Origin of the sequence: Meridianimaribacter sp. CL38 (assembly GCF_004328055.1) — a bacterium.
GTDB classification, from domain to species: Bacteria; Bacteroidota; Bacteroidia; order Flavobacteriales; family Flavobacteriaceae; genus Gaetbulibacter_B; species Gaetbulibacter_B jejuensis.
This window is the reverse complement of sequence record NZ_QKWS01000007.1, coordinates 1-57,671: the sequence shown is the minus strand read 5'-3', so window position 1 is coordinate 57,671 and position 57,671 is coordinate 1. Positions and strand designations below refer to the sequence as shown.

The window sequence follows — 57,671 nt, the reverse complement described above, 5'->3', positions numbered from 1 at the left end:
TTTAAGTAAAAGATGAACAACATTAAAAACGAATTCAGTATCAAAGACCTTGAACACCTTTCGGGTATCAAGGCACACACAATACGTATTTGGGAAAAACGCTACAACCTATTAGCTCCCAACCGTACTGAAACTAATATTAGAACTTACAGTATTGAAAGCCTACAAAAGCTTTTAAACATTACTGCTCTTTACAATAATGGTTTAAAGATTTCAAAAATTGCAAAACTAACTCCTGAAGAAATTATTGAAAAAGCAAAGGAACTTGCAATCTCTTCTAATGAAAACCATCTTTTAAATACTTTTAAGATAGCTGCATTGAACTTTGACAAAGCTCTTTTCATTAATACATTTAAGAATTTAGAAGAAGAAAAAACGTTTTCAGAAATTTTCTATGAAGTATTTATTCCTTTATTAGAAGAAATTGGTTTTCTATGGCAAACCAATACAATAACTCCTGCACAAGAACATTTTATTTCTGAACTGATAAAGCAGAAAATATTAGTTAATACTGAGCAATTTCAAACTGCTGAAATAAAAAAACATGACAGAGTTTATGCTTTATTTCTTCCTGAAAATGAAATCCATGAACTTGGTTTACAGTTTGTAAATTTTGAACTTACAAAATTAGGTTATCAAACTATCTATTTAGGTGCAAGCGTACCAAGCAAAAGTCTTGAAGATTTACTGACTCATTATGATCATGTAGACTTTATAAGCTATTTTACAATAAAACCTGATACAGATAATATTGATAATTATCTCAATTCTTTTTACAATACATTATTAAAAAAAGAAAACAAATTACATATCTTAGGGAGATTAGCTTTAGAAATAGACGAATCATCAATTAATAAAAAGATTAAACGCTACACTTCCATTAAAAATTTAGTAGACTCAATATAAATATTTTTATTTTGTTTAATCTTTTTTTATATTTGTTAAACATTTATGAAAAAAGTTGCAATTATAGGTTCTGGGTTTTCGTCTTTGGCTGCGTCATGTTACTTAGCTAAGTATGGTTATGACGTAACCATTTACGAAAAAAATAAGACCATAGGTGGTCGAGCTAGACAATATGTAAAAGATGGTTTTACATTTGATATTGGTCCAACATGGTATTGGATGCCAGATGTGTTTGAACGCTTTTTTAGCGATTTTAATAAGCATCCTAAAGACTATTATCAATTAGAAAAGCTCAATCCTGCATATAGTGTTTATTTTGGGAAAAATGATTTTATCACCATTGAAGATACTTTAGATAAAATCTGTATTGCATTTGAAAAAGAAGAACCAGGAAGCTCTAAAAAACTTAAAAAGTTCATTCAACAAGCCGAAGACAACTACAATATTGCCATCAAGGATTTGGTATATAACCCTGGAGTTTCTCCTCTAGAGCTTGTGAATTTACAAACAGCTAAAAAATTAAATCAGTTTTTTGGTACTATTAAAAAAGATGTTAGAAAAGCATTTAGCAATAAACGCTTAGTACAAATTCTAGAGTTTCCTGTTTTATTTTTAGGCGCTAAACCAAGCGACACACCTTCGTTTTATAATTTTATGAATTATGCCGATTTTGGATTAGGCACCTTTCATCCAAAAGGAGGTATGTACCAAGTAATATTAGCGCTTGAAAAACTAGCAAAAGAACTTGGTGTTACTATTAAAACTGAAAACCCAATTCAAAAGATTTTCGTAGATAATGGTAAAGCCAATACCATTATTACCAACAGCAGCAAAATAATTAATTGTGATATTGTTTTAAGTGGTGCAGATTATCATCATACCGAAACTTTACTTGAAGAATCCTATAGGCAATATAGTGAAGCTTATTGGACCAAAAAGACTTTTGCTCCTTCTTCACTCCTATTTTATGTTGGGTTTAATAAAAAACTAAAAAATGTAAATCATCATACTTTGTTTTTTGATGTGGACTTTGACACACATGCCGAAGCTATTTATGATAACCCTAAATGGCCAGAAAAACCTTTATTCTATGCTAGTTTTCCTTCAATAACTGATAATTCTACTGCTCCTAATGATAAAGAAGCTGGAATTTTTTTAATACCTTTAGCTCCAGGGCTTGAGGATACCGAAGCGTTACGAAGTAGTTATTTTGATAAAATTATCAATCGATTTGAAGCATTAACTTCTCAATCGGTTAAAGAAGATATTCTTTTTAAAGAGTCGTTTTGTGTGAATGATTTTATATCAGAATATAACTCCTATAAAGGAAATGCCTATGGAATGGCCAATACGCTATTACAAACTGCATTTTTACGACCTAAATTAAAAAGTAAAAAGGTTAACAACCTTTATTTTACTGGACAACTTACCGTTCCTGGACCTGGTGTTCCACCATCATTAATATCTGGGAAATTGGCTGCAGAACTAATAAACAAACATCATTCTCTTTAATTATGAAAGCTCTATTTGACACTGTTTCTCATGAGTGCAGTAAAATTACTACTAAAACGTACAGCACTTCTTTTTCGTTAGCAACAAAAATGCTTGCTAAATCCATTCGTCAAGACATTTACAACATTTATGGTTTTGTAAGGTTTGCTGATGAGATTGTAGATTCTTTTCATGACTACAATAAAGAATTTTTGTTTCATTGGTTTGAAAAAGACCTGGAACTAGCCATACACAACAAAATTAGCTTGAATCCTATTTTAAATGCGTTTCAAGAAACGTATCATAAATACAATATTGACAAAGCACTTGTTACTGCTTTTATGAAAAGTATGAAAATGGACTTACATAAAACAGATTATTTAACACAAGACGAGTTTAAAGAATACATCTATGGTTCTGCTGATGTTGTTGGGTTAATGTGCTTAAAGGTATTTGTTAAAGGTGATGAAGAGAAATACCAAAAACTTAAAGATAGTGCTATGAGTTTGGGTTCTGCTTTTCAAAAAGTAAATTTCTTAAGAGACTTAAAGGCCGATTTTGAAGATTTAAACAGAAGTTATTTTCCTAATGCTGATTTATCTAAACTTGACGAGCAATCAAAACAAGATATAATTAATGATATTGAAGAAGATTTTAGCAAAGGTTTGGAAGGTATTAAACAGTTACCAATTGAGGCTAAATTTGGTGTATTCATGGCTTACAGATATTACAGCCAATTATTAAAAAAGCTCAAGAAAACGCCTGCGCTTAAAATAAAGTCTACACGTATTAGGGTTTCAAATTCTAAAAAAATTGAACTCTTAACCAGGAGTTATGTTAAATATCAATTGAATTTATTGTAACTTTAAAACGATGCAAACACTTTACTGGATATTAGTTTTTTTAGGCACATTTTGCTTTATGGAGTTTATGGCGTGGTTTACCCATAAATACATCATGCATGGGTTTTTATGGCATTTACACAAAGACCATCACAGAAAAGATCATGACAGTTGGTTTGAACGTAATGATGCTTTCTTTTTGTTTTATGCAGCTGTAAGCATTGTTTGCTTTTATTTATGGAGCTATGAAAACGTTTGGTTTTGCTTACCTATTGGGTTAGGTATTTTTGCTTATGGAGCTACCTATTTTATTGTTCACGATATTTTTATTCATCAACGATTTAAGCTCTTTAGAAATGCTAACAATTGGTACGCTAGAGGTATTCGTCGTGCACATAAAATGCATCATAAACACTTAGGAAAAAGTGATGGAGAATGCTTTGGAATGCTGTTTGTTCCTTTTAAGTATTTCAAAAAGTAATTTATGAACTACTTATACTTACTTCTTAATATTGGTTCGTTATCTATTCCTTTTTTATTTAGTTTTCACCCTAAATTAAAGTTTTACAAATACTGGAAATCATTAGCTATTTCAATAGCTATAACTATGCTATTTTACATTCCTTGGGATGTATTATTTACACAAAATGGCTTTTGGGGTTTTAACGACACCTATTTTTTAGGACAAAAATTTCTTGGTTTACCTATTGAAGAATGGCTGTTTTTTATTTGTATTCCTTATGCATGTGTGTTTACTCACCATTCACTTTTATATTACTTTCCACACAAAAAACTATCTGAAGGTTTTACTAAAAAACTTAGTTACTGTTTAATTATACTCTTTTTATTTTTGAGCATATTCTTTTACAGCAAATGGTACACTCTTGTTAATTTTAGTTATGCTGTTATACTTCTATTGTTAGTTATCAAGTATAACTTACAATTACTTAGAACTTACTATTTAACCTTTATAGTGATGCTTATTCCTTTTTTTATTGTGAATGGGATTTTAACAGGAAGTTGTATTGAAAACGAAGTGGTTTGGTATAATGATGCTGAAAATTTGGGCATAAGACTTTTTACAATACCTATTGAAGACAGTATTTATGCTTTCACCTTAATTTTAACCAACTTAGTGTTAACTGAGTTTTTCCAGTCAAAATTACTTAATAAGTAATTCGTCTAACTGTTCACGAACCTTATCACTGTTCCAATTAGCAGCTCCATTTTTATCAACCACAAGATATCCTTCTCTATCTATAATAAATGTTCTAGGGATACTTCTTGAACTAAGATCTTCAGGATACTTTGTCAAAGGATTAAAAATTTGAATATTATACCCTTTTTTATCTAAGAATGCGTTAATGACTTCAGGAGATTCATCTGAAACTAATAAAAACAAAACGTTTTCGTTATAATCATTACACAAATCTTGAATAGACTGAAATTCTGCAATACAAGGAGGACACCAAGTTGCCCAAAGATTTATAAACACCACTTTACCTTTAGCGTCCTTAAAATTAAACTTGTTACCATTTAAATCTCTTAAGTTCCAATTAGAATACTCTATTTTTTTTCGGTCTTCTTTATCAATAACCGAAGGACTAAACTTTGAAATCACAGACTGAATTGCTACTTGAATAGGTTGCCTTGTTTGAGGAATAAGCATTAAAACTATTATTACTAAAAAAACAATATTGCTTATTTTAAGTTTTCTAAATGTCATTTGCTATTGTATATTTTTTCCAAAGGTAAAATAGAATATCCAAACACAAGAAAAGCACAGCCTCATAATTGAAACCATGCTTCAAATCTATAAATTAATTAAACTCTAAACTATAAATTATCTTGTAACAGAACCTGATAAACTAGCAACAGGTCCATCTCCTAAATTAATTACTGTATGTGTCATAGCATCATTTGGAACCATGTGAGCTAATGGCTTTAGCGTAAATGGCATTGGGCTATTGTCTGGAAAAGGTTCAACTGAAACAACTACTGTTGTTCCTCTTAAATCTGTTGGAAAAGTTAATCCAGCAGGTGCATTTTGTAAATAATCTTCTCCTGGGTAACTTGGTCCATCTCCCGAATCTCCTTTAAAAGGTGATGTTGTTGCGTTATCATCAAAATCATCAACCGATGTAAAAGTACCTGTACTTACAGGAGTTCCATCTATTACTGCCCAACCTTCATATTTCCAACCATCTTGTAATGTTGGTAAGTTTAAACCTGTCATAGGACTTCCACTTGAATTGTCTAAAAACCACACACCACTAGCTTCATTAGTATCATCCATATCTGTTGGTGTTGCTAAAATATAAGTACCAGAAGCTGCGCTAAAGTCACCAACTATACTATTACTATCCACCATTGCCAAATCTCCAGTAAAAGCACCAGCTAAAATTTTTGTTGCAGCTGGAGCAGGATCAGGATCAACAGCTGGTTCAATAGACAATACAAACATTGTTGCTTCATTTAATTGCATTGTGTTAACTGAAAACGTTTGTGGAAAAGTAACACTAGAAAAAGTTCCTGTTGATACTGGTTGACCATCAACAATAATCCAGCCTTCATAAACATAATCGTCACCTAAAGCTTCCAATCCGTTAAGGTTTAACGTTAAATTCGAATTTGGATTTGTAGTATTATCGTCATCATCACTACACGACACCACTAACACTGAAAGCAGTACTACTGCTAAAAACATTCTTTTAATCATTGCATAAATTTTTAAGGTTATATGCCAAAATTAAAAGAGCTACAAATTATAAAATGTTAGCTAGCTAACATTAGGCAATTTTTTTCAATAATCTTATCTCTTTTCTATTGAAATCAATTAAATGTTCTTCCTTCAATTCGTTTAAAAGCACATTTAGTGTTGGTCTAGAAGTTCCTATAAGTGACGCCATATCTTTTTGGGTGTATGGATGTTTTATCACTCTATTTCCTGTGTCTTTACAGTCATAACCATACTCATCACACAATTCCTCTAAAAACTCCATAAGTCTAGTTTTTGAGTCTTTAAATAATAACAACTGCAAACGTCTTTCTAGTTTCTTAAACCTAAATCCAATAAGTTTATACACTCTAAAACTAAAGGTTTCATTATCGCGCATTAAAGTATGCATCGTATCGACACCTATTGGACAGATAGAAGTTTCATTGTCTATAGACTGAGCAAACTCATCTCGCATTCGTTCTCCCAAAATGGCTTTTTCTCCAAACAACTCTCCTTTAGTTAAAATAGCTTTTACTACTTCGTCTCCTGATTCGCTGTAATAACCAATCTTTACTTTACCTTTTTCTATAAGAAATACCTTGTTAGAATTATCAGCTTCAAAATAGATATAATCTTGCTTTTTATAAGAAGTAAACTCGTGAGATTTTCTATATGCTTTAAACTTATGAGGACACAGTATTTTAAACAAGTTAACATCCTCGAAAAACCAAACTGATTTCATAATATACTTGAATTGTGTTAGTTATCAAATTCAGTCGAAAGCACTTGCTTTATCCTTACATACAAAACAAAAAAAACTCCTGAAGAACCTTCAGGAGTTTTAGTATTCATTTCGTTAATGTTTATGCGTTTTCTGCAGCAATTAGGTTTAATGCAGAACCAGCTTTGTACCATGCAATTTGTGCCTCGTTATAGGTGTGGTTCACTTTTATAGTGTCTTTACTACCATCTGCATGAACAACTTCAATAGTTAATTGCTTGTCAGGAGCAAACTCGTTTAAATCTAAGAAGTTAAACGTATCATCTTCCTGAATTAAATCGTAATCAGCTTCATTCGCAAAAGTTAATCCTAACATACCTTGCTTTTTCAAGTTGGTTTCATGAATACGCGCAAAAGATTTCACAATTACAGCAGCAACACCAAGATGTCTTGGTTCCATTGCAGCATGCTCACGAGAAGAACCTTCTCCATAGTTATGATCTCCAACTACAATCGTTTTAATGCCTTTAGCTTTATATTCACGTTGTGTATCAGGAACACCTGCATAATCTCCAGTAATTTGACTTTTAACCATGTTTGTTTTCATATTGAATGCATTTACAGCACCAATTAAACAGTTGTTAGAGATATTATCTAGGTGTCCACGAAAACGCAACCAAGGTCCAGCCATAGAAATATGATCTGTTGTACATTTTCCATGTGCTTTGATTAATAACTTTGCTCCTTTAATTTCATCTCCAATTGGCTTGAATGGTGTTAAAAGCTCTAAACGTTCAGAAGTTGGAGATACAATTACCTCTACTCCACTTCCGTCTGCTAATGGCTCTACGTATCCATTTTCTTTTACCTCAAAACCTTTAGGTGGTAATTCCCATCCTGTTGGTTCATCTAACATCACTTCTTCTCCATCTTCATTGATTAATTTATCAGTCAATGGATTAAAATCTAAACGTCCTGCAATAGCAATGGCAGCAGTCATTTCAGGCGATGCTACAAAAGCATGTGTATTTGGGTTACCATCAGCACGCTTAGCAAAATTACGGTTAAACGAATGTACAATACTGTTTTTAGGCGCATTCTTAGGGTCTTCATAACGAGCCCACTGACCAATACATGGTCCACATGCGTTAGTAAAAATAGTAGCATCTAGTTTTTCAAAAATCTCTAAGATACCATCGCGTTCAGTTGTATATCGTACTTGCTCAGAACCTGGATTAATTCCAAATTCAGCTTTTGTTTTTAATTTTTTATCTAAAGCTTGTTGCGCAATAGAGGATGCTCTTGATAAATCTTCATAAGACGAGTTAGTACAAGAACCAATTAATCCCCATTCTACCTTCATAGGCCAATCGTTTGCTTTAGCTTTTTCAGTCATTGTTCCTACTTCTGTAGCTAAATCTGGAGTAAAAGGGCCATTTAAGTGTGGTAACAACTCTGACAAATTAATTTCAATAACTTGATCGAAATATTGCTCAGGGTTAGCATACACTTCAGGATCTGCTGTTAAATGTGCTTTTACTTTATTAGCTTCGTCAGCTACATCTTCTCTATCAGTAGCACGCAAGTAACGCTCCATAGACTCATCATAACCAAACGTAGAGGTTGTTGCACCTATTTCAGCTCCCATATTACAGATAGTTCCTTTTCCTGTACAAGACATAGAAGTCGCACCAGGACCAAAATATTCTACAATAGCGCCAGTACCACCTTTTACAGTAAGTATTTCAGCTACTTTTAAAATCACATCTTTTGGTGCTGTCCATCCAGATAATTTACCTGTTAATTTAACACCAATCAACTTTGGAAATTTCAATTCCCAAGCCATACCTGCCATTACATCTACAGCATCAGCACCTCCAACTCCAATAGCAACCATACCTAATCCTCCTGCATTAACAGTATGCGAATCAGTACCAATCATCATTCCTCCAGGAAACGCATAATTTTCTAAAACTACTTGATGGATAATTCCAGCTCCAGGTTTCCAAAAGCCAATTCCATACTTATTTGATACAGAGGCTAAAAAGTCAAATACTTCACTACTCGTTTCATTTGCTCGTTTTAAATCGGCAGCTGCTCCTTGCTTTGCTTGAATTAAGTGATCGCAATGTACAGTTGTAGGTACAGCAACTTTGTCTTTACCAGCTTGCATAAACTGTAATAAAGCCATTTGCGCTGTTGCATCTTGACAAGCAATACGGTCTGGAGCAAAATCTACATAATCTTTACCTCTTACAAAGGCTTTTTCTGGACTACCATCCCAAAGGTGAGAATATAAAATCTTTTCAGATAGTGTTAATGGTTTACCCACAACTTCACGTGCTTTATCTACACGTTCAGCCATATTAGTATAAACCTTTTTAATCATGTCAATATCAAATGCCATATAAATCTTCTTTTATAGTGTTTACGTATTAAAATTATTAAAAAAAAGTGACACGCCTTTTTATTTAAGTAAGATATCACTTTAATTTAGATTAGTTATAAGTTACATTGCCTTTAAAGCATAATACAGCAACCATAACGAAGTAGCGATAATTTAATAAAATTCAACTCAAACTATCATAAAAAAAGGTTAATAAAAAAAGCCCGATTTAAAAATTCGAGCTTTTGAATATAAGTTGTTATGACTATTACGCCATTACTAATTGTTTTTGAGATGGTTTGAATTTAGTTAATACGATACCATCTACTGCAGCTTCGTATTCTTCCATAGTTGGTGTACGACCTAGAATAGTTGATAATACTACAACTGGTGTTGATGATAATAATGATTCACCTTTTTTACCATCAGCATCCTTTACAACACGACCTTGGAATAAACGTGTTGATGTTGCCATTACTGTATCTCCAGGCTCAGCTTTTTCTTGATTACCCATGCAAAGGTTACAACCAGGACGCTCTAAATACAACATGTTTTCATATTTAGTACGTGCAGCTGCTTTTGGTGCGTCGTCGTTAAACTCGAATCCTGAGTACTTTTGTAATACTTCCCAATCTCCTTCAGCTTTTAATTCATCAACAATATTGTATGTTGGTGGCGCTACAACTAATGGCGCTTTAAATTCTACCTTACCGTGTTGAGCTTCGATATTTTTTAGCATTTGCGCTAAAATTTTCATATCACCTTTATGTACCATACAAGATCCAACGAAACCTAAATCTACTTTTTTAGTTCCGCCATAGTAAGATAATGGACGAATAGTATCGTGTGTATAACGTCTTGAAGGATCTTCGTTGTTTACATCTGGATCTGCAATCATTGGTTCTGCGATTTCATCTAAATCGATAACCACTTCTGCATAATATTTAGCATCTGCATCTGGCTTTAATGCTGGTTTAGAACCAGATTTAAGCTCTTCTATTCTGCTGTTTGCTTTATCTACTAAACCTTGTAACATTTGCTTTTCGTTATCCATACCTTTCTTAATCATGATTTGGATACGATCTCTAGCAATTTCTAAAGATTCTATTAATGTTTCTTCTTCAGAAATACAGATAGACGCTTTTGCTTTCATCTCTGCAGTCCAATCTGTAAATGTAAAGGCTTGATCTGATGTTAATGTACCAATGTGTACTTCGATAACACGACCTTGGAATACGTTTTCGCCATCAAATTGCTTTAACATTTGTTGTTGGGTTGCATGTACCACATCACGGAAATCCATGAAGCTTCTCATGTTACCTTTAAACGTAACTTTTACAGACTCAGGAATTGGCATTGTTGCTTCACCAGTTGCTAAAGCTAATGCAACAGTACCAGAATCGGCACCAAAAGCAACACCTTTAGACATACGTGTGTGCGAATCTCCACCAATAATAATATCCCAATCGTCTACCGTAATATCATTTAATACTTTATGAATTACATCTGTCATTGCGTGATAATGACCTTTAGGATCACGACCAGTAATTAAACCGAAATCGTTCATAAACTTCATTAAACGCGGAATGTTAGCTTTTGATTTATCATCCCAAACTGAAGCTGTATGACAACCAGATTGGTAACCAGCATCTACAATTGGTGAAATTACCGTTGCTGCCATCATTTCTAATTCTTGAGACGTCATTAAACCTGTAGTATCTTGAGAACCTACAATGTTTACTTCTACACGAACGTTAGATCCAGCGTGTAATGTTTTTCCTGGTGTCGTACCAACTGCGTTTTTATTAAAGATTTTCTCAACAGCTGTTAACCCTTGGTTTTCTACAGTAATTTCTTTAGAAGCTGCGTACACTTGAGGAATTTCAATACCTAAAGCTTTACAAGCAAAAGTTTGTAATTTTTTACCAAAAACCACAGCGTAAGATCCACCAGCTTTGATAAACTCCATTTTTTGTGGTGTTAATGCTGTAGAAATATCTTTAAGCTCTTGGTCTCCGTTATATAATTTTTTCTCTTTTGTATTGATCGTTAAAACAGTACCAGTTTTTACAGAATATACCTCTTTTAAAATTGGCTCGCCATCTGCATCTACAACTGTATTACCGTTTTCGTCTTTTTGTTTTACCCAGTTTTTAAGGTCAATTCCGATTCCTCCTGTTACACCAACTGTAGTTAAGAAGATTGGTGCAATACCATTAGTACCTGCAATTACAGGTGCAATATTAATAAATGGTACATAAGGTGATGATGGTATACCTGTCCATAATGCCACGTTATTTACACCAGACATACGAGATGATCCTACACCCATTGTTCCTTTTTCTGCAATAAGCATAATACGCTTATCTGGATGTTGCTCTTTTAAAGCTAACACTTCTTGTTGCATATCTTTGTTATGCTCGAAAATAGATTGACCATGTAACTCACGATCTGATCTTGAGTGCGCATCTGCACCTGGTGATAATAAATCGGTAGAAATATCACCAACACCAGCAACATAAGTTACTACTTGAATTTCTTCTTGAACTTCTGGAAGTTTTGTAAAAAATTCTGCTTGTGCATAGCTCTCGATTATCTCTTTTGCTATCGCGCTACCAGATTTCATTGCTTGTTCTAAACGCTCAGTATCTGCTTCGTATAAAAATACTTGTGTTTTTAATACTTTAGCTGCAGCTTCAGCAATTGCTTTATCTTCACCTAAAGCTAAATCCAAAAGTACTTCTACAGATGGTCCTCCTTTCATGTGAGATAATTGCTCGAAAGCAAATTCTGAAGTAATTTCTTCTACTTTAGTTTCACCTAAAATAATTTCTTTTAAAAAGTCTGCTTTTACACGTGCAGCACTTGTAGTACCTGGTAAAACGTTATATATAAAAAAGTTTAAAGAATCTTTTCTATGCTCGTTATTTTCATCTTTTATTTGCGCTATAATTTCGCTTAATAATTCTGCGCCATCAATAGGCTTTGGATGTAATCCTTGAAGTTTACGAGCTTCAATTTCTTTAAGGTAGTCGTTGTATGTTTGCATATATGTTTATATATATTTTATTATTGTAAAAAAACGTAGTGCCCATAAGCATTACTTTATTTAAAACAGACAGCAAAATTACGAATTTTAATATGCATTTTAAAATATGCAACGAAATTGCATTTTCTTTGAAAATAAACCACGAAACAATAACAAAACAACGTTTAAGGTAAAAAATTAGCTTTTAAATTATTAGTTGAATAAAAATTTAACAATTCACCTTATTTAGAATGAGTCTTTATTGTAGTTTTTTCTGTCGAACAACCTAATTACCTACATGTTTATCTCTATAAAATAATATTGGTCGTTCAAAAAACGCATAGATTATTTGCGACATACTTAAAGTTAATACCAAGAACAAAAGCAACAGTAAACTTTTTTCGAAAAAAGCCAATTGCTCTATTTTAAAATTCCTTTGAATACTTAGCAGAATCAAAGAGTAATTCACCAAATAAATAGCATACGATCGTGTACTTAAAAAGTAAAAGACCTTGCCAAAAACCTTATGTTGTTTTAATTGAATACAATACGGAAACAGCAAAGCACAACTCAGCAGTACTAAAGGCAAATAAAAAAACACATAAAAACCTAAATGCGTTTGGGGCAGCAAACTATAATGGTAAATCAAGAGATGAGTTCCTCCAAAAACAGCACATGCGATACCTATACAGATTTTTCGGTTTTGTTTAAAAAACGTAGTATACGTTTTCATTATATAGACTAATAAAAACCCAAAATAGATAGCATCCATTCGATATAACACTACTTTTCTAAACCCTGAGCTCCAATCTTTATAACTAGTAACATGAGTATTGAAATAGTAACTTATTTTGAAAGCAAAAAGTGCAACTATCATAATGAGCGTCACCTTTAAAAACAACTTTTTATGCTGCTTTTTAAACATAAAAAAAGACAGATACAGCAAAAAAGGAAGTAGTAAATAAGCATACTCTTCAATGGATAAACTCCAAGCTTCTGTAAAAAAATTAGGATGTGGATTTATAAAGTTTTGTAAAAACGGAATGTAAAGCCATAAGCTTTTGGGTAGTGCATCATCAAGTATTAGTAGTAAAACGACATTAAGCACTAATACCAAAAAGTAATTAGGCAATGTCCTAAGCCAGCGTCTTTTCCAGAAGGTTACTAAATCAGAAAATGAAGTCTTACCAACCTCAATATTTTTTAGCAGCAGTCCTCCAATTAAATAACCACTGAGCACAAAGAATAAATCTACTCCTACAGCTCCTAAAGTTCTTGTAAAAAGTATAATTGGGTTATTGGTTTCTGTATAAAATAAAAATGTACAATGCGATATTACTACCAAACTGATAGCAATAGACCTAATTACATCTAAACCATAAATTCTTTTGGAACGCATTAAAGCCGCTTATTCTTTTTAAAAATAAGCAATTTACTGGATAATTGAAGTGAATTAAATTAGAACAAGCTTTTTATAATTTGCTCATCGGTAACACCTTCTGCTTCGGCTTTGTAGTTTTTAATAATTCTATGTCTAAGAATACCTGTAGCAACAGCTTGAACATTTTCAATATCTGGAGAGAATTTTCCGTGTATTGCAGAATGTGTTTTTGCAGCAAGAATTAAGTTTTGAGACGCTCTTGGTCCTGCTCCCCAATCTACAAACTCCTTAACCAAATCAGAAGCTGTAGGTGCATTTGGTCTCGTTTTTCCAACCATACCAACCGCATATTCTATCACGTTATCAGCAACAGGAATACGACGTATTAAATTTTGAAAATCTATAATTTCTTGAGCAGTAAATAAAGCGTTTACTGTTTTAGCAACATCAGTTGTAGTGGCTTTTACCACTTCGACTTCTTCAGCAAAAGATGGATATTCTAGATTAATTGCAAACATAAAACGGTCTAACTGCGCTTCTGGTAAAGGATAAGTTCCTTCTTGTTCAATTGGGTTTTGTGTTGCTAATACAAAGTATGGTAAATTTAGTTTGTAATGATGACCTGCAACCGTTACTGCACGCTCTTGCATTGCTTCTAATAAAGCAGCTTGCGTTTTCGGAGGTGTACGGTTAATCTCATCAGCAAGAATAATGTTAGCGAAAATAGGTCCTTTTATGAATTTAAACTGACGGTTTTCATCAAGAATTTCACTTCCAAGAATATCACTTGGCATTAAATCTGGTGTGAACTGTATACGTTTGAAATCTAATCCTAAAGCTTGAGCAATGGTATTTACCATTAAGGTTTTAGCTAAACCAGGAACTCCTATCAATAAAGAGTGTCCTCCTGAAAATATTGAAATCAAGATTTGGTTTACTACTTCATCTTGACCAATAATTACTTTGGCTATTTCACTTTTTAGGGCTTGATATTTTTTTACAAACTGTTCTACAGCTGCTACGTCAGACATATTATTCTTCTTTTTTTAACCAATTGCTGCTAAATTCACAATCTCTATATTCACCATTAACTTTTATGTAAGTATCCAATATTTTTTCATCTAGCCACTTGTCAATTGCTTTGTATTGCTTGTCTTGTTCAGCTAAACTTTTAATTTTTAAATAGTCTTTAGCAAAATCGGCTTTGTGCTCATCAATTCTATCAGTAACCGTCAATATTTTAAACTTGATACGGTTTACTCTATCTTCATCTTGATACACTAAACTTATTTCGTTGTCTTTTAGGTTTTGAATTTGAGTATATAATTCAGGATCCATTTTAGTTAACTCAAAATTGAAATCTTGAGTTTTTGGATTAATTAACTGTCCTCCATCTTGTCTGGTTTCTTTTTCATCACTCATTTCTCTTGCTGCATCAGCAAAAGTGATTTCGCCATCAACTATACGTTGTCTAATTAATTCTATTTTATCTTTAGCTTCTTGAATTGCTTCTTGTGTAATTTCAGGACGTAAAAGAATGTGTCTTACATCGTAAATTTGACCTCTAATTTTTTCAAGGTAAATGATATGGTATCCAAAATCGGTTTCAAAAGGCTCAGAAATTTCACCTTCCTGTAAAGAGAAAGCAACATCTCTAAACTCTTTCACCATTTGAGGTCTTTTCTTATTTAAAGAGTATTTTCCACCATCTTTACGAGAGGCAACATCATCAGAATAAAATACAGCTTTTGTTGTGAAACTCGCTCCATTTTCGATAACATCAGCTTTAAATTCTCTTAATCTGTCAATTACCTTTTGTTTTTCTTCTTCAGATACTTTAGGGATTACTACTATTTGAGCCACTTTTAATTCTGTACCAAAAATTGGTCGTTCCTCTTCAGGGATTTCGTTGAAATACTCACGTACTTCTTCTGGAGTTACTTCAATATCTTCAACAATTTTACGCTGCATTTCCATTGCAAGCTTTCCGTTTTTGTTGATTTCAAAAATTTCTTCTCTTAGACTTTCTTCAGAGTCTTTATTATAGAATTTTAAAATCTCTTCCATTGAACCAATTTGCTCCATTAAATAGCTCATTTGCTGGTCGATGTTAGAACGGATTTCTAACTCATTTACCACAATACTATCTTGAATAGCATGATGTGCATACAGTTTATCCTCTAACAGCTTACCAAACAACTGACAGCGTGAAGGCATTTCGCTAGCTGAAACTCCTCTTTGTTGTAACTGAATGATTTCTTTGTCTAAATCGGAGTCTAATACCACATAATCTCCAACTACTGCTGCTACACCATCTATTTTTTTACGTTGGTTAGCAGTATTAACAGTATCTACAGACTTTACCTCTTCTTTTTCTTCGATAATTTCTTGAGCATTGGCAAATGTAAATCCAAGCAGTGTTGTTACTGTAAACAGAAACTTTGTATTAGTTAAAAATTTCAAATTGATTGTTTTTAATTGCATCTTTGGTAATATCTTTTTCAAGTTGCTTTATAAGCTCTAACTTCCTTTTATTTATTATTATTTGATTAATGGTAGGTTTTACATACTCTAATGGAGCATAATCATTTTGCAGTAATACATCATTAATTTGCATCAAATATAGGTGTAATGAATCTTTGAGTTGTAAAAAATTAGATTTTTTTAACAGTTCTTTTTTATTCTCTGCATTTAAAACTGGTACCTTCTCAATAACTTGCGAGGTTTTTACCCAAACAGAGTCATTTAACGAGTAGGATTTAAACTGAACCGAAATAGAATCTAAATATCTTTTATCATTAGCATCAAAACGTTTAAAACGTTTTTCTATATCGTCAAGATTAATTGCATTTTGAGGAATATTGATATATCTAAACTTTACAAGTTCTTCGTTAAGCTTAAATGTTTCTTTGTTTTTTGAATACACTGTATCAGCTTCAGATTGACTTACCGTTGTATCAATATTTTTCTTTACTAAAGCATCTAAATAGGCTTTCGTAAACAAGTCCTTTTTATATTGACTTACTAATTTATTGAAATTATTTTGTGTGTTTTCAGGCAAGTTACGTTCAGCACCTTCAACCAATAATAATTGGGTTGCCCAACGTGTAATGTAGTTGTTAACCAATAGCGTGCTATCTTCTACCGAAGTTCCTTCAGCCACTAAATCTTTTATATCTTCCTCATAAAGATAGGTTTCGTTAACACGAGCTATAGGAGTTCTATCTTCTGTCTTTTTAAAAAAATCACAGGACAAAACACACACAAAAGTTATTATAATAACGCTAAAACGTTTAATCAAAACTAGTTTAAAATTTGAGATTTTACCTTTTCTAAAACAGCATTATCAACTTCTACTTTATAAGTTTTATTTAGGTTTTGTAACCAGTTTTGTTCAATGTAGTTTTGATAATCGCTTATAACCATACCTTTTGCCTCTTCAAAAGTTTTTGTACTCTTAGGAAGCACTTTATCTACTTTTATAACATGGTAAGCTCCATTGTAATTGTAAATTTTTGAAAGTCCTTCTTTGTATTCAAAATCTTTTGGTAAAGATTGGTGTTGTGTGTCCATAATACCTCTTGTAAAAATCACTTTTTGTTCTTTATCAGTATTAAGTTGAGTATTTATCTCATCCACAGTTTTACCAGCTTTAAAAAGGTCTATCACTTTAGAAACATCTTTCTTTTTTGCAGCAGTTGCAACTACTCCATCAATTCTATTTTCCCAAACGTAGTTTGAAGAATTTTTATTGTAGTACGCCTCAAGCCCAACAGTATCTTTTACTGCTGCATTCCACACTTGCTTTTCCATAAGGTCAAACAATAACAATCCATCTCTGTATTCGTTTAAAATAAATGCAAAATTTTCATCTTCAAACTCAAGATTATCTTCTCTGTATTTAATAAGGTTAGCATCTAAAAAAGCGTTGTATTCTTTAGAAATAACATCTTTTGGCGAAACGTTTTTACCTAAATACCCTCTTTGTACACTTTTAAGATGGTTAGCAAAATCACCATAGCTAAATTCAGTATTTCCTATAACTAGAAAGTTTTTCTTAGCATCAAAACCTGAGGGAACATTCCAAGCGCCTTTGAAAAAATCATCAACAATTAAGGTTTCAAAATAAGTTAAGGCTTTTTCGTTTTCAGTAATCTTGTAGCTCGATTTCAATTTTTCGGTTAATGCTGTATTTATTAATGCTGAACGAGAATCGCGCTTAACCCTTTGTTCTAATTCAGGCTTCATCACCTCAAAAGCATCTAAAGGTTTTTTATCCACTAGCTTAACTATGTGCCAACCGTATTCTGATTGAAAAGGCTCAGAAATATCACCAGAATTTTTAAGAGCAAATGCACCATCTTCAAAAGCTGTTGAGCTTAATTGACCGCCTTTAAATGGCGACAATAATCCTCCTTTTCCTGATGAACTTTTATCGTCCGAAAATTGCTTAGCCAACATTTCAAAACTCTCTCCTTGTTCAATCTTTTTATATAGTTCGTTGATACGCACTTCTGGTTTTAAAGTAGAATCCATTTGCTTGTTTGACACCATTATATGCTTAACTGTAACCTCTCCTCTTGATGGTCTCTTGTCTTCTACCTTTAAAATATGATATCCAAAACTACTTCTAAATGGCATCGATACTTCTCCAACATTTGTATTGTAAGCTACATTTTCAAAATCGTAAACCATTTTAAATGCCGAAAAATAGCCTAAATGCTCAGCGTAAGTTTCGTAACCCTTATAATTTAACGCTCGTGAGTTTTGCTGCTTGTAGTTTGCAATTAAATCGTTAAAAACCGTTTCAAAACCTTCTTTTTGTGCACGTTTTCTAAGCTCTAACAAGTCATTGTAAACAGCAGTAGTATCAGTATTTGAAGCATCAAATCTGAATAAAATATGAGATACTTTTACATCGTAAGCCAAACGATCATAAGCCTCTTTAACTAAAGCATCAGTTACTTTATTATCGGTTAAATAGTTTTTGGTAAGCTGTTTTTTATAGTTTAAAAACTCTCTTTTATAATTAGCATTCTCATCTAATCCTAATCGTTTTGCTTCTTTTATCTTAAGTTTATAATTGATAAACAATTTTAAATACTCATCTACATCTTTTTGAGATTCGTCTTTTACCAATTCAAGATTTTTATTGTAAACTCTAATAAACTCTGATGCTTTTACAGGATCTCCATCAACTGTAAACAATACATCTTGCTTATTTGTTTGGGCAACACTAAATGCTGTGAAACAAAAAAAAGTAGAAAGTACAAATAACTTTAAATTCATAAATTTAGTAGTCTATTATGTGATTTGAGCAAAAATAAAACAATTAGAATATTAAACAACATGCTTTTACATCACTTTTACATTTTACTTAAAAAAACTAACTATATTTAGTCCGTTTAAATTATACTATCATGAAGTATACTACCGAAATCATTATTGAAAGTCCTATTGATACGGTTATCAGAAAACTAGACAATCCTGAAAACCTTAAACATTGGCAACGTGGTTTGGTATCTGCCGAACATATTTCGGGTACTCCTGGAGAATTTGGTGCAAAAATGAAGCTGAAATACAAAATGGGTAAACGAGATATGGAGCTTATTGAAACCATTACTTATAGAAACCTACCTCATGAATTTCATGCAACTTATGCTACCAATAGCATGAATAACATCCAGGAAAATTACTTTAAAGAAAATAGCGAAGGCCATACTATTTGGACATCTAAAAGTGAGTTTATCCCATTAAACTTCTTTATGAAAATTATGACTAAGCTTATGCCTAAAGCTTTTAAAAAACAATCGTTACTCTACATGCAAGATTTTAAAAATTTTGTTGAAAACGGAACATCTGTTGCCAATGCGTAAACTAAAACTCATTTGGGATTTTAGAGGTCCAGCTGCACTGCAAACTGCTAAGCACCATGAAATTCACTTAAAAGAATATATTAACATTCAAAAACTTAACGTTACAATAACAGGTTTTGAAGCCATTAACGATATGCATGCAATTGCATTTTTAGTTATAGACGAAAACAACATGAAACCTGTAAGAGATGCACTAAAACCTCACAGAGGTCAAGTGTACAATAATTAATATTTACCCATGAAAAAAACCTTTTTACTATTATCTACAGTACTTGCTTTGTTTACAAATTGCAAAAATGAAAAAGTGCCAGAACAAGCACAAGAACCTACTAAAACTTACGTTGAAGAACCACACTCTTTTGCTCAACCTAACAAAGCAGTAATAACACATTTAAATTTAGACATTGAAGTAGACTTTAATACTGAAAGAGTTTCAGGAACCGCTACTTATGATATAAAAAACAATAACTCTAATACCATTGTATTAGACACTAAATACCTAGAAATACAATCGGTTTTAGCAGATGGACAACCAACCGAGTTTTCATTAGGTGAATTTAATGAGCAACTTGGTAAACCTCTTACTATCACAATCAAAGAAGACACTAAAACCATTAGTGTTAATTACAATACTACCAACAAAACAGAAGCGTTACAATGGCTTAGTCCTCAACAGACAGCTGACAAAAATCATCCGTTTTTATTCACTCAAGGTCAAGCCATATTAACACGTACTTGGATACCAATTCAAGACAGTCCTCAAGTTAGAATTACTTATGATGCTACAGTAAAAGTGCCTGTTGAGTTAATGGCAGTAATGAGTGCCGAAAACCCAAAAGAAAAGACCAAAGATGGCGTTTATCATTTTAAAATGAAACAAGCCATATCTCCTTACCTTATTGCTTTAGCTGTAGGTGATATTGAATACAAACCGGTTAGCGACAGAACAGGAGTTTATGCAGAAAAATCTATGATTGAAGCTGCTCATTATGAGTTTTCTGATATGGAAAACATGGTTGCAGCTGCTGAAAATTTATATGGAACATATGATTGGGATCAGTTTGATGTAATTGTCCTACCTCCTAGTTTTCCATTTGGTGGTATGGAAAACCCAAGACTTACTTTTGCTACACCTACAGTAATTGCAGGAGATAAAAGTTTAACCTCTTTAATCGCTCATGAATTAGCACACTCTTGGTCTGGTAATTTAGTAACCAATGCTACATGGAATGACTTTTGGCTAAACGAAGGTTTTACTGTTTATTTTGAAATAAGAATCATGGAAGCACTTTATGGAAAAGACAGAGCAAATATGATTGCACTGATAGGAAGACAAGATCTTACCGAAGAAATTGAAGCTTTAAAAGACACTCCTGAAGCCACAAAACTAAAACTTGATTTAAAAGGACAAAATCCTGATGATGGCATGAACAGTATCGCTTACGATAAAGGTTATTTGTTTTTAAGAACACTAGAAGAAACCGTAGGAAGAGCAAAATTTGATGCTTTCATTAAAGACTATTTTAATACACATGCTTTTTCTACACTTACAACCGAAGATTTTGTAGAGTATCTTAATACTAACTTGTTACAAAAAAACAATATCACTTTTAATGTTGAAGAATGGATTTATCAACCAGGTGTTCCAGATAATCAATCTAAAATTGTATCAGATAAGTTTAAAAAAGTTGAAGAAGCTATTGATCAGTTTATTTTAAGAACTGCTGTTTACAAACCTTTAACCGAAAATTGGACTACACAAGAATGGGTTCACTTTGTGAGAAATTTACCTGAAGACATTACCACAGACCAATTAGCAATGCTTGATAATGCTTTTGATTTTTCAAACGCAAGCAATTCGCACATAGCTATGGTATGGTTTGAGCAAGCCATAAAACATAATTACCACAACAATAATGTAGACAAAAACATTGACAACTTTTTAACTCGTGTAGGAAGACGTTGGTATGTTGAAACACTATTTAGAGCATTTAAGAATGCCAACAGAGTTGATGAAGCTCTTGTTATTTACAAAAAAGCAAGACCTAATTACCACTCGGTTACTGCTGGTACAATTGACAAGCTACTAGGTTACAATTTGGAATAAACTTCAAATACAATATATTGCACAAAAAAATCTCAACAACAAATCCCTTTAATAATGACTAAAAAACTATTCTTTTTACTAGCTATCACAAGCATTTGTTCAACAAGTTTTGGACAACGTATTTTATCTGAGCAAATCAATTATTATGCTGTAAGAGCACCTAATAACCCTTTTGATGAATCAGTAAAAACATATAATGTAGTTGTCGAAACTCCTTACACTTTAACTGTTGAAGAATTAAACGCAAAATCATTAGCTGAATTTGAAGCAGAAAAAGCCAACTATGAAAACCTTGTAAAGGAAAGCGAAGTGGAGTTTCAAGAGCGTTTAGCTAATCATGATGACGAAGTAAAAAGTGCTGAAGCACGTTATGATAAAGAGATGAAAGATTTTAAAGAACTTACTTTATTAGAACGTCTTGCTTTAACCGAACAGGGTAAAAAACCTCAACTTAAAGTACCTGCTAAACCTGTTTATGTTAAACCAAGAGAGCCTCAATATGTGCAACCAAACCTAAACGACCATTTAATATTTGATAATCAAGTTTTGGCTGATGGAGTTGAACTATTAGGTTTTGAAAAAGGTAACGATGTACTTTTTGTAATACATATTTCAAAAATGGTATTTCAAGATAATGGTGGTCAAACGTTTTATAGTCAACCAACAAACCTAAAAGTTATGAAAGGTACTGAAGTTATTGATGACAAGAACTTTGATGACGAATTTCAGTTTTTAACCTCTTCTTCAAGTAATACTATCAACTTAGAGCGTTATGAAAAAAATAATGTAAATAAAATCATGAAAGCTATTGGTCAATATATCAATGAAGAGTTTGGTTACATACCAGTGTCTTCATCTATAAAAATTGAATTCCCAAAAAATAAAAACAGAGAGTATGACGCGTTAGAGAACGCAAAAATTAAAGCTATTTCAGCATACCGAAAGTTAAAAAAGGATGCTACTTCAGACACTAGAGCTAGAGCAAATCAAGAACTTGAAGCGGTTAGAGAAGTTTGGATAAGTGAGTTAGCAAAAGTAGATTATAATGACAAAAAGGCTACAATGAATAAAGACATTGGAAAAATGATTTTCTTTAATTTAATGCGCGTAGATATTAGCCTTAAAGACAAAGTTCAAGCTGAAGAAACCTTAAGTCAAATGCAAGAAAGACGTATTGATCTTGATTTAAACTATGACGAAAAAGCTACATTTACTAGGCTTGAAGAACAAGTTTATAAGCTATAACTTATTTTTATAAGTGCCCAAAATATAGTTTTTGGGCATTTTAATTTTAAAAAACCCATTTTACAAATGAAAAAAATACTATTCGCTATTATTACTTGTTCTCTAGTAAGTCTTGGTTATGCTCAGGAATTTAAAACTGAAATTAGCTCTTATTTTAACAAAGAAAGTGAAAAAGACGTTTATAAAATTGTATTTCCTTCTGCCTATGGTTTTATGACCTTGCATCATTTAGATAATGTTATGATGGATAATACTAAAACTATGGTATTAACCAAATACGACCAATCAATGCAAGCCGTAGAGACTAATTCTTTTAATTTACCTAAGCTTGGACTACGAGCTTCAGACTTACAAAACGTTATTGAACTTGAAGACCAACTCATTTTCCTATCCACAGTAATGGATAAAAAGTCTGGTAAACACGATGTAAATGCTCAAGTATTTTCTGAAAAAGACAATTCGGTAAGCGATAATAAGATAATAGCTTCTTTTGCTATTGATGGGTATTCAAAATCTGGTTTTTATCAAATTGCTATTTCTCCTGACCAAACTAAAATTGCTATAGTAGCCAATTTACCTTTTGAGAAAAAAGCACAGGAAAAAGTAAAAGTTTGGGTGTATGACAACCAATTAAATTTACTTTGGGAACAAAGCGAAACATTAAGTTATGAAAGTGAAAGAGCCTATCAAGAAGAAATTTTTGTTCAAAACTCTGGTGTTGTTGTAATGAACAAAGTAAGTGATGCGTTTAAAAAAAGTCGTAAGTCTGAACTTTTAGCTTTTAACGGAAATTCTGTTGAAACACAAGCATTTTCATCTGCTGGATTTTTTCCTATGGAAATGAAACTTATTAATGTGCATGGTAAATCAATGCTTACTGGCTTTTTCTGGAATGGAAAAAGCAGTGTTATAAGAATCAACTCTAAGGAAGGTAATGATAATGATGGTGCTTTTCTATATGATTTAGTTGAACATAGTTTAATTGGTATCCATGAATGGAGTAACACAATCGATGCAAAAGACCTTAAAAGCCTTCATGTGGTTGATGCTAAAGTAATTGATGATGATATTATCATTATTGGTGAAAAACAACTACAAGACAGCGAGTTTAAAAAAAGTGGTAATAGCATGACTACTGAGTTAGATTACATTTATACTTATGGGTCAAGTATAATTGTCAATTTTGATACTAAAGGAACCCTAAAAGGTTTTACCCCTTTATTTAACTCTCAACAGTATAAAAATCATAATAAAGAAAAAGGATCATTATCTGCTGTTCACCTAGAAAATGGATTACGTATATTCTCCAATAATTATTCGCACATGACTTTTAGTAGCTTTTTTACTAGTAATGAAGCTAGTTTTAATTTCCCTAGAATAATTCCTTTTGAGCATGGTACAAGTACCATCCCTTTTATATTACCCCAAACTGTTAAGGCTGTAAAAAACTATGGAATAGTATATTATATCACTAATTATAGAGACCGCTATTGGCTCAATAAAATGACTTGGTAACATCATAATTTAAAAAAATGAAAAAAATTGTTTTACTCATTTTAGTTTGCTTTGCCACAATTGCTTGCTCTTCATCCAAAAGTGCAATAAAGGAAACTTCTAAAAATCAAGCTCAAATTTTAGTTAATGAATATATGTTTTTGGTGACTGAAATTTCAACTGATGACAGTTATGGATATTCTCCTAAAAATGCTGTTGAAGTTGGAGGAGTGAGTGAAAATGAAGGTCCGATGAACGAACGCAGATACCTTAATGCCTTAACAGGACCAAATGGTGAAACCGTTTCTTATTACAGAGCAGGAAGCTGCTGTCCTGTAAAAAGTGAAAATGGAATAATGGGTCATGCTATGTTAGACAATTACAGAGTGACTTGGGAAGGTTCAAAGGATACTGTTTCAATATATATAAACATGTATGATTCCTCAAAACTAAAAGCACCTAAAGGTTTTGGGTTAAGAAAATAGTTTAGCTGTTAGTCTTCTGCTAACAACTCATTTACAAAACTGCCAAACTCGGTTTTAAACTCAATATATTTTTCACCTGTAGCAGGACCATTAAATCCTGTATGAATTTTTCTTACTGCTCCTTTTTTATCTATAAAAATGGATGTTGGATAAGACAATACATGGTTTAACATTGGTAGTTTTTCTTGCGCTTTGGTTTTATTGGACGTTCCGTATTGTGCCAATAGTATAGGATACTCAATCCCAACATCGTTTTGTAATCGTTTTATACTATTAAAGGCTTTTTCTTCGGTTTTAGAATACTCAAAAGCAAGTGCAACAAAAGCAATATCTTTATCTTGATTGTTCTTATAATATTCAGAATAAAATTTACTTTCATCCAAACAGTTAGGACACCAGCTCCCCATAATTTGCACCACAACCACTTTATCTTTAAACTGCTCATCAGCTAAAGACACCATTGCACCTGATGCATCAGGAAAAGAAAACTCCAACGCATCATAACCTTCTTTTAAATAGGTTAAATTATTAGCGTCAGGTAATTCAAAAGTGTCATTTCGTTTTGCTATAAAAGGCTCTTTCCAATGTGATCCAGAGTAAAACATACCTTCCATTGTACTATCAGTTACTGTAGCAGTAAATAAAAACGCGTGTGCTCCATCAAAGGTTGACAAGCTTAATTTATTAGCATTGATAACACCTTCAAGATATCTGTAATCGCCAGTTGTTGTTCTAAAAGTTCCTGTTACTTTATTTCCATCTTGCTTAAAAATACCTTTAGCTATATATTTATCTTCTTCAGAGTTTGGGCTAAAAAGCGTTTCCCAACTCCCTTCAACTGTATATTTAGAGACTCTTTCGTTTGTAGCAAATCGCTCAGAGTTGCCAAACTCCGCTTCAAAATCAACCACACGATTCAAGTCCTCTTTTACGTAAAATCCTTTAAGCATATCGCCTTCTATCTTTGCTTTTAAATAAGCATCAAAAACTGGTATTTGGATAATTACCGAGTCGTTAGCATAAGTAATCTCATTTACTAAAATAACTTCTTCAGCATTAAATATTTTAATGGACTTAGGTGCAGTTACTTCAAAGTTAAACGGTAAGTTTAAAGTGTCATTGACTTTAAGCGTTGCTCTATAGTTTCCTGTTTTTAGCTTTTCAGGATTGTCTTTACACGACACTATAAGCAATATAAGTAGCAAAGTGAGGTATTTTTGCATAAATAAAATGGATTAATTATATACTCTCCAAAGAAAAACAAGGTGCAACACAAAAACAAACATCGAGCATTAAAAAATTCAATAGCAGACTAAAATCTTTTATATAGGAGCAATTATTATCCAAAAAGTAAGTGACTAACTACAAATTTCTTATTCACAATAATAAAAACAGAAATTAGTTAGCAATATTTGAATCATTGCAGCAATGTTTTATCTTTGTCGATTCTATTTAAAACATCACATGAAGATTTCATATAATTGGTTAAAGCAGTTTATAAAAACAGATTGGAGTCCTGAAAAAACTGGAGAACTCCTAACTGATTTAGGCTTGGAAGTTGAAGGTATTGAGTCGTTTCAATCTATTAAAGGCGGACTTGAAGGTATAGTTGTTGGAGAGGTTCTTACCTGTGTACAACACCCAAATGCTGACAGACTAAAAGTTACTACTGTAAATATTGGTGAAGAAACACCTTTACAAATTGTTTGTGGAGCACCTAATGTTGCTGCTGGTCAAAAAGTACCTGTTGCTACTATAGGAACTACACTTTACACAAGCGAAGGTGAAGCTTGGAAAATCAAAAAAGGAAAAATTAGAGGTGAAGAAAGCCACGGAATGATTTGCGCTGAGGATGAACTTGGTCTAGGATCGTCTCATGAAGGTATTTTAGTTCTAGATGAGAAAATAAAGGTAGGCGCATTAGCTTCTGAAATTTTCAAAGTAGAAAACGACCATGTTTTTGAAATTGGGTTAACTCCCAACAGAGCTGATGCAATGAGTCATTTTGGTACTGCAAGAGACCTTAAAGCTGGCTTACTGCAAAAGGATATTAATCTTGAGTTGATAACGCCTTCAGTAAGTGCGTTTCATGTAGATAGCAGAACTTTAAAAATTGATGTAGAAGTTAATGATAAAGAACTAGCTCCTCGTTATTGCGGAGTTACAATTTCTGGGATAAAAGTTGAAGCATCTCCTGCTTGGTTACAAAACCGATTAAAAGCTATTGGTTTAGCGCCAAAAAACAATGTTGTAGACATCACCAACTATGTACTTCATGAACTTGGTCAACCCTTACATGCTTTTGATGCTAATAAGATTACAGGAAATAAAGTTATTGTAAAAACACTACCTAAAGGTACTAAGTTTACAACTTTAGATGAAGTAGAACGCGAGTTACATGAAGAAGATTTAATGATTTGTGATGCTGAAAAACCTATGTGTATTGCTGGTGTTTTTGGTGGTATAGAGTCTGGAGTAACCGAAAGCACAACTAGTATCTTTTTAGAAAGTGCTTATTTCAATCCTGTAAGTGTGCGAAAAACTGCTAAAAGACACGGTTTAAATACTGATGCTTCTTTTAGGTTTGAACGTGGTATTGACCCTAATATTACTGAATATGCACTAAAACGTGCTGCTCTATTAATTCAAGATATTGCTGGTGGTGAAATAACGAGTGACGTTATTGACATGTATCCAAATAAAATTGAAGATTTTCAGGTACGTTTAAGTTTTGAAAACGCTAAAAAACTTATTGGAGAGGAAATTCCTAAAGAAGTCATCAAAAGAATACTTACGTCCTTAGACATTAAAGTAAATAACGTTACTGAAGCTGGCTTAGGACTAACAGTTCCTGCCTATAGAAATGACGTACAACGTGAAGCCGATGTTATTGAAGAAATCTTGAGAGTTTATGGTTACAACAACATTAAAACTACCGAAAAATTAAATGCTTCGATTTCGAACTCATCGCGTTTTGAAGATTATAAATTGCAAAATATTGTAGGTAATCAATTGTCTGCTCAAGGTTTTTATGAGATTATGGCAAATTCACTTACAAATCCTAAATACATTGCTTTAACGCAAAACTTAAACGACGAGCATAATGTAGAAATGCTTAATCCGTTGAGTAACGATTTAAGCGTTATGCGTCAAAGCTTACTGTTTTCTGGTTTAGAAGCTGTAAGCCATAACATCAACAGAAAAAGAGACAACCTTAAATTATATGAGTTTGGTAAAACTTATCACAACTACAATGGTAATCGTGAAGAACACAAACACTTATCTCTTTTTGTTAGCGGAAACAGAAATACTGAACGTTGGAACGCTCCAACACAACAAAGTGATTTCTTTTACCTTAAAGGAACTATTACTGCTGTTTTAGAACGTCTTGGTATAACTTCGTTAAAAGTTTCTCCTATTAAAAATGATGTTTTTAGTGAAGGTATTTCTTTATCTAAAGGAAAAGTCAAATTAGTAGAATTTGGATTAATCGGTAAAAAAGTATTGAAACATTTTGGAATAGCCCAAAGCGTACTTTTTGCTGACTTTAATTGGGATAATATTATAGAAACTGTTAAACAGAATAACATTACTTTTAAAGACATTCCTAAATACCCTGAAGTAAGACGAGATTTTGCGTTGTTACTTGATGATAATGTTACTTTTGAGCAAATAGATACTATTGCTATGCAAACTGAAAAACAGCTTCTTAAAGATGTTGATTTGTTTGATGTATATCAAGGTAAAAACCTTCCTAAAGGTAAAAAGAGTTATGCTGTGAGTTTTACATTACAAGACGAGCACAAAACACTTACAGATAAGCAAATAGACAAAATCATGAACAAGTTGCAATCTAATTTTGAAAAGCAACTTGGAGCTGAATTAAGATAAACCAATACCAACACGCTTAATTGTAATAAAGAGAGTGCTTCTTAGATTTAAAGTATTAACAGTTCTAGCTATAATGCTGTTTACCTACAACAACTCTGTAGCGCAACAGCTTGTTATTGATGTACAAGAGCAAGACTCTACTTCAATATGGCAATTAGTAAAACATGATTTTAAATACACTTTAAAAGGTGTAGGACATTCTTTTACTAGACCGTTACATTGGAAGTCTAAAGATTTTCAAAAGCTTGGTTTATTTGTTGCAGGTACTGCAGCACTTAGTTTAGCGGATGAGCCTATTCGCGACTTTGCTTTAAACAATAAAGAAGACTTCCCTACACCATTAAGAGATTTTGGTTGGTATTTTGGTAGTCCACAAAACTACTTTATGGCAAATGCAGGTTTATATGCGTTTGGGATATTTACTAAAAATGAAAAAGTCCGTAAAACTAGTGTTTTAATCATATCTTCATCTATAACTACAGGTTTAATACAAACTGTTAGTAAAGCTGCAATTGGTAGAGCTCGTCCTGGTTCTGGTTATGACAACTACACTTTTAAACCTTTTTCAGGCGAAGCGGCTTTTAGATCCTTTCCTTCGGGACATACTATTCTTTCTGTAACTATGGCACATTCAATTGCCAAACAATTTAAAAACCCATGGGTTAAAGCAGGTATTTATACCGTTGGAGCAATTCCTCCAATATCAAGAATTATTGATGATGCGCATTGGGTTACTGACATTGCTTTTAGTGCAATTGTTAGTATAGTTGTTGTAGATAGTATTGATAAGTTTTTAAACGATGAAAATGCTTACAACACTCCTAAAAGAGAAAAACAAATCAGCTGGAATATTAAATTCAGCACTAACCAAATAGGTTTAGTAGGTACGTTTTAATTTAATCTTCAATTTTAAAAATATTATATTTTTTTTAATGATTAAGCCTCAAATAATCATTAATTTTAGCATAAATAAAAAATCACAATATTATGGCAACCGTAACTTTAAAAGGAAATACAATACATACTTCAGGGACTTTACCATCTGTTGGTTCTAAAGCTCCAGATTTCACTCTTACCACAAACGATTTAGGCAGTAAATCGTTAAATGATTTTAAAGGCAGCAATGTAATTTTAAACATCTTCCCAAGTGTTGATACTGGTACTTGTGCTCAATCTGTAAGAACTTTTAACAAAGAAGCAAGTAGCTTAAACAACACTAAAGTATTGTGCATCTCTAAAGATTTACCTTTTGCACAATCACGTTTTTGTGGTGCTGAAGGACTAGATAATGTGATTAGTTTATCTGATTACAAAGATGGCAGTTTTGGGAAAGCTTATGGCTTAGATTTTACTGATGGTCCACTAGAAGCTTTACACTCTAGATGTATTGTAGTAATCAATGCGGATGGTGTTGTTACACATACAGAGCAAGTTGCTGAAATTGTAGACGAACCTAACTACAAAGCTGCATTAGACGCTTTATCTTAATTTACAAATGTCCAAAAAGGAGTCTTTTTTACAAAACAGATTAAAAAGCGTAGGTTTTGCCTATAAAGGTGCTGCTTACTTAATCAAAACCGAAGCAAGTATAAAAATTCAGATAGTAGTAGCTATTCTAGTTACTGCTGCTGGATTTTATTTTAATATTTCTACTACAGAATGGCTATTTCAAATAGCATTTATTGGTTTAGTAATAAGTATTGAAGGTGTTAATACTGCTGTTGAATATATTGCAGATTTTATTCATCCTGAACATCACAAGTCAATTGGCAGAATAAAAGACATAGCTGCTGGTGCAGTTTTTATCGCATCGGTTACAGCTATTATAGGCGCTTTGGTGATTTATATCCCAAAGTTGTTTTAATACTAATTCCGTTAGGATAAACGTTAGTAATTTGTATTTTTGTTTTAATCTAACAATGCGTTGATGGCGAAGAAGAAAACCAAAACTAAAAGCAGTAAAACTTCTAAATTTAAAAAGCCGAATTTAACATTAACAAGCCAACAAAAATTAATTTTTGGTAGTTTGTTGATGATATTTGGTATCATACTCTTTATAGCTTTCTTGTCGTTTTTATTTAGTGGAAAAGCAGATCAAAGCATCGTTAGTCAATTTCCTTCTCGCGAGCAAGAAGCCGAAAACTGGATGAATGTTATTGGTGCTTGGTTAAGCGAATTGTTTATCACTAAAGGATTTGGTATTGCATCGTTTATCTTTTCAGGTTTACTATTCCTTTCAGGTGTTTACGTTACACTAGATATTAATAAAACTAAGCTAAGAAAACACTGGATATGGGGAACACTAATTGTTATTTGGTTATCCATATTTTTTGGTTTTTTTACGCACAAATACAACATACTTGGAGGAACCATAGGTTTTGAAATGAACTCTTATTTCCAAGATTACATTGGTAAAATTGGTACAGCACTACTCCTACTTTTTGGATTGATTTCCTATTTAGCTATCCGATTTAAATTTACAGGTCAAACCTTTGTAAATCTTTTTAAACGTGCCAAAAAAGACCTTAAAAATGAGTTCAACACTACCACTGATAATGATACTTCAATTACTGTAGATAATGACCTAACTGCCGAAGCTGAAGATATCAAATCTGCTTTTGAGCTTAATGTTGAAGATACTGTAGAGCCTACTATTGAAAACTATTCAAAACCAGAACCTAAAAAAGAGCCTATAAAAGTTGAAGTTACTGAAGAGGTTAAAGAAGACGTAGAAATAGAGATTGAACAATTTGAAGAAGAAATTTCTGAAGCTGATAACTTGTCAAATAAACTTGTTGAAGATTTCGGACAGTTTGACCCAACACTAGAACTCAGTAAGTTTGAATTTCCGCCTTTAGATTTATTAAAAAAATACGATTCTGAAGGTATCACCATAAACCAAGAAGAGTTAGAAGAAAACAAAAACCGAATTGTAGAAACCCTGAATAACTACAAAATTGGAATTTCTAACATTAAAGCTACTATTGGACCAACAGTAACACTTTATGAAATTGTCCCTGAAGCTGGAGTAAGAATTTCAAGAATCAAAAACCTTGAAGACGATATTGCATTATCGCTTTCAGCATTAGGAATTCGTATTATTGCTCCTATTCCAGGAAAAGGAACCATAGGTATTGAGGTGCCAAACAAAAACTCAACTATTGTTTCTATGCGTTCGGTAATTGCTTCGCAAAAATTTCAAAAATCTGACATGCAATTACCTATTGCTTTTGGTAAAACCATTAGCAATGAAACCATGGTTGTAGACTTAGCAAAAATGCCTCATTTACTTATGGCAGGTGCTACAGGACAAGGAAAATCGGTAGGTTTAAATGCAGTTTTAACTTCGCTATTGTATAAAAAACATCCTGCAGAAGTTAAGTTTGTGTTGGTTGACCCTAAAAAAGTAGAACTTACTTTATTCAATAAAATTGAGCGTCATTATTTGGCAAAACTACCTGATAGTGAGGAAGCCATAATTACCGATAACACTAAAGTGATTAACACGTTAAACTCTTTGTGTATTGAAATGGATAATCGTTACGAAATGCTTAAAAACGCAATGTGTCGTAACATTAAAGAATACAACGAAAAGTTTAAAGCTAGAAAATTAAATCCTAACGATGGCCATCAATACTTACCATATATTGTCTTGGTTGTTGATGAGTTTGCCGATTTAATTATGACAGCAGGAAAAGAAGTTGAAACTCCAATTGCGCGTTTAGCACAATTAGCTCGTGCCATTGGTATTCACCTAATTATTGCTACACAACGTCCATCGGTTAACGTTATTACTGGTATTATTAAAGCAAACTTCCCTGCTCGTATCGCTTTTAGAGTAACTTCAAAAATAGACTCACGTACTATTTTAGATGGAGCTGGAGCAGACCAACTTATTGGTCGTGGAGATATGCTTTACACTCAAGGAAACGACATTATAAGAATACAATGTGCTTTTGTCGACACACCAGAAGTAGAAAAAATCACTGAATTTATTGGTGCACAAAAAGCATATCCAGATGCTTACCTTTTACCAGAGTATGTTGGTGAAGAAAGTGGCACAAGTATTGATATAGATATAGAAGACAGAGATAAGCTGTTTAGAGAAGCTGCCGAAATAATTGTAACTGCACAACAAGGTTCAGCATCATTGTTGCAACGTAAATTAAAATTAGGTTACAACAGAGCTGGAAGGTTAATAGACCAACTTGAAGCTGCTGGTATTGTTGGTGGTTTTGAAGGCAGTAAAGCACGTCAGGTTTTAGTACCAGATTTAGCAGCATTAGACCAACTATTAGAAAACGAAAGCCTTTAGGCACAAAAAACATAATGATGAAAAAAATTGTAATAGCATTAGTCCTTTTAATCAGTTTTAGCACAGTAGCACAAAATTCAGCTAAAAACTTACTTAATGAAGTTAGCGCAAAGATTAAAAGCTATGAAAACATTAGTATTGACTTTAAATATGCATTAAAAAACACAAGTGAAAACATTGACCAAGAAACTCGTGGTGATGTTGTGATGCAAGGTGAAAAATACAGACTTAACATTTTAGGAGCTACCAGAATTTTTGATGGCAAAACCCTTTACACTATAAGTCCTGATGATGAAGAAGTAACTATTTCTTCAGATAATTCTGAAGATGAAAGCACAATTACACCTAGTAAAATGTTATCTTTTTACGAAGATGGTTACACTTACACAATGGATATTGTTCAAAATGTAAATGGTAGAAAAATTCAATATGTAAAACTAAGTCCAATTGATACTAATTCTGAAATTAAGCAAGTTTTATTAGGTATTGATGCACAAACCAAGCATATTTACAACCTTATTGAAGTTGGTAAAAATGGAACAAAAACAACTTTAACTGTTAATTCTTTTAAAACTAATGAGCCGATTTCAAAATCCTTATTTACTTTTGATGAGAATAAGTATAAAGATTACTACATCAATAAATTGGATTAGGCTTTAATTAATGAAAATACTTGATAGGTACATACTTAAAACGTACTTAAAAACATTTATGAGCGTGTTTGTGATACTCATGCTCATTTTTGTTTTACAATCTATTTGGTTGTATATAAGTGAACTTGCAGGAAAAGATTTAGCGGTTTCTGTAATACTTAAGTTTCTTGTATATGTAACTCCTACCCTTATTCCTCTAATTTTACCGCTTACTATTCTTTTAGCCTCAATAATGGTGTTTGGTAGCTTTGCCGAAAACTATGAATTTGCTGCAATGAAATCTACAGGTATTTCATTGCAAAGAGCAATGAGAGGCTTAAGTGTTTTTATACTCATACTTGCTGTAGTTACATTTTTCTTTGCTAACAACGTTATCCCTTGGGCTAACTATAACTTTTATAACTTAAGAAAAAACATTGCCAAAACACTACCTGCTATGGCAATTGCCGAAGGGCAGTTTAACGAAGTTGGTAACTACAATATTAAAGTAGAAGAAAAAAGTGGTGAAAAAGGCCAGTATTTAAAAAATGTTTACATACATAAAAAAAACACGAAAAGAGTTGGTAACTATACTGTAATTTCTTCTGAAACTGGAGAACTGATAAGTAGTGAAAACTCTAATATTTTACAATTAGTACTTTACAATGGTAATTACTATGACGAAGTTATTAGTAACGACCCAAAACAAAATGTAAAAAAACCACATGTAAAAAGTTACTTTGAAAAGTACGTTATAAATGTTGATTTAGAAGGACTAAACGATGTTGACTACGAGGAAAAGAGTTACGAAAGCAGGTTTAACATGCTTGATGTAAGCGACCTAAACTACACTATAGATAGTCTTTACAATGAAAAATCAAATGACTTTAAAGATTTTTCTAAAACGCTTTATGAAAGAACATCTATTGCCAATTTAAAAGACGACATTGAAACCAAAAAAGATTCTAATTACACAGGTGAAGTCCTAGAGTTATTTGATACAAAAACCAAAGTTCAACTTCTTAATTTGGCGACAAATACAGTTAATAGTACTAATCAAATTATAGAATCTAAATCATTTGCAGCTACCAGTAAAACCAAATGGTTAAACAAGCACATCATTTCATTACACGAAAAATACGCACTAGGATTTGCTTGTATAATTCTATTCTTTGTTGGCGCTCCTCTTGGTGCACTAATAAGAAAAGGAGGTATTGGTTTACCTTTGGTTATTGCAATATTATTGTTTTTGACTTACCATTTTATAGGAATTTTTTCTAAAAACAGTTCTCAGGATGGGTCTTTCAATCCTGTTTTTGCGACATGGCTTTCAACATTAATCATGTTACCTTTAAGTATTTATTTAACACGTCGTGCCACAAAAGATAGAGGCTTATTTGAATTTGATTCCATATTAGATCCGCTTAAAAAACTATTCAGAATAAAACCCAAAAATGAAAATGATCCACTTCTACTAAGCTACAAGAAACTTGAAACTTATAATGAAGATAAGCTAGTAGATGTTATTAAAAACTTTGAATCGTACGATTACGACGAAACCGTAAAACCTAGAGCCTATGCGCAACTTAAAAAACTAGGTTTAAACACAAGCGAAATAGTTGAAAAAGGCATTAACATTGATACGAATTTTATAGCCTCTGAAAAAGTTGCAAAAGACTTTAACGACTACTCGTTAACCACATTTGTGTCTTATGCTATTGCTGCTGTTTTTATAGTACTTCATTTTGTATTTAAAAACAATAAGCTTCCTGAATTAGCAGTTACTATACTTAACTTAGGTTTAATTGCACTATTATTCTTTGCGATTTACTTTGTAGTATCTTCAATCAAGATTTCTAAGTTTTTCAGCACACTCAAAGAGAGTGATAAAAAAATCAATTACTTTTTACTGCTTATTGGTCTGCCTTTTTATGCTTTAACCTATTTCTTGTTAAAAAACAGAGTAAAAGAAGAGTTATCAAAAAGTAGCATAAAAAATATAAAATAAGCCATATCTTTGCAGCATAAATATATGCTCGTTATGCTTAAAACCGCAAAACAATCCGTGAAAATTGAATTGAATACTATAGAAGAAGCCATTAATGATATTCGTGATGGTAAAGTAGTAATTGTTGTTGATGATGAAAACAGAGAAAACGAAGGCGACTTTATAGCTGCTGCTGAAACGGTTACTCCAGAGATGATTAACTTTATGGCAACTAATGGTAGAGGCTTAATTTGTGCGCCTTTAACTGAAGATAGGTGTCAAGATTTAGACCTTAACATGATGGTACAAAACAACACTGTTTTGCACCACACTCAATTTACGGTTTCTGTGGATTTAATTGGTCATGGATGTACCACTGGAATTTCGGTGCATGACAGAGCAAAAACCATTAAAGCATTAGTGGATGATGACACTAAACCTCATGACCTTGGAAGACCTGGTCATATTTTTCCTTTAAGAGCAAAAAATGGAGGTGTACTTCGTAGAACAGGTCATACTGAAGCTGCTGTAGATTTAGCACGTTTAGCAGGATTTAAACCAGCAGGAATTCTTGTTGAAATCTTAAATGAAGATGGTACAATGGCACGCTTGCCTCAACTGGTTAAAGTGGCTGAAAAGTTTGACTTAAAAGTAATTTCTATTGAAGATTTAGTGGCTTACAGAATGGAGCACGATTCTTTAATTGATAAAAAAGAAGACTTTAATATTGAAACTCGTTTTGGAAGTTTCCGATTAAGAGCTTACCAACAAACAACCAATAATCAAATCCATATTGCACTTACCAAAGGGACTTGGACTAACGATGAAAGCATATTAACACGTGTTAATGCTACTTTAGTAAACAATGACATTTTAGGAACTTTAACCAACAATGCCGATGAGAAGTTGGATGATATGTTTAAAGTTATAAACGAAGAAGGTAAAGGTGCTATTATCTTTATCAACCAGCAATCACAATCTATGAACCTTTTAAAACGTCTTAGCGCTTTAAGAGATAGTCAGGTTAAAGGTGAAGTTGTAAAAGCTCCAAGAATTGAAATGGACAGTAAAGACTTTGGTATTGGTGCTCAAATACTTCATGACTTAAACATTCATAAACTACGTTTAATCTCTAATAGCCAACAAACCAAACGTGTTGGCATGATTGGTTATGGTTTAGAAATTGTTGAGTACGTTAAGTATTAATCTAACACTTCAAATTCTTTAAATAATCCTTTTGCTTTTGCATTTGGTACTTCAGCGATGAAAGCGTATTTACCTGGTTTTAAATTGGCGTAAAAATAGCCTGTGCTGCCTTGTACTGCATCATTAAAACCACCTAAAAACTCAATACCATTAGGAACAGGTGTAATAAACCCTTTTGGGTCATACCATACCATCCAAGACTCTAAAGTGCCTCTATTTGCATGAGGTTCTAGTTTTACAAGATGCACATCAGTAGAGGCAAAGTTTTCATGTAGTTTTTGACTAAGAACATTCACCTGAAAAATATGTTTTCCTTTTGGAATATGTCTATTAAAATGAAACCCATCTTCTTTTATATCAATTGTGTCTGTTGCTTTAGGAGCTACATTTCCACTATCTGTTTCGCTTACGTATACTTGCTTTACCATTCCCATTGTTGAGTGAAATTTGCCATTAGGCATCTTTACATAACATTCCATACTATAAAGACCAGGTTCCAAGTAAAGAGCAGTATAGGTTTTACTTTTTGGTGCAATCAATCCTGAACCACCTGTAGAAATACATTTGCTAAACCACTCTGGTAATTTGCTAAATGCAGCAAAGCCTTCTTCGGTTTTACCCTCGTTTATTAAATCCATACCTTCTTCAAAAACTGGATCGGATTCAGTTTTAAAATTTTCAGAAGTTATGCCTTCTGGCATTTTAACGAATCTAAAAAAGTGTGTTTCATTTGCTCTATTGTCATACTTAAAAGTATTCCAACCAGAAGTAATAGTATCTGCCATAACAAACTCCATACTTCTTGTTAAAATATCTATTGTATTGGTTGGTAGTTTTACAGTCTCTTCATGTTCTGCTACTTCAATAACAGATTCTGTTTTTTTGTCATTCTTACAATTAAAGACTGTAAAAACTAAAACAAATAAGATTAGCTGGTTTAATTTTCTCATAACTTAAATTATTAAATTATTGATATAAAGTTAGTTAATTATTATTTTTTTAGAGTTTGAACCTTTATCAGTTTCTACTTTTAATATGTAAATACCGCTTTTTAATGGTTCTACATTAACTGTATTTCCAGTCATCTCTAAATAAACTTCTTTACCTAAAGCATCAAATAAAGATACTTTGGTAATATGTGCATCTGTCGTTATATGTATTTCTTGTTGAGCTGGGTTTGGGTAAACAATTATCTTATTTTCATCTACAATATTTGTAGCAAGTGTATTTCGGTCTAAAACCACTAATGTAGTAGTAACAGGTAATCTTCCGTTCTGGGAATCAAAGTCAAACGTTTTTGTAAATGATAAGGTTTGAGGGTTAAATTCAAATACAGTACCATAATCGTGTGTTCCTCCTTCTGAGGTAACTCCATAAAGTTTGTTATTTAATTTTGTTAGGCTACCAAGCGGTATAGCTCCTGTTAACACATCATTAAAATCAAAAACCTTGGAAAAGGTATTGGTTTGTATATCATATTTAAAGATTGTTCCGTCTCCATTTACACCTCCTTCTGAAGTCAATCCATAAAGTGTATTAGCATCAAATTGAAGTAAATTTCCATAAGGATAATAACCATTTAAGTCTTCAAAATCGAAATCATATAGTTTGTTGAAGCCTGTAACAAAATCCCATTCAAAAATAACTCCAACACCCTTTAATCCTCCTTGAGTAGCCATTCCATAAAGTTTTCCATTTGTTGCCTCAATTAAACCACCATTTGGTAATGCTCCATTTTCTACATTAAAATCGTGAATTTTAGTATAACTTTCTGTATTAATATCATATTCAAAAATAGTTCCAACAGAAACTTCATTTCCCATGTAATTACCTTGTCCTCCTACTGATGCCATTCCATAAATTTTATTGTTAGAAGCCTGAACCAAATCACCTAATGGTGTTCCTCCTAGCAACTGACCAAAATCATGTTTCTTAGCAAAAGTGTTTGTTGATAAATCAAACTCAAACAACATACCTAGTTCGTTACTTCCTCCTCTAAATGCTGTTCCATACAACTTGTCATTGGACGCTTCTAGTAAACTTGCTCTTGGAAAAATTCCCATTTCAAAGCTACTATCTGGCTCATCAAAACTATGTAGTCTTGTATAAATATTACTTATTGGGTTATATTCGAAAATTGCGCCTGAGTCATTTATTCCTCCTCTTAATGTTAAACCATAGAATTTTTGTCTGTTTTCAGAATATATTAAACTTCCATCAGGTCCTGCGCCATCAGTTGAGCTATTAAATTTAAAAATTGGGCTATAACTATTTGTAGATAAATCAAAACTATAAAACATACTATTGAAAGAGTCTACTAATCCATAACGCGTCTTGTTAGCTATACTATATAATTTACCGTCTGAAGCTTCAAAAAGACCTGCATATGGATAATACCCAGAATTTATATTAAAACCATATAGCAAACTAGATAGACCTGTAGAAGGGTTATACTCAAATAAGGATCCAATTCCACTAGCTCCACCATACTCTGTAACTCCATATAGCTTGTCATTAGATGCTAGTGTAAGCTTAGGTCCTGGTGAATAACCTAAATTGTTTGAAGATGCAAAACTCAATAATGTGGTATAGGTATCTGTTGATATATTGTATTTGAAAAGAATACCATAATCTTCAGTACCTCCTTCTGAAGTTGTACCAAATAGTTCTAAAGAATTATTTGGACCTTCCACCAATGTTCCTAGCGGATAAGCTCCAGAAGTTCCAGCTAATCCAAAATTAAATAAGTGAGTCAATGTATTGGTAAGAAAATCATATTCAAATAATACACCAGAATCATTTGTACCACCTTCACTGGTTAAGCCATACAGTTTTCCATTACTAGCTTCGAACAATGAACCATAAGGTCTTCTTCCTGGGTTTAGTGCATTATCATCAAAATCGATCTTTTTTGTGTAAGTATTCGTGTTGAGATCAAATTCGAAAATAACGCCATCATCATAATCACCTCCAACAGAAGTCATTCCATATAGTTTTCCATTAGAAGCATATGTAAGTTCTCCTTCTGGTGCTCTACCATTTAAATCATTAAAATCATGAAGTTTTGTAAAGGTATCTTGTAAGTAATCATATTCAAAAATGACTCCATCACCATGGTCTCCTCCTTCTCTAGTCATTCCATAAAGTTTATTATTAACTTCAATAAGTGCTCCTTCAGGACGCTTTCCGTTTGTTGAATTGATCACCTCAAACTCATCAACACCAAACCTAAACTTAGTTTCAAACACTCCAGTTACAGGATCATATTCATACAAAACTCCACCAATATTATCGCTATCATAGTAAACACCATATAAATAAAGTCCCGAATAAGGTGACAGTCCATAAAATTTTCCGTTAGAGGCTTCTATCACTCCACTATCTATATCATAGCCATCAGTTTTAAAAAAGTTGTATTGAACTTCTAAGTTTTCAGCATTTTCATCAGTTTTGAAGATGGTTCCCATATCAGATTTTCCTCCTCGAAAAGTCATTCCCCATAATTCGTAATCTTCTTGAGAAAAAATTAAACTTGGTAGCAGCATTATAATTGCTATCAATGTTTTTATATGTGTTTTTGCTTTCATGATTTTATATTGTATTAAATATTTAGCATTTAAAGAATGAGAAATCTTCTCCGTCAATACCTCCCATAGCTCCAATTAGGTTTTCTATGGTGCTGGCAGCTGTACCTACTCCATAAAAAGAATCATATAGTATTTCCTTATATAAATCGCAGGCTAAAGCTTGGAGTGCAATAGTTAAATCTTCATCCATTCCTGTTGTGTTCATCAATATTAAAGCTTGAGATGCTAGCGCATATAATTTCACTAGAGTTAAGCTATAAGCTGCTACAAGACCTAATGGTAAACTTCCAAGCCCAGTAACTGTAAGACCAAAATTCATGGCAGATAAGACTTCTTTATAACCTTCTATAACCTTATCTAGCTCCATCAATTGTTTATAAGTGGTTCTTGAGCCTCCACCTGTTTGGTTTGGTAAAATGCCATAGAGTTCACCTTTAATTGGATCTATTTTCCAAAATGATTTTACTTGTAAGGATGTATCAAAAAGTTTTAAAATACCTCCTCCAAATATTTGTTTTCCATAATAATGATAATCGCTTCCAAGAGTTTGCGAACTGAAACGTTCATCTCGTCCCATTGCTTTATTTAGTAGTAATGGTTTTTCTTTGAGTTGAGAATAGGCACTATCTTCAAACACGTAACCTTCTAAAATTGCTAATTGAGCTGTTTTCTTTAGGGTTTCCTCAAAATTTCCAGTTCCGCTTCTACTTACAGTTTGATATTCTGAAGTTGGTAAAAAATCGAAAGAAGTCTTAGTTTCGTTATTATAAAATCCTGGAGAAAATTTAACAATACAAGATCTAAATCCGTTTGGATAGGTTATGGCTTGCTCTGTTACATTATTTTGAATAGGCTGCAACATACTTAATAATAGAGAAGGATAACTAAATCCACCTTTAGCTATTTCTTCAACCGCTGTTTTAATATTGCCTTGTTGATAGGCTTCAAACCAGTTTTGATTACTCATTAATGCTTGCAAATACTCCGTTAGCTGAATAGAAAGTGTTGGTGCTTCTCGTTCAAAAGCCATAACTGCACCTCCAAGAAGCATTTCGTGCACTTCATCTATCATTTTTCGGGTGAGTTGGGTTGGATTAGCATAAAAATCGTTATGAGGCTCATAACCTGCTAACACACGTTTAATAGGATTTTTTCCTAATCGTTTTATGGTGAGATAAAGTCCAACCATACGATTACCCAAAAGATGGTCACTAGGTTCTGGAAACTTATAGTTTAAATTGACTTTATGTGTTGTATCTTTTAGCTTAACTTCTACATTATGTGCATCTTTTTCAGCAAAAGCAGAATATGTTACTACATAAGTAGGAAATTTTAAACCATCAATAATTTTAGTAATCTCAGTAATGGTAAGCTCTTGATCATCTGCAGCAATCTCAACAAAGTCCATATTTTCTCTCAAATGTTTATATACAGTACCTTGAGGTTTTACATTAAGAAAAATAGCAGGTGGACCAGCCTCATAAATTGGTGTATATGACGCATCAAATGCATCATTATTATCTCCATCAGTTGCATAAAGAATTACATCTACATCCAACTGTTTTGATTTGAGTAATGCTGTATAAATGTTTGAACCCGTTTGCTGAAGTATTACTCTAGCTTTCGGATAGTTTTTTTTGATTGCTGCTTCGGTATTCTGTAAAAACAGTTTTATATTATCACCTGCATATTCACCAGGCATACTTGCAGACGTATCATATAACAATAAAATTTTGGGTGAAAGCACATTTTGATTCATCCAACCTGAAACAGTTTGTCCATTATCAGTAATTTCAAAATTTCTTATTGATATACCTTCAATAATATTTCCTTGAGCATCTTTAGGGCTTAGCTCCAATCGTACTTTTGGAAATGCCTGTGGAAAAACTGTTCCTTCAAAAGAGTGTACTTTTTTTATAGCTGCTGGCTCTTCATTATTAGGCAAACTATCAGGATTATAATTTTCAAATATTTTTACAGCTTCTAAGGTTATTGGTTCACCTAAAACTGTACGCTCCTCTAGATAAGTAGCATCCTTATTAATGTCTTGAAGCGCTAAACAAGGAGTGAAAGAAGTAATTTCAGAAATAGATTTTACTGACTGTTCTTCAAAACTCATATTATTGAGAAACTGAACCTGCAACTGATTCCCTAATAATTCAGAAAGCTTCCAAGTTCCTGTCAACAATTCTGTTTCACTCCAGTGGTCTAAGGCATTTCTACAAGACAATGTAATAGTAACATCTTCATCTTTTGGGTCTTTATATTCGCCTGCTTTATTAAAGGTCTTTTTTTTGTTAGTTGGATGCAAGTTCCCAAAAGACACTTTTGGGTCAAACACATGCGCATACTTTTCAGTTCCTTCTTCATAAAACACAACCGAAGGCACATAGGCTTTATGAAACCTGAAATTAACCGTTCTATCTCTAATATATTTTTTATCAATATTGTTTAAAAGGTTATTGGCTAGTCTTTCGGAGCTTTCTACAATATCTGGTATTTGTTTGTAAGTTTCCTCTTTATTGATTACTCCCATCATTTTTTGCCACTTGTGCATTTTTTTATTGGTAATTGGTGGCGCAAATTCTGGAGTTAATTTTTGATAAACTATTGACTTTGCTTCATCTAAGGTTATTTCGGTTTCTTCCAAAACTACTTTAGCCTCATAACCAGCATCTACTAGCATGTCTTTTAAAATTTCAGCTTTTTCGCGAGGTGTTGCAAGTCCGCAGCGTAAAGCCATCTCTTTCCCATAAATAGTACCATTAGCAGAATGGTGAAGAAAATCGCTTTGCCAAGGAATAATTTGAAAACTATCTCTAACAAAGTTGGTCATTGCTTCTGGGTTTTTAGAAGCAACTAAAGCGTTTCGTCTACCAATAAAATGATCTGGACTTTGCTCTAAAATTTTAATCATGTCTTTCCACACGCCAAAAGGAGGTTTACCTAAATCATCTTTACTACAACTTTGCAAGAGCATTGGTGAAAGATAAAATCCCATACTACCAAGTACCAATTGTTTAAAAAACGTTCGCCTTGACGAATCGTCAATTTGAGTTTGGTTACTATAAAATTGTTTTGATATTTGGTCCTTTTCCATGATTAGTCTAACTGATCAAAATTGAGTGTTTTTAAAATGCTCAAAAAACATCTTTATACTAAAATCTCCTATTACCTTAAAACTGACTGTAAAACGATTATTTAAAAAAACTGTAAACAGTATTTATTTTGCTCTATAACTAAATGTTACTTTACATCTGTCTTATTTTCTTGTTTAATGTCTTGTCCATATATTATAGAAACCGCACATGTATTAACAACAAATAAAGTTTTGATAGTTAAGACTATGCATTTCATAATGATATAGAAGATTAACCTTGAAGTATTTAAAAATAAAAGGGAAACAACAGTGTTGTATATTGTCATCTCCCTTCTCCTTCAATTAATAGCATTGTAAAACTATAATCAAAGCAAAAAAGGGAGTATCACTATTGTAACAAAGTATACAATAAATGTAACATTGAAGAAATTGCCTATCAAAACAGGGATTTAAAGAATTGACTGAATGGCTTTTACCATTTTAGAAGCACGCTCTTTAACCTCTTGTTCTGTCCAAGATAATTTTATTAAGCAAGAAATATTTCTACCGATAAAGTGATTAGATTTAGAAAAATCTTTAGTTTGAAGATACTTTAACCCATCCTTTACTTCTTTAGAAAGCGGATAAAGTGTTTTTAAATCTTTTAAATGCTCCCACTTTCTTATAAAATGCCAATTATTATCATAGTAATGAAAGCAGCCATCAATTCCTGTGTCTTTTAGAGCTTTTACTGCTTTTCTTGAGGTTTCTAAATCAGGTAAGAAAAAACTAAGAAACGAATAACTTTCTTCTCCTCCTTCTGGCACTGTTCTAAATGTAAGTTCAGGAATTACAGAAAATGCTTCTCTAATAATACTATAATTTTTCTTTTGGATAGCTACAAATTCATCTAACCTACGCAGTTGTGCTAAACCAACAGCTGCATTGAGTTCAGATATTCTAAAATTATAGCCTAAAAACGGATGAGTTTCTGCTCCTCTATCATTTCCTTTATGGTCATGACCATGGTCTGAAAAGTGATCAGAATTTGTATAATACTTTTCGTTGTTGGTTAATACAGCACCTCCTTCACCACAAGTAATAATTTTTACATAATCTAAAGATAAGCAACCTAAATCACCAATACTTCCCAGAGGTTTTCCTTTATAAGTGGCACCAGTAGCTTGCGAAGAATCTTCAATTAATATTAGATTATGTGTTTTACAAATGGATTGCAGCTCATCTAAATTTGCCATACTACCACACATATGCACAGGCATTATGGCTTTAGTTTTTGGAGTAATTGCTGCTTTCACAGCTTCAGGATCTAAAGTTAGAGTATCATCAATATCTACTAGAATTGGAATTGCTCCCAACATCATAATAGCCTCAAAACTAGCTACAAAAGTAAATGCTGGCATAATAACTTCATCTCCCGAACCTATTCCTGCTGATGCCAATGCTATAGATACAGCAGCTGTTCCGCTAGACACTAATTGTGCGTGTTTAACTTGTAATGTGTTTTGAAGTTCTTGTTCTAACGCTTTAGCTTTCCAATGGCCATTACGCATAGCATCAAAGCCATAGCGCATTAAAACGCCACTTTCTAAAACGTCATTTACTTCTTTTCGTTCTGCATCTCCGAAAAGCTCAAATCCTGGCATGTAGTAATTTTAAAGCGAGTTTAAAAACGAAATATAACTGTTTAATGATTCTGTGCTGAAATCAGTAGTTGGAGTACCAATTGCTTTACCTGTAGAATCTAAAGTTACAAATGATGAAAATTGATTGATCTTATTATAATGAATAATTAATCGCTTAGGTATATTGTTTTCAGAAGAGTTATCAGCAATTAAAAGTATTGCTTTATCAGCGATAGCTTTAAACTCCTGAGATTTGAATAATTCAATATTCATTTTCTGACTTTCAGTTGAATTAGTATCAGTAAAAAATAACAAAATTGGTTTGTTTTGGTCTTTTGAAGCTTTAACAGCTGTGTTTAAATCTGTTAACCAATTAAACTGACTTTCTTGTGCATAAAAGTTTAAACTAATTAGGCAAACGAATAATACGATAAGCTTTTTCATAAGTGAAGTATTAATTAATAAGATTAACAAATATAAATTATTCAGCGATTAAGGCAAAGCCTTTTTTAACGAATATTATTAATATTCAATAACAGCATTATTAACATTCTTTCTAACTTTCTTAAACGAAGCAAACATATCGTCTTCTGCTCTATAACCAACAGGTAGTAACAATACAGATTTTAAATTTTTATCTTTTAAGTTTAAAATTTCATCATAGCTATCAGCTTTAAAACCTTCCATAGGGCAAGAATCTATCTTTTCAATAGCACAAACAGTCATTAAATTACCTAAAGCAATATAAGCTTGTTTAATTGACCATTGTTGTCTTTCATGTTCAGTCATTCGCTGCATCATGGTTTTTAAATTTGCTCTAAATGGTGCTAAAATGTGCTCTGGTGTGTTTCTTATATTACTAACATTATCAAAATGTTTATCAACATCTTCATCAGTAATATTATCTTGTATGCATATAACCAACAAATGTGAAGCTTCTTTTACTTGTAATTGATTGTATGAATGTTCTACTAAAGAATTTCTAACTTCTTTATCAGAAACAATAACCATACTTATAGTTTGTAAACCAAAAGATGTTGCTGTCAAATTAAATGCTTCTTTAATTATATTTAGCTTTTCGTTAGAAATAATTTTAGTTGCATCAAATTTTTTTGTTGCATATCGCCATTTAAGACTATTTATTATATCCATTATTTATTTTTAAATTTTTGTGCAAAGTTAACACTTGCATAGGTTTAGAGGATATACATTCCATAAATTAATTCTATAGTATTATATTTAGTATAAAAAATTGTTGTTTTTATTTGAAAGAAATAAAAAAGGGTTCTATATTTGCATCCGCAATCGGAGAAATGGCAGAGTGGTCGAATGCGGCAGTCTTGAAAACTGTTGAGGGTCACACCTCCGGGGGTTCGAATCCCTCTTTCTCCGCTTAAAACGCTTCATAATTTTATGGAGCGTTTTTTTTATTGTTATAAATTAAAAATACATTTGGCACAATAAATGTTATTATCTTCGTTATAGAAATCAAACTAAAACCTATGCAAAGAATTATTTTAGTACTCGCTATTTTAATCTCATCACTCACCTATTCTCAAAACAATGCTGTTGGCGCTGGAGAAAAATTAACATTTACTGCTTCTTATAATATGTCAGGTTTAATGACTGACTTAGCCCAAGTAACTATGGAAACTAGTGAGGTAAAAACCTCTAAAGCTACATTACTAAGGCTAAAATGTACTGCTGCCACATATAGCAAATGGGATAATTTTTTTAAAATTAGAGACTTATACGAAAGCTACGTAAGCCCTAAAACGCTTACGCCTTATCTTTACAAAAGAGATATAAACGAAGGTGGTTATTACAAGTTTATGCAGTACAAATACAGTCATAAAACTGGTACTGTTAAAAGTTTAAAAAGAAAAAAGAGAAAAGATGGAACTTTTTGGGATGAAAACAAAAATGTATCCATAGGAAGTGCCACTCGCGATTTAGTATCTACTCTATACAAATTGAGAACTTTAGATTTTTCTAGCTACTCAACAGGAACCTCTAAATCATTTACTGTTTTGTTTGACAATAAAGAAAACGTTGTTAATTTTAAATATTTAGGAACTGAAACTATTTCAACCAACATTGGTAAAAAAACATGCTATAAACTAGCTATTTCTATAAATAACAGTAATGTACTTAAAGGTTCTAATGACAACTTATTATGGTTAACTGCCGATGAAAATAAAATTCCTGTTTATGCTAAATTTAAAATTGCAGTAGGAAGTGGTGAGTTAAAAATAAAATCGGCTTCTGGCTTAAAAAATTAAACATCAATGAGAAAATTTTTAGTAATACTAGGATTTATTGCAGCTGTTCTTGCTGTAGTTTTAGCTGTAACTCCATTATCAAACATTGCATTAATCCCTGCTATTGTAGCATTTATTTTAGGGCTTGCAATTTTTTACCTATCAAAAAAACAAAACCAATCTAAAAAAGTTGTTCAGTATATTTTTATACTTACAATTGTATCTATTGGAATTACCACTTACAAATCGGTATTTAACGAAGTTGAAGTTGGTGATACCGAAGAACTCCAAGAACGTGCAGATGAATCTGTTGAAGATTCTAAAGAAATCCTTGAAGATCTTGACATTGAAGAGATTGATGATATTGATATGGAAGAACTCGATGGTCTTGAAATAGATTAAAAATCCATCGCTTAAAAATCATTGGGAATACTTCGGTATTCCCTTTTTTTTTAGTTTATTTGACTGAAAATAAGAGGTTAATAGATGAAGGTATTTATTTTTGCTTCAGCACTATCTTTAGTAGGTTCTTGTGCAACAAAAAGATATAGCGAAAAAATTCAAGATATTAAAGACAATATTGTTTTTGAGAACTCACAACAAATCAAAGAAATTTCTAAAACCATTGACTCTAGCGAGTTAAAAAAATTGGTTTACGATTTGTCTTCTAGTGAATTTCAAGGAAGAAAAACAGGAGAGTTAGGTTACCATAAAGCTTCAAACTACATTAAAGATTATTATATCAATGAAGCTATAAGTTCCCCTTTAGGAGAAAACAACTATTACCAACAAATTCCAGAATCATTCTTTTCTGATGACATAAAAAGTTCTCAAAATGTAATTTCTTATATAAAAGGTACAGAATACCCTGACGAAGTTATCATTATCTCTGCGCATCTAGATCATGAAGGTGTAAAAGAAGATCAAGTTTATTATGGTGCTGACGATAACGCTTCTGGTACAGCAGCATTAATGGAAATTGCCCAAGCTTTTAAAATAGCACAAAAAAAAGGATTTGGTCCAAAACGAAGTATTGCATTTTTACACCTTACTGGTGAGGAAATTGGGTTAAAAGGCTCAACTTATTATACTGATCATCCTGTTTTTTCATTAAAAAATACAGTTGCTAATCTTAATATGGATATGATTGGTCGAGTAGATGAAAAACATATTGAAAACCCTGAGTATATATATGTAATTGGCGATGATAGATTAAGTACTGAGCTACATTACATCTCTGAAATTGCAAATGATACTTTCACAAATCTTGAACTCGATTATGAGTTAAACAAAGAAAGCGATATCAACCGTTATTACTATAGGTCTGACCACTATAACTTTGCTTTAAAAGGTATTCCTGTAATTTTTTATTTCAATGGAGAGCATGAAGATTATCATAAACCAACTGACACTCCAGACAAAATTAACTATCCGTTACTTCAAAAACGCACACAACTTATTTTTACTACAGCTTGGTATTTAGCCAATTCTAAAAACCGTATAGTTGCCGATAAAAAATAATGTTAAAAATTGTTGTTAAAATCTGTTAAAGATTTAAGCTTTAATCAAGGTTACAAATAACTTTTTGTATTATCGCTAAATTTTTAATTACATACATTCTCTCCAAACTAATTAATAGCTAATGAAAAAATTAATTTTAGGAGTTACTCTAAGCGCTTTAGCATTTAGTTGTAACTCAACAAAAAACTCAGTTGATTCCAAACCTAAAGCTCCAGCTGACCCAACCAAGTATGGTAACACGATTACCTCTGCAGAACTTAAAGAAATGCTCTACATTTATGCTTCTGATGAATTTGAAGGTAGAAATACTGGAGAACCAGGACAGAAAAAAGCAGTAGAATACTTAAAACAACAATACAAAAACTTAGAAATACCATCTCCTTTAAGTGATGATGATTACTTTCAAGAAGTGGCTCTTGAAGCCAGAAAAACTCCTGAAGTAAATATTCAACTTAACAATAAAAACTTACTTAATCTTGAAGACTTTATTTCTATAGGGAGTCCAACAACGCAATCATTTTCGGTAAATGACATTGTTTATGCAGGCTATGGTATTGAAGCCGAAAATTATTCAGACTATAAAAATATTGATGTTAAAAATAAGGTAGTATTAATTAAAGCTGGTGAACCTAAAAACGAAGATGGAACTTATGTTACCACAGGTAAAACTGAAAACACTACTTGGTCTGAAGGTCGAAGAGCTAGAAGTGCAAAAAAGAATGTTGCATCAGAAAAAGGTGCGAAAGCTATTATTATTTTAGACGATGTTACTTTTCCTAGATATGCAGCTTATTACAAACGAGTTTCTAATTCGCAAAGTAAAGGTAGAATTTCATTAATAAACAATGATTCTGATTTACCACAATTTATGGTTAACAGCACAACAGCTAAAGCCATTTATGAAAATATCCTTGAAGACGACCAAGCTAAGACTATTAATACTAGTTTGTCTATTGATATTAAAAGTGAAGTAACTCCAGTACATTCAGAAAACGTGGTTGCCTTTATTAAAGGAACTGAAAAACCTGATGAAATTGTTGTTATATCTGCTCACTTAGACCACGAGGGTATAAAGGATGGAAAAGTATACAATGGTGCTGACGATGATGGCTCTGGCACAGTTGCTATTTTAGAAATTGCTGAAGCATTTAAAACCGCTGTAAATGATGGCTATGGACCAAAACGTTCTATATTGTTTTTACACGTTACAGGTGAAGAAAAGGGACTTTTAGGTTCAAAATATTATACTGACAGTGATCCTATTTTTCCTTTAAAAAATACGGTTGCCAACTTAAATATTGACATGATTGGTCGTGTTGATGAAGCTCATAAGGACGACAGAAATTATGTTTATGTAATTGGGTCTGATATGTTAAGCTCTGAGCTAGATAGTGCTTTACAAAAGGCGAATAATAATTACACAAAGATAAATTTAGATTACAAATACAATAATGAAACTGACCCAAACCGTTTTTACTACAGGTCTGACCATTATAACTTTGCTAAAAACAATATTCCTGTTATTTTTTATTATAATGGAACTCATGAAGATTATCACAGACCAACAGACACACCAGATAAAATTGAATACGATTTATTAGAAAACAGAACTCGCCTAGTGTTTTATACTGCTTGGGAAGTTGCTAATAGAGAGCAAAGACTTATTGTTGATAAAGCCAAAAAAGATTAAAGCCTAAATGCATTATACAAAAGAAGCCTTTCAGAATACTGAAAGGCTTTTATTTTTGGGTGGAAGATCGGTCTCGAACCGACGACCTCCTGAACCACAATCAGGCGCTCTAACCAACTGAGCTACAACCACCATTTTAAATTGGATTGCAAATGTAATTCATTTACTATTTTCTACAAAGTGTTTTTTTAAATTATTTTAAATCAAATATGCTATTTACTGCTACATAGCGTTCTACAGTAAAGCCTTCAGCAAACTCTACTCCTATTAACCGTCCTAAATCCCTAGCTCTATATTTAACACTATCAGTAAAGTTTTTACTTGAAATTGGTGTGTTTGGTGCTGTATTACTAGGGTCATAAAACTGTGTTTTATAAGCTAATACAGATTTCATTTTAATATCAATTACATCAGAAACATCAACCACAAAATCAGGCTCTATTGTTTTCCATTGTATGTAATGGTATACATGTTTAGGTCTCCATTGCTCCTGTGGTTTCCCTTCTATTTCAGTTTCAATTTTTGTAAGTCCGCTTAAAAAACAGGCATCACTAACTAGTTTACTACCTTTACCATGGTCTATATGTCTATCATCAATAGCATTACACAATACGACTTCTGGTTGATATTTACGAATCATTTTTATGACTTCCAATTGATGCTTTTTATCATTTATAAAAAACCCATCTGCAAATCCTAAGTTTTCTCTTACCGAAACTCCTAATATTTTAGCTGAGTTTTCAGCCTCTTCTTTTCGAGTCTCAACAGTACCTCGTGTTCCTAATTCACCTCTAGTTAAATCAATAATTCCTACTGTTTTACCATTGGCAATTTCTTTGGCTATTGTTGCGCCACAACCCAACTCTACATCATCAGGATGCGCTCCTATAGCAAGTATATCTAATTTCATTTCTTTTTTAACTTATTAGTTGGCTCTTCTTCACTGAATGAATAGCCTGTTCAATATCATTCATTAAATCTTTTCGAGATTCAATTCCTACAGAAAAACGTATCAAATTATCACTTATCCCTAAGCTATCTCGTTGTTCTTGTGTTAATAATGCATGTGAGGTTTTATGTGGCGACAGCATTGTGCTTTCTACACCTGCTAAACTCATTGAAGGTTTAATCAATTTTAATGCGTTTTGAAATTGGCTAGCGTCTAATCCGTCAGCTAATTCAAAAGACAACATACCTCCAAAACCTTTCATTTGCGATTTAGCTAGATCATATTGCGGATGGCTTTTTAAACCAGGGTAATACACTTTTTTAATGTCAATATGCGCATCTAAAAACTTAGCCATTTTTTTAGCATTTCGGTTTTGGGCTTTTACTCTAAGACCAAGCGTTTTTATACTACGTTCTAGCATCCAAACCGTAAAATCGCTTAAACTTCCTCCTAGATTTTTACCAACATTCCAAATGGTATCAATGTGCTCATTAGAACTTGCAATAGCTCCAGCTAAAATATCACTATGACCTCCTAAATATTTAGTAGCTGAATGCATTACAATATCAATTCCTAAATCAATAGGATTTTGATTTACAGGACTCGCAAAAGTATTGTCAATACAGGTTACAATACCTTTTGATTTTGCTAAATCTGCAACAGCTTTTATATCAGTAATTGTTAATAGAGGGTTTGAAGGGGTTTCTATAAGAATAAGTTTTGTGTTTGGTTTTATCGCATTTTCAAAGTCAGACACATTAAATCCATTTGTAAATGTGTACTCTATATTATGCTTTGGAAACTCCTCCCTAATAAAATTTGTTGTACCTCCATACAATGTGTTTTGAACTACCAAATGGTCTCCAGCTTTTAGAAAAGCAAAAAGTGTAGTACTGATAGCTGCCATACCAGAACCAAAAATCATAGCTGCTTCAGCATGTTCTAAAGCTGCTATTTTTTTGGATAAAAATTCTTGATTAGGCGTATTAAAATAACGAGGATAACGTTTTACATCCACATCTTCAAACTGATAAGATGTTGACATATAGATTGGAGATACAGCTCCTTTAAACTGTTCGTCTTTAATTTCACCTACATGTGTACAAATGGTATTTAATCCTAGCTTTTCTTCAGACATAATATAGCATTTAACAATGCTTAAAATTACAAAAAAAAGCTATCAATTTACTTTATACAAGATAATTCAAATCATAGAAAATGATCAGTTGTTTTTCACAATTGCTTTTACACTATTTGTTGTTTTATCTGAACTAACTTTTATAATATAACTTCCATCTGGAATGTTTGTCACAGGAATTCTTACTGCTCCATTTAACTCAAACGCTTGTATATTATCCCAATTCTGAATTTCTTGACCTATCATATTTATTAACTGGACATTTTTAATAGCAGACACATTAGGTGTTTTAATGTAAATTTCTTGAGTATTGTTTAAGTAATTAATGATTGTTTTAGCAAAAACTTCATCATCAATTGATAGGCTACTTTCTGTTGTAAATGTGATATAAAAACGACCTAAGTAATCATTTGGATCTAGTAATATTTGGAAAGCTTCATCATTTATCTCAAAATAAGTACCCATTAAGGCATCATACACATATACGTCAATATCTGTTTCAAAGTTTTCCAAAGCCTTTAACGATATTTCATAAGTCCCAAAGGTATTTATAAACATTGCCAAAGGATATTGACTATTAACATCAAAATCTCCTACTCCTTGTGTTGTAAAATTCCTGTCTTCTATTCTCCAAAACAGGTCGTTTGAAAACTCCGCATCAGCATTTTCAGCATCATAAGCAACATCAATACCATCTGTAGCCATATTATTTGGCACAAACCCTAACAATAAAGGGCGAATATTACCATCAGTAGTTTTAAATTCAATTCTAACACGTTTAATGTCTTGATTTGGATCACTATCAACCTGATATGATGTACCAGCATTTGAATTGCTAGATCTTATAAACTGAGAGTTTGCAGAAGTTTCTCTAACAAATACACGCTGGCTATTTTTAAATTGAATAGTTCCTCCTAAATGACTTGCTGTAACAAAAAACCCTTGAGAAACAGGAATATATCGTCCAGGTATCTTGGTTGGTGTTCCGCTACCACTCACTAAAGGAGGTGATACTGCAGGATTTCCTCCTGTAAGGTTATACGTTGCATAACCGCCTTCATAATCTTCTAAAATATGAGTGAAATTAGAAACATAATGTTCCCAGAAATACAATGTTCCATCTATACTTTGAGATGTTCCTGGATTTCCACCTGGAATATTATCAAAAATAAAGGCATTAGCATCAATTGCTGAAGGGTATGGATTTCCTATTAAGGCTTGGTTACCTATAGTAACTGGAGTAGTGATAGTACCATTATTAGGTTTTCCAACAAAAACATAATTTTGAACATCATTTACTGGGTCTCCTGCTCCACTTCCTTTCATTGTAAATGCTAAACCTGTTGCTAGGGCATCATTTTCAGACAAGTCTCTCCAAGCAGCATAAGTATCTTCAGGGTAATTTTCATAAGCATACAACCATCTACTACTTAAGGTAATAGGAGTTGTGCTTCCTATTGCGTCATTAGCTGTAGTCCATAACAAACTTAATGGTGTATTTGAATTAGTTCCATCTCTTAAAACACTATTAATTGCAAACGGATTATTATTAGATGTTGTACTTAATTCACTAACAGGAGAAGTCCAGTAGTTGTAATTATACAAATTAGTTGTTCCTTGTTGGTCACGTTCTAACTGACCAGAACTTGTAACATCCAATATACTACCTTCATCTTGAAGCAACTGAGACTCACCAAATAAATCTATATTTCCATCCAATTTAAGGTAGTGAGTTACTCTTAAAAACTGACCATCATTGTATTCATCTTGAGAGGTTCCTGGGTCAGTAATATTTAATGTTTTATTAGGTACTATAGACAATAAACCTAACACTGTTATATCCTTGTTACCTGAATCAATATTATGAGAAGTTTCAACTATATTCCAATCGATTGGAGTAACTCCGTCAACACCAATGCTATTAGGCGCATCCCAAACATCAAATTCTGTCCATGTATTATCAGTAGACCATAATTGACCATCAACTCTAGATGTATAAGGTAAAGGAGCTGTGTTAGGCTGAGCTGTATCCATATTGATAAGTTGGCCTCTAATACCTTTATAAGGAATTAAGAACCCACAATTAGAATCCATACGATAATACCCATCTAAATCAGTCCAATTTAAACCAGGAACATCTAGTGGTACTACAGCTCCAATAACAGCTGTATTATCTTCAATTTCCTGATTCATCATTTGACGAATTTGGTCAACGGTTAATGCAGAATTCCATATCCTTAACTCATCTATCCATCCATTAAAATAATTCACAGGTCTATTAGGAGCATTATTTGCTTGATCCATTGCTCCTACTAAACTTTTCATTGAATTACTTGAAGGAGAAGCACCAGAAACTCCTGTACTAACCTCAATTCCATCTATATACATTCTATATGTACCATTGTTGTTAGTTACTGCAATATGATACCACCTATCTGTTGATATTGGGTATGACGATTGAATAGTTCCTGAGGCGTTCCAGTTAAATTGAACAATAGAATTGTTAAGTCTTAAATCATAACCTGTAGATAAATCATTTGCATCACGCTTAGAAAAAATGGCTTGAGTACCCACTACAGATTCTGGCTTAACCCAAACCTCAAGACTAAATTGATTTGATAAATTATAATTATTGCTAAATGTTACATGGTCGTCAATTCCATCAAAATCCACAGTAGGACAACTTTCAATAGTGACTAACATAACATCCGAACACCCAACAGAAGGTATTGTCCAAGTCAATTCATAAGTTCCAGGTTCAGCGAAAAATTTTGACCTTGGACTAGAAATATCTGAAAAAGAATAACTACTACCACACCCAGAAATAGAAACTGCAGACCAAACACCAGCAACACCAGTTCCTGGATACGTACCTGAAGTAAATATTGCAGGATTATTAACTCCATTAACAATATTATCAGCAGCAGTTATAGTATTATCATAAGCGTTTAAACTCACTTCCTCTCCACATTCGGCAACAATTTGCGTTATATCTTCGCCTGCATAAGCTAAACTTGCGTTAACAGAAATAAACTCAGTTCCCTCGTCTCCATCAGAACGACAACCATTAATCAAAGAGGTAACACCATAGGTTTGTACTCCTGGAGTAACAGGAGTAATTGTTGTTGTTGATCCTGTGGTAACAACAACTCCGCTTTCATCTGTCCATTCTATAACTTCATCAATAGGAGCTTGTGGAATAGTAATATTTTCTAATGCCCAAGCACTATTAGCTGTCCCATGATAGGTAAATTTAATTCGTAAACCAACAAGACCAATATAATCCTGAAGATCAATAGAAACATGATTATCGACATAAGTCTGAGGTCTTCCATTGCATCCATTAGGTCCACCTCCACCAAATCCAACATTTCCAAAAGTAATACTGCTAGGACCAGTATAATTATAAGAAGGTCCTGGATCTAAAGTAATTGGATAAGTTGCACCATCGTTTAATGAAAGTTCTATTTTCACCCATGCTCCAGCCTCTAAAAAATACGCTTGATCAAACTCTAAAGTAGCAGTTGTTAATCCTAATGTATTAAATATTGGTGTTTCAAGAGTTGTTAATGGTGTTATTGTATGATTTGGACTATCATATGGAGGAATACCACTAGCTATTCCAAATTTATTTCCTTCTGGCGAATCATAACATTTATTGTTAAAATTTTTCGGACCATTAGTTCCTTTCCAATACGTATCATTTCCTGTATTCCCACTCGCATCCCAAGTAGCCATACCATCAACTAACCACCCTAAATTATTAAGGTTAGATGTATTGAATAATCCTCCTTCAGTTAAATCAGGATTAATTCCAAACTCACTTTGAGCCACAACAGTTATATCACTTCCTAAACAAATTGTTAAATCACTATGGCTTACGATAGTTGGAGGAATATCTGGCGGAATGACTGCTAAGTAAACAATATTTGATCTCGCCTCACAACTACCAAAAGCAATTACAGCTCTCACTAAAGTAGTCTCGGTTATTGCTAGTGAAGTATATGTTGCATTAGTACTATCGTTTGAAGGAGAACTCCAGCTAAGTCCACCATCTGTTGAAACTTCATAACCAGAAATAGTCCCAGTGTAACCACTTAAATTCAACAAAGCATATTGAGGTTCATCAGGGCATGCCGTTACTTCTATGATATTAGAATCTGGATTCGTATTAATTGGATCACCACTACCATCAACCAAATGACCTATCAAAGTTCCACCTGTAATAGTTGGACTCGTAACTGTTACTGAAGCTGAACAAGTAGAACTGTTTCCATTACCATCGTCTACTGTTAATACTATTATGTTTGTTCCAATATCGGTACAATCAAAAGTACTTTGCGATAAAGATAAATTAACTACTCCGCAATTATCATTAGATCCATTATCAATTTGAGTACTAGTAATTGTAGCTAAACCTGTTGTATCATCTAATTGAACAGTAATATCTTGGCAGATAGCTGTTGGGTCTGTAACATCATCAACCACTACATTTTGTACAACATTAATAGAATTTCCATTTCCATCATCAAAATTCCATGTTATTGCAAATGATCCTTGAGTTGTATAGGTTAAAGGGTCAGATGTAGTTCCAGTAATTGTTCCCAAACAATTATCTGATACTGTAGGAACAGGGACTGTCACACTACACTCTGCAGAAATTACAGGTAGATTAGGAACTGTTGGTGCTGTGTTATCCTGAACAGTTACTGTTGCACTACAAGTCGATACGTTTCCGTTATTGTCTGTTACTGTTAACGTTACTGTGTTGGCTCCTATATTGGAACAATCAAAACTCGTTTGGTCTAATGACATACTTGCTATTCCGCAGGCATCGTTTGATCCATTGTCTATATCTGAAGTCGTGATGCTTCCGTTTCCTGAGGCATCTAATACAACTGTTGCATTCTGACAAACTACTGTTGGTGCTGTGTTGTCCTGAACGGTTACTGTTGCACTACAGGTTGATACGTTTCCGTTATTATCTGTTACTGTTAACGTTACCGTGTTGGCTCCTACATTGGAACAATCAAAACTCGTTTGGTCTAATGACATACTTGCTATTCCGCAGGCATCGTTTGATCCATTGTC

43 protein-coding genes and 2 tRNA genes are annotated in these 57,671 nt (G+C 32.7%); 24 read left to right on the top strand and 21 right to left on the bottom strand.

What is annotated here, in order from left to right:
• Positions 1-12 precede the first annotated feature (12 nt).
• From DMZ43_RS14465 to DMZ43_RS14445, 5 genes are read left to right on the top strand one after another with little or no spacing between them, the layout of a single operon-like run.
• Positions 13-906 carry a MerR family transcriptional regulator gene (locus tag DMZ43_RS14465; protein WP_131509041.1) on the top strand — a complete coding sequence of 298 codons (894 nt, stop codon included), beginning with the start codon at positions 13-15 and terminating at the stop codon, positions 904-906.
• 45 nt (positions 907-951) lie between these two features.
• A complete protein-coding gene (locus DMZ43_RS14460; protein ID WP_131509040.1) occupies positions 952-2,418 on the top strand; it encodes an NAD(P)/FAD-dependent oxidoreductase in 1,467 nt (488 codons plus the stop codon).
• 2 nt (positions 2,419-2,420) lie between these two features.
• A complete protein-coding gene (locus DMZ43_RS14455) occupies positions 2,421-3,260 on the top strand; it encodes a phytoene/squalene synthase family protein (protein ID WP_129761773.1) in 840 nt (279 codons plus the stop codon).
• Positions 3,261-3,270: 10 nt separating this feature from the next.
• Positions 3,271-3,720: a sterol desaturase family protein gene (locus tag DMZ43_RS14450; protein WP_131509039.1), complete on the top strand. Its 450-nt coding sequence runs from the start codon at positions 3,271-3,273 to the stop codon at positions 3,718-3,720.
• A 3-nt stretch (positions 3,721-3,723) separates the two neighbouring features.
• On the top strand, positions 3,724-4,416 hold the full coding sequence (locus DMZ43_RS14445) for a lycopene cyclase domain-containing protein (RefSeq protein ID WP_131509038.1): 693 nt from the start codon (positions 3,724-3,726) through the stop codon (positions 4,414-4,416).
• On the opposite strand, the gene DMZ43_RS14440 is transcribed toward DMZ43_RS14445, so the two are convergent.
• The 10 genes from DMZ43_RS14440 to DMZ43_RS14395 all read right to left on the bottom strand — a co-directional run bounded on the left by DMZ43_RS14440 (position 4,402) and on the right by DMZ43_RS14395 (position 18,763).
• Entirely contained in the window at positions 4,402-4,965 is a 564-nt protein-coding gene (locus DMZ43_RS14440) for a TlpA disulfide reductase family protein (RefSeq protein ID WP_131509037.1), read from the bottom strand. The genes DMZ43_RS14445 and DMZ43_RS14440 overlap by 15 nt on opposite strands.
• Before the next feature lie 117 nt (positions 4,966-5,082).
• Positions 5,083-5,958 carry an anti-sigma factor gene (locus DMZ43_RS14435; RefSeq protein WP_131509036.1) on the bottom strand — a complete coding sequence of 292 codons (876 nt, stop codon included), beginning with the start codon at positions 5,956-5,958 and terminating at the stop codon, positions 5,083-5,085.
• Positions 5,959-6,028: 70 nt separating this feature from the next.
• Complete coding sequence (locus DMZ43_RS14430; protein ID WP_131509035.1) at positions 6,029-6,700, bottom strand: Crp/Fnr family transcriptional regulator; 672 nt, start codon at positions 6,698-6,700, stop codon at positions 6,029-6,031.
• A 121-nt stretch (positions 6,701-6,821) separates the two neighbouring features.
• The gene (locus DMZ43_RS14425) at positions 6,822-9,086 is read right to left on the bottom strand and encodes an aconitate hydratase (RefSeq protein ID WP_131509034.1); all 2,265 of its coding nucleotides are present in this window, start codon (positions 9,084-9,086) and stop codon (positions 6,822-6,824) included.
• Positions 9,087-9,333: 247 nt separating this feature from the next.
• Positions 9,334-12,114 carry a bifunctional aconitate hydratase 2/2-methylisocitrate dehydratase gene (locus tag DMZ43_RS14420; protein ID WP_131509033.1) on the bottom strand — a complete coding sequence of 927 codons (2,781 nt, stop codon included), beginning with the start codon at positions 12,112-12,114 and terminating at the stop codon, positions 9,334-9,336.
• A 265-nt stretch (positions 12,115-12,379) separates the two neighbouring features.
• Positions 12,380-13,492 (bottom strand): acyltransferase, encoded by a 1,113-nt coding sequence (locus DMZ43_RS14415; protein WP_131509032.1) that lies wholly within the window; start codon positions 13,490-13,492, stop codon positions 12,380-12,382.
• Positions 13,493-13,551: 59 nt separating this feature from the next.
• Positions 13,552-14,505, bottom strand: a complete 954-nt coding sequence (locus DMZ43_RS14410) for a MoxR family ATPase (RefSeq protein WP_131509031.1) — start codon at positions 14,503-14,505, stop codon at positions 13,552-13,554.
• Position 14,506: 1 nt separating this feature from the next.
• Positions 14,507-15,958 (bottom strand): peptidylprolyl isomerase, encoded by a 1,452-nt coding sequence (locus DMZ43_RS14405; protein WP_131509030.1) that lies wholly within the window; start codon positions 15,956-15,958, stop codon positions 14,507-14,509.
• Positions 15,921-16,739, bottom strand: coding sequence for a peptidyl-prolyl cis-trans isomerase (locus tag DMZ43_RS14400; RefSeq protein WP_131509052.1), 819 nt, complete (start codon positions 16,737-16,739; stop codon positions 15,921-15,923). The genes DMZ43_RS14405 and DMZ43_RS14400 overlap by 38 nt, the downstream gene beginning before the upstream one ends.
• A gap of 38 nt (positions 16,740-16,777) precedes the next feature.
• Entirely contained in the window at positions 16,778-18,763 is a 1,986-nt protein-coding gene (locus DMZ43_RS14395) for a peptidylprolyl isomerase (RefSeq protein WP_131509029.1), read from the bottom strand.
• 131 nt (positions 18,764-18,894) lie between these two features.
• Between DMZ43_RS14395 and DMZ43_RS14390 the strand changes: the two genes are divergently transcribed.
• The 6 genes from DMZ43_RS14390 (at position 18,895) to DMZ43_RS14365 (ending at position 24,681) form a co-directional block, all read left to right on the top strand.
• Positions 18,895-19,350: an SRPBCC family protein gene (locus DMZ43_RS14390; protein WP_131509028.1), complete on the top strand. Its 456-nt coding sequence runs from the start codon at positions 18,895-18,897 to the stop codon at positions 19,348-19,350.
• Positions 19,343-19,579, top strand: coding sequence for a hypothetical protein (locus tag DMZ43_RS14385; protein WP_129761762.1), 237 nt, complete (start codon positions 19,343-19,345; stop codon positions 19,577-19,579). The genes DMZ43_RS14390 and DMZ43_RS14385 overlap by 8 nt, the downstream gene beginning before the upstream one ends.
• Before the next feature lie 9 nt (positions 19,580-19,588).
• Complete coding sequence (locus tag DMZ43_RS14380) at positions 19,589-21,457, top strand: M1 family metallopeptidase (RefSeq protein ID WP_131509027.1); 1,869 nt, start codon at positions 19,589-19,591, stop codon at positions 21,455-21,457.
• Between the two features lie 54 nt (positions 21,458-21,511).
• Entirely contained in the window at positions 21,512-22,702 is a 1,191-nt protein-coding gene (locus tag DMZ43_RS14375) for a hypothetical protein (RefSeq protein ID WP_131509026.1), read from the top strand.
• A gap of 66 nt (positions 22,703-22,768) precedes the next feature.
• Positions 22,769-24,217: a hypothetical protein gene (locus DMZ43_RS14370; RefSeq protein ID WP_131509025.1), complete on the top strand. Its 1,449-nt coding sequence runs from the start codon at positions 22,769-22,771 to the stop codon at positions 24,215-24,217.
• 17 nt (positions 24,218-24,234) lie between these two features.
• Positions 24,235-24,681 carry a 2-dehydro-3-deoxyphosphooctonate aldolase gene (locus DMZ43_RS14365; RefSeq protein ID WP_131509024.1) on the top strand — a complete coding sequence of 149 codons (447 nt, stop codon included), beginning with the start codon at positions 24,235-24,237 and terminating at the stop codon, positions 24,679-24,681.
• A gap of 8 nt (positions 24,682-24,689) precedes the next feature.
• Here DMZ43_RS14365 and DMZ43_RS14360 read toward each other — a convergent pair whose 3' ends face one another.
• On the bottom strand, positions 24,690-25,904 hold the full coding sequence (locus DMZ43_RS14360) for a TlpA disulfide reductase family protein (RefSeq protein WP_131509023.1): 1,215 nt from the start codon (positions 25,902-25,904) through the stop codon (positions 24,690-24,692).
• Positions 25,905-26,145: 241 nt separating this feature from the next.
• On the opposite strand from DMZ43_RS14360, the gene pheT reads away from it, so the two are divergent.
• The 8 genes from pheT (at position 26,146) to ribB (ending at position 36,712) form a co-directional block, all read left to right on the top strand.
• Positions 26,146-28,572 (top strand): phenylalanine--tRNA ligase subunit beta, encoded by a 2,427-nt coding sequence (gene pheT, locus DMZ43_RS14355; protein WP_131509022.1) that lies wholly within the window; start codon positions 26,146-26,148, stop codon positions 28,570-28,572.
• A gap of 73 nt (positions 28,573-28,645) precedes the next feature.
• Positions 28,646-29,467: a phosphatase PAP2 family protein gene (locus DMZ43_RS14350; RefSeq protein ID WP_131509021.1), complete on the top strand. Its 822-nt coding sequence runs from the start codon at positions 28,646-28,648 to the stop codon at positions 29,465-29,467.
• A 92-nt stretch (positions 29,468-29,559) separates the two neighbouring features.
• Complete coding sequence (gene tpx / locus DMZ43_RS14345) at positions 29,560-30,060, top strand: thiol peroxidase (protein WP_129761755.1); 501 nt, start codon at positions 29,560-29,562, stop codon at positions 30,058-30,060.
• 7 nt (positions 30,061-30,067) lie between these two features.
• Positions 30,068-30,436 carry a diacylglycerol kinase gene (locus tag DMZ43_RS14340; protein ID WP_131509020.1) on the top strand — a complete coding sequence of 123 codons (369 nt, stop codon included), beginning with the start codon at positions 30,068-30,070 and terminating at the stop codon, positions 30,434-30,436.
• A gap of 63 nt (positions 30,437-30,499) precedes the next feature.
• Positions 30,500-32,887 (top strand): DNA translocase FtsK, encoded by a 2,388-nt coding sequence (locus tag DMZ43_RS14335; protein WP_131509019.1) that lies wholly within the window; start codon positions 30,500-30,502, stop codon positions 32,885-32,887.
• Between the two features lie 17 nt (positions 32,888-32,904).
• Positions 32,905-33,540: an outer membrane lipoprotein carrier protein LolA gene (locus tag DMZ43_RS14330; RefSeq protein ID WP_131509018.1), complete on the top strand. Its 636-nt coding sequence runs from the start codon at positions 32,905-32,907 to the stop codon at positions 33,538-33,540.
• Positions 33,541-33,550: 10 nt separating this feature from the next.
• The gene (locus tag DMZ43_RS14325) at positions 33,551-35,527 is read left to right on the top strand and encodes an LptF/LptG family permease (protein ID WP_131509017.1); all 1,977 of its coding nucleotides are present in this window, start codon (positions 33,551-33,553) and stop codon (positions 35,525-35,527) included.
• 33 nt (positions 35,528-35,560) lie between these two features.
• Positions 35,561-36,712, top strand: coding sequence for a 3,4-dihydroxy-2-butanone-4-phosphate synthase (ribB, locus tag DMZ43_RS14320; protein WP_129761750.1), 1,152 nt, complete (start codon positions 35,561-35,563; stop codon positions 36,710-36,712).
• Here ribB and DMZ43_RS14315 read toward each other — a convergent pair.
• The 6 genes from DMZ43_RS14315 to DMZ43_RS14290 form a co-directional block, all read right to left on the bottom strand.
• Positions 36,709-37,662: a hypothetical protein gene (locus tag DMZ43_RS14315; RefSeq protein ID WP_131509016.1), complete on the bottom strand. Its 954-nt coding sequence runs from the start codon at positions 37,660-37,662 to the stop codon at positions 36,709-36,711. The genes ribB and DMZ43_RS14315 overlap by 4 nt on opposite strands.
• 30 nt (positions 37,663-37,692) lie before the next feature.
• On the bottom strand, positions 37,693-40,299 hold the full coding sequence (locus DMZ43_RS14310) for a choice-of-anchor tandem repeat GloVer-containing protein (RefSeq protein WP_131509015.1): 2,607 nt from the start codon (positions 40,297-40,299) through the stop codon (positions 37,693-37,695).
• A gap of 22 nt (positions 40,300-40,321) precedes the next feature.
• Complete coding sequence (locus tag DMZ43_RS14305; protein WP_131509014.1) at positions 40,322-43,399, bottom strand: hypothetical protein; 3,078 nt, start codon at positions 43,397-43,399, stop codon at positions 40,322-40,324.
• Positions 43,400-43,848: 449 nt separating this feature from the next.
• Positions 43,849-45,042 carry a DegT/DnrJ/EryC1/StrS aminotransferase family protein gene (locus DMZ43_RS14300; RefSeq protein WP_131509013.1) on the bottom strand — a complete coding sequence of 398 codons (1,194 nt, stop codon included), beginning with the start codon at positions 45,040-45,042 and terminating at the stop codon, positions 43,849-43,851.
• A gap of 9 nt (positions 45,043-45,051) precedes the next feature.
• Positions 45,052-45,465 carry a thioredoxin family protein gene (locus DMZ43_RS14295; protein ID WP_131509012.1) on the bottom strand — a complete coding sequence of 138 codons (414 nt, stop codon included), beginning with the start codon at positions 45,463-45,465 and terminating at the stop codon, positions 45,052-45,054.
• A 78-nt stretch (positions 45,466-45,543) separates the two neighbouring features.
• Positions 45,544-46,173, bottom strand: a complete 630-nt coding sequence (locus DMZ43_RS14290) for an NAD(P)H-dependent oxidoreductase (RefSeq protein ID WP_131509011.1) — start codon at positions 46,171-46,173, stop codon at positions 45,544-45,546.
• 155 nt (positions 46,174-46,328) lie between these two features.
• On the opposite strand from DMZ43_RS14290, the gene DMZ43_RS14285 reads away from it, so the two are divergent.
• From DMZ43_RS14285 to DMZ43_RS14265, 5 genes are all read left to right on the top strand, one after another.
• Positions 46,329-46,413, top strand: a tRNA-Ser gene (locus DMZ43_RS14285).
• 110 nt (positions 46,414-46,523) lie between these two features.
• The gene (locus DMZ43_RS14280) at positions 46,524-47,303 is read left to right on the top strand and encodes a DUF3108 domain-containing protein (RefSeq protein ID WP_129761743.1); all 780 of its coding nucleotides are present in this window, start codon (positions 46,524-46,526) and stop codon (positions 47,301-47,303) included.
• A 6-nt stretch (positions 47,304-47,309) separates the two neighbouring features.
• Positions 47,310-47,684, top strand: a complete 375-nt coding sequence (locus DMZ43_RS14275) for an FUSC family protein (RefSeq protein WP_131509010.1) — start codon at positions 47,310-47,312, stop codon at positions 47,682-47,684.
• A gap of 84 nt (positions 47,685-47,768) precedes the next feature.
• On the top strand, positions 47,769-48,803 hold the full coding sequence (locus tag DMZ43_RS14270; protein ID WP_131509009.1) for a M28 family metallopeptidase: 1,035 nt from the start codon (positions 47,769-47,771) through the stop codon (positions 48,801-48,803).
• Positions 48,804-48,924: 121 nt separating this feature from the next.
• Positions 48,925-50,493: a M28 family peptidase gene (locus DMZ43_RS14265; RefSeq protein ID WP_131509008.1), complete on the top strand. Its 1,569-nt coding sequence runs from the start codon at positions 48,925-48,927 to the stop codon at positions 50,491-50,493.
• A gap of 57 nt (positions 50,494-50,550) precedes the next feature.
• On the opposite strand, the gene DMZ43_RS14260 is transcribed toward DMZ43_RS14265, so the two are convergent.
• The 4 genes from DMZ43_RS14260 to DMZ43_RS14245 all read right to left on the bottom strand — a co-directional run.
• Positions 50,551-50,626: transfer RNA gene (locus DMZ43_RS14260), tRNA-His, on the bottom strand.
• Between the two features lie 60 nt (positions 50,627-50,686).
• Complete coding sequence (gene bshB1 / locus DMZ43_RS14255; RefSeq protein WP_129761739.1) at positions 50,687-51,403, bottom strand: bacillithiol biosynthesis deacetylase BshB1; 717 nt, start codon at positions 51,401-51,403, stop codon at positions 50,687-50,689.
• Positions 51,404-51,410: 7 nt separating this feature from the next.
• Positions 51,411-52,580, bottom strand: a complete 1,170-nt coding sequence (locus DMZ43_RS14250) for a PLP-dependent aspartate aminotransferase family protein (protein WP_131509007.1) — start codon at positions 52,578-52,580, stop codon at positions 51,411-51,413.
• Between the two features lie 84 nt (positions 52,581-52,664).
• Positions 52,665-57,671, bottom strand: a 5,007-nt coding sequence (locus tag DMZ43_RS14245; protein WP_305036028.1) for a LamG-like jellyroll fold domain-containing protein, incomplete at its 5' end; no start/stop codon positions are given.

Bases quoted from the DNA above. Each gene is read 5' to 3' on its own strand.
- DMZ43_RS14465 (WP_131509041.1), top strand. From the start codon at position 13: ATGAACAACATTAAAAACGAATTCAGTATCAAAGACCTTGAACACCTT.
- DMZ43_RS14460 (WP_131509040.1), top strand. From the start codon at position 952: ATGAAAAAAGTTGCAATTATAGGTTCTGGGTTTTCGTCTTTGGCTGCG.
- DMZ43_RS14455 (WP_129761773.1), top strand. From the start codon at position 2,421: ATGAAAGCTCTATTTGACACTGTTTCTCATGAGTGCAGTAAAATTACT.
- DMZ43_RS14450 (WP_131509039.1), top strand. From the start codon at position 3,271: ATGCAAACACTTTACTGGATATTAGTTTTTTTAGGCACATTTTGCTTT.
- DMZ43_RS14445 (WP_131509038.1), top strand. From the start codon at position 3,724: ATGAACTACTTATACTTACTTCTTAATATTGGTTCGTTATCTATTCCT.
- DMZ43_RS14440 (WP_131509037.1), bottom strand. From the start codon at position 4,965: ATGACATTTAGAAAACTTAAAATAAGCAATATTGTTTTTTTAGTAATA.
- DMZ43_RS14435 (WP_131509036.1), bottom strand. From the start codon at position 5,958: ATGATTAAAAGAATGTTTTTAGCAGTAGTACTGCTTTCAGTGTTAGTG.
- DMZ43_RS14430 (WP_131509035.1), bottom strand. From the start codon at position 6,700: ATGAAATCAGTTTGGTTTTTCGAGGATGTTAACTTGTTTAAAATACTG.
- DMZ43_RS14425 (WP_131509034.1), bottom strand. From the start codon at position 9,086: ATGGCATTTGATATTGACATGATTAAAAAGGTTTATACTAATATGGCT.
- DMZ43_RS14420 (WP_131509033.1), bottom strand. From the start codon at position 12,114: ATGCAAACATACAACGACTACCTTAAAGAAATTGAAGCTCGTAAACTT.
- DMZ43_RS14415 (WP_131509032.1), bottom strand. From the start codon at position 13,492: ATGCGTTCCAAAAGAATTTATGGTTTAGATGTAATTAGGTCTATTGCT.
- DMZ43_RS14410 (WP_131509031.1), bottom strand. From the start codon at position 14,505: ATGTCTGACGTAGCAGCTGTAGAACAGTTTGTAAAAAAATATCAAGCC.
- DMZ43_RS14405 (WP_131509030.1), bottom strand. From the start codon at position 15,958: ATGCAATTAAAAACAATCAATTTGAAATTTTTAACTAATACAAAGTTT.
- DMZ43_RS14395 (WP_131509029.1), bottom strand. From the start codon at position 18,763: ATGAATTTAAAGTTATTTGTACTTTCTACTTTTTTTTGTTTCACAGCA.
- DMZ43_RS14390 (WP_131509028.1), top strand. From the start codon at position 18,895: ATGAAGTATACTACCGAAATCATTATTGAAAGTCCTATTGATACGGTT.
- DMZ43_RS14385 (WP_129761762.1), top strand. From the start codon at position 19,343: ATGCGTAAACTAAAACTCATTTGGGATTTTAGAGGTCCAGCTGCACTG.
- DMZ43_RS14380 (WP_131509027.1), top strand. From the start codon at position 19,589: ATGAAAAAAACCTTTTTACTATTATCTACAGTACTTGCTTTGTTTACA.
- DMZ43_RS14375 (WP_131509026.1), top strand. From the start codon at position 21,512: ATGACTAAAAAACTATTCTTTTTACTAGCTATCACAAGCATTTGTTCA.
- DMZ43_RS14370 (WP_131509025.1), top strand. From the start codon at position 22,769: ATGAAAAAAATACTATTCGCTATTATTACTTGTTCTCTAGTAAGTCTT.
- DMZ43_RS14365 (WP_131509024.1), top strand. From the start codon at position 24,235: ATGAAAAAAATTGTTTTACTCATTTTAGTTTGCTTTGCCACAATTGCT.
- DMZ43_RS14360 (WP_131509023.1), bottom strand. From the start codon at position 25,904: ATGCAAAAATACCTCACTTTGCTACTTATATTGCTTATAGTGTCGTGT.
- pheT (WP_131509022.1), top strand. From the start codon at position 26,146: ATGAAGATTTCATATAATTGGTTAAAGCAGTTTATAAAAACAGATTGG.
- DMZ43_RS14350 (WP_131509021.1), top strand. From the start codon at position 28,646: ATGCTGTTTACCTACAACAACTCTGTAGCGCAACAGCTTGTTATTGAT.
- tpx (WP_129761755.1), top strand. From the start codon at position 29,560: ATGGCAACCGTAACTTTAAAAGGAAATACAATACATACTTCAGGGACT.
- DMZ43_RS14340 (WP_131509020.1), top strand. From the start codon at position 30,068: ATGTCCAAAAAGGAGTCTTTTTTACAAAACAGATTAAAAAGCGTAGGT.
- DMZ43_RS14335 (WP_131509019.1), top strand. From the start codon at position 30,500: ATGGCGAAGAAGAAAACCAAAACTAAAAGCAGTAAAACTTCTAAATTT.
- DMZ43_RS14330 (WP_131509018.1), top strand. From the start codon at position 32,905: ATGAAAAAAATTGTAATAGCATTAGTCCTTTTAATCAGTTTTAGCACA.
- DMZ43_RS14325 (WP_131509017.1), top strand. From the start codon at position 33,551: ATGAAAATACTTGATAGGTACATACTTAAAACGTACTTAAAAACATTT.
- ribB (WP_129761750.1), top strand. From the start codon at position 35,561: ATGCTTAAAACCGCAAAACAATCCGTGAAAATTGAATTGAATACTATA.
- DMZ43_RS14315 (WP_131509016.1), bottom strand. From the start codon at position 37,662: ATGAGAAAATTAAACCAGCTAATCTTATTTGTTTTAGTTTTTACAGTC.
- DMZ43_RS14310 (WP_131509015.1), bottom strand. From the start codon at position 40,299: ATGAAAGCAAAAACACATATAAAAACATTGATAGCAATTATAATGCTG.
- DMZ43_RS14305 (WP_131509014.1), bottom strand. From the start codon at position 43,399: ATGGAAAAGGACCAAATATCAAAACAATTTTATAGTAACCAAACTCAA.
- DMZ43_RS14300 (WP_131509013.1), bottom strand. From the start codon at position 45,042: ATGCCAGGATTTGAGCTTTTCGGAGATGCAGAACGAAAAGAAGTAAAT.
- DMZ43_RS14295 (WP_131509012.1), bottom strand. From the start codon at position 45,465: ATGAAAAAGCTTATCGTATTATTCGTTTGCCTAATTAGTTTAAACTTT.
- DMZ43_RS14290 (WP_131509011.1), bottom strand. From the start codon at position 46,173: ATGGATATAATAAATAGTCTTAAATGGCGATATGCAACAAAAAAATTT.
- DMZ43_RS14280 (WP_129761743.1), top strand. From the start codon at position 46,524: ATGCAAAGAATTATTTTAGTACTCGCTATTTTAATCTCATCACTCACC.
- DMZ43_RS14275 (WP_131509010.1), top strand. From the start codon at position 47,310: ATGAGAAAATTTTTAGTAATACTAGGATTTATTGCAGCTGTTCTTGCT.
- DMZ43_RS14270 (WP_131509009.1), top strand. From the start codon at position 47,769: ATGAAGGTATTTATTTTTGCTTCAGCACTATCTTTAGTAGGTTCTTGT.
- DMZ43_RS14265 (WP_131509008.1), top strand. From the start codon at position 48,925: ATGAAAAAATTAATTTTAGGAGTTACTCTAAGCGCTTTAGCATTTAGT.
- bshB1 (WP_129761739.1), bottom strand. From the start codon at position 51,403: ATGAAATTAGATATACTTGCTATAGGAGCGCATCCTGATGATGTAGAG.
- DMZ43_RS14250 (WP_131509007.1), bottom strand. From the start codon at position 52,580: ATGTCTGAAGAAAAGCTAGGATTAAATACCATTTGTACACATGTAGGT.